Origin of the sequence: Enterobacter sp. HMSC16D10 (assembly GCF_001807145.1) — a bacterium.
GTDB lineage: Bacteria > Pseudomonadota > Gammaproteobacteria > Enterobacterales > Enterobacteriaceae > Enterobacter > Enterobacter roggenkampii.
On record NZ_KV787862.1, the window covers coordinates 1 to 56508 of the forward strand.

The window sequence follows — 56508 nt, forward strand, 5'->3', positions numbered from 1 at the left end:
TTGTAGGCCCGGTAAGGCGAAGCCGCCACCGGGCTTTTTTTTACGCCGGAATCTGATCGATCTTACAGCTGCGTGACCAGACGCGGTGCGCGGCGAGCAAATCAAACAGCTTCGTCATGAAGGCATCGTCAACGTTATCGCCCTCGACAATGCCGTCCTCACCCTGATCGGCCACCTTCAGCTGCGCTTTAAACTGTCGCGCATCGCCGGAGAGCGCGATCGGTTTCAGGTGCTTATAGGCTTCCAGCAGATAATAGACGGCGTCGCCGTTGGTCAGCAGACTGGCAAGATCTCCGCCCGGCACAATCACCGCATCGACGGTGAGCGATGGCGCACCGGCAAAGGTCGCCGCGACTGGCAGCACAGAACCATCGTCGGCCGTCACCTCACCCATGCGGGAATAGAGCAGTTTGGCATGCACGCCCTGGGTTTTTAGCGCCTGCATGATCCCCAGCACGTCGCTGGCGCGGGTTTTGTCGTTCAGCAGAATGGCAACCACGCGGCCTTTAATCGAGCCGCCCGGCACTGCATACAGGCTCAGCGACGGATCTTTCTTCACGCCGTTAACCTCTTTCGGCGGAGCGAGGTTACGCTGCTCGTCGGTCAGCGTAATGCCCAGGTTGTCCGCGACGCTCTGGGCAAGCTGAACATCAATATGCGCCAGCTGATCGACCACGCGCTCGCGGATGTAGGTGCGCACCACTTTACTCAGCTCAAAGCTGAAGCCGCCGATGATGTGCTGTTGCTCAATCGGCGTCTGGCTGTTCCAGAACAGGCGAGGGTGGGCGTAATACTCGCCGAACGAGGTGCTGCGCTCGCGAATTTTATTGCCATCGATACGCTCCTGATAGGATTCAAATCCACCGCGTTTCGGTCCAGGAGGCGTTTCACGCGGCCAGTTATCGTTGATGGAGTTCGGCTCATAGTTCGCCGGGTTGGTATCAATATCCTGACGGTGCATCCCGTCGCGCTGGAAGTTGTGGTACGGGCAGGTTGGGCGGTTAATCGGAATTTCGTGGAAGTTCGGCCCGCCAAGACGGCTGATCTGCGTATCGGTATAGGAGAACAGGCGTCCCTGCAGGAGCGGATCGTTGGTGAAGTCCAGCCCCGGCACGATATGCCCCGGGTGGAACGCGGCCTGCTCGTTTTCGGAAAAGAAGTTATCCGGGTTGCGGTTGAGCACCATTTTACCCACCAGCTGCACCGGTACCAGCTCTTCCGGGATCAGCTTCGTCGGGTCCAGAAGGTCGAAATCGAACTTAAATTCGTCCTCTTCCGGGATGAGCTGCAGGCCCAGCTCGTATTCCGGAAAGTCGCCCGCTTCAATGGATTCCCAGAGCTCGCGGCGATGGAAGTCCGGATCGCGCCCGGTCAGCTTCTGCGCCTCGTCCCACACCAGCGAGGCTTTACCCGCCACCGGCTTCCAGTGGAAACGGACAAACGTGGCTTTCCCCTCGGCGTTGATCATCCGGAAGGTATGGATGCCAAACCCCTCCATGGTGCGGTAGCTGCGGGGGATCCCGCGGTCTGACATCGCCCACATCACGTTGTGTAAGGTTTCAGGCTGCAGGGAGACATAGTCCCAGAAGGTGTCGTGCGCACTTTGTCCCTGCGGTATGGCCCAGTGGGGCTCCGGTTTTACCGCATGGACAAAGTCAGGAAATTTATGCGCGTCCTGAATGAAAAACACCGGCGTGTTATTGCCGACCAGATCGAAAATGCCTTCTTCGGTATAAAACTTGGTGGCAAAGCCGCGGATATCCCGGACGGTGTCTGCCGAACCTGCGCCGCCCTGCACGGTGGAGAAACGCACAAATACCGGGGTAATTTTATCCGGGTCGGAGAGGAAGTCCGCTTTGGTGATCGCCTTCAGGCTCTTGTAGGGCTGAAAATAGCCGTGCGCAGCGGAACCGCGTGCGTGGACGATGCGTTCCGGTATCCGCTCGTGGTCAAAATGGGTGATTTTTTCCCGCAGAATGAAGTCTTCCAGCAGGGTTGGCCCGCGCGAGCCTGCGCGAAGTGAGTTCTGATCGTCAGAAATGCGCACGCCCTGATTGGTGGTGAGCGCAAAACCTTCGCCGCCTTTACGGTGTGGCTCAAGCGATTTCAGCTTCTCGTTTCCCGTATCCGGGGATTTCATGCTTCCCGGTGCGGTAGGCTGTTCGCCCGGTGCGGAAGGGCCCGGGGAGGGGCGGTGAGAGCCGTCAGAAGGGGCGAGAGAGTCCATGCCCGGTTGAGATTCTTCAGTGCCATGAATCGGTGATTGATGTGTTTTATCTTTGTTCGACATTGCACGCTTCTCCTTTATCCATTGCTAAAAACCCTATTAAGGATAGAACAATGTCGTGAGATGGCTCGCGAACTAAGAGTTTTCACATGCCATCATTAACGAAAGGAGCCATCTCACCCACTCGGAGCGCGACGGAAGGCAGCAGGATCGGCTATGATAGAATTTTCCTGCTTCAAGAATTTGCTTTAGTGAATCCGTCGCTTATGAAACCTCTTCGTCAACAAAACCGCCAGGTTATTAGCTATGTGCCCCGCGTTGAGCCCGCGCCGCCAGACCATGCCCTGAAAGTGGAGGGTTTTCGCGATGTGTGGCAGTTACGGGGGAAATACGTGGCCTTTGTGCTGATCGGCGAACATTTCCGTCGCTCTCCCACCTTTACGGTGCCGGAGTCCGCGCAACGGTGGGCGATGCAGATCCGCCAGGATGAAGAGGTTGAAGAATAACAGCCATAAAAAAACCGCCTGTTGGCGGTTTTTTTATTTCTACAGCGATTAACGATGCGCCAGTTCGGCGTCGTCTTCACTTTCCAGAATCGCTTTGTCGGTCTGCTTCAGCCACTGGCTGGTCAGCGTACCGGCGGTCATGGAGCCGCTGACGTTCAGCGCGGTACGGCCCATGTCGATCAGCGGCTCAACGGAGATCAGCAGCGCGACAAGCGTCACAGGCAGGCCCAGCGCAGGCAGCACAATCAGCGCGGCGAAGGTTGCACCGCCGCCAACGCCCGCAACGCCTGCGGAGCTTACGGTAACAATCCCGACCAGCGTGGCGATCCAGACCGGATCCAGCGGGTTGATGCCGACTGTAGGAGCAACCATTACCGCCAGCATCGCCGGGTACAGACCCGCACAGCCGTTCTGACCAATGGTGGCACCAAAGGAGGCAGAGAAGCTGGCGATGGATTCAGGCACGCCCAGACGACGAGTCTGTGCTTCAACGTTCAGCGGAATAGACGCGGCGCTGGAACGGCTGGTGAAGGCAAAGGTCAGTACCGGCCAGACCTTACGGAAGTATTTCAGCGGGCTGACGCCGTTCACGCCCAGCAGGATGCCGTGCACCACGAACATAATGCCAAGGCCCAGGTAAGAGGCGACAACGAAGCTGCCCAGCTTAATGATGTCCTGCAGGTTAGAGCCGGCAACCACTTTGGTCATCAGCGCCAGCACGCCGTAAGGGGTGAGCTGCATAACCAGACGAACCAGCTTCATCACCCAGCTTTGCAGGGTATCAATCGCGGTCAGCACGCGTTCGCCTTTTGGCGCATCGTCTTTCAGCAGCTTCAGCGCCGCCACGCCCAGGAACGCGGCGAAAATAACCACGCTGATGATGGAGGTTGGGCTCGCACCGGTCAGGTCAGCAAACGGGTTCTTCGGAATGAAGGAGAGCACCATCTGCGGCACGGTCAGGTCAGCCACTTTACCGACGTAGTTGGTCTGAATTGCGGTCAGACGCGCCGTTTCAGCGGTACCCTGAACCAGACCTTCTGCGGTGAGGCCAAACAGGTTAGTGACCAGCACACCCACCAGCGCGGCAATCAGCGTGGTGAACAGTAGCGTACCAATGGTCAGGAAACTGATTTTTCCCAACTGGGTCGCGTTATGCAGGCGGGCAACGGCGCTCAGAATAGAGGCGAATACCAGCGGCATAACGATCATCTGCAGCAGCTGAACATAGCCGTTACCGACAATGTTGAACCACTGAATGGAATCTTTCAGTACTGGATTATCGGAGCCATAAATAGCCTGTAATGTCAGACCAAATACGACACCCATGGCCAGACCAACCAGCACCTTTTTCGCCAGGCTCCACTGTTTATGGCGCGCCTGCGCGAGAAGCAATAGCAATACAACGAACACAACGACGTTCGCGATGAGTGGAAAATTCATCCCCGTTCTCCTGATTTATTATCGGGTCGGTTTTTACCGATCCTGTTGGCGGAAGGTTAGCAGAAGTGTGATGTCGCGCTTATATCCAAATGGAATGGGTTATGACAAATGGGATAGTTTTGTTGGTTTACTGTTCAATCTGGTGATGAATAAAGCGATTGAACTGAAATTGTAGCGAATTAATCATCTGGGAAGACCAGCGGACTGCACTGTTTTCGGGCAACGTTTGCGGCATCCAGACGGCGTAAGCAAACAGCGCCATGCACAAGACGCGCTCCAGTTGGTTCCCTTTCTGCGGTGCGAGGATGGGAAAACGGAAGCGCCAGCGGCAGGGCCACAGCAGCGGTACGCCCGCGGGCGTCAGCATATCGGCCAGAATATGGCTCAGATAGCCCAGCACCATCCCCTGGATGGCATCACCGGGGACGATCCAGCTTTCGGGCACTTTTAAATAGAAAAGCGTCAGCAGGCCAAACACGGCCAGCAGGCTGTGCGTAAACCCCCGGTGGCCGAACGCGCGGGCGATGGGTTTTGACACCCACTTCAGGCGCTGACCGAGGAAGGACTTGGGATGGTCAATATCGGGCAGCAGACAGGTCAAAACGGCGGAAGGGACGATATGCCACCAGTCCCCCTGTGCCAGCACGGGGGTGAGTTCAGCGTTTTTGGCAAATACTGCGCACGCGATAGAAAAAAGCAGGTGGCCTTCCGCCGTCATGATAAAACCCATAAAACTGTCAATTCATACAGTATAGGGTTTTTATACAGTAGGCGGAAGAGGTGACGGTGTAACTGTTTGTCACAAACTGCAGTAGGGTCTTAACCGCCCCGCAGGTGATGCGCCGTGAGTTCTGCCAGTGAAATCAGCTTCACATCGGCAAGGGCAAACCGGGGATCGTGGCGGCCTTCTTCCGCAGGCACCACAATGGAGCGCATCCGCGCGGCTTTAGACGCTATCATGCCGTTAACGGAATCTTCCAGCGCAACGCAGTTGAGGGGATCCACGCCGAGCTTAGCGGCACAGTCGAGATAGACCTGCGGGTGCGGCTTGCTGTAAGGCAATTTCTCAGCGGACGCCAGCGCGTCGAAACTGTCGCGCAGTTCAAACATGATGAGCACTTTTTCCAGCATATGCAGCGGTGACGCCGAGGCCAGGCCGACCTTGAGCCCCTGGGCTTTACACAGCGCGACGGCCTCACGTACGCCGGGCAGCAGCGGCTTGCTCTCTTCTACCAGCGAAATGGCGCGGCTGATAATGCGCGCGGTCACTTCATCACGACCCGGTCCAGCCCACGGCTGTTGGGCAAACCACAGGTCAACCACCATATCGATGCGCAGGCCCAGCGTATCGGGAAGTTCATTACGGCGGCTGATGTCCACGCCCAGGCTGGCCATGACCTCCAGTTCGGCGCGATCCCACAACGGTTCGGAATCGATCAGTAATCCATCCATGTCAAAAATTGCGGCAAGAATTTGGCGCGGTGTCGACATCACAACGTCTCCTTATCCAGGGTGTTCGACAGACGATAAGTGCTAAGCACACTCTGCAATTTAGCATATTGCTTTTAAAGAGCGGGCGAAATTGATGACCAGCAGGTAGACTTAGGCACAAATAACGCGTCTTTATGAAGAGGAACTGATGACGTATCAACAAGCTGGACGCATTGCGGTCTTAAAACGTATTGCTGGCTGGGTGATTTTTATTCCTGCCGTCATTTCTACGCTGATTTCTGTACTCAAATTTATGTACGATCACAGCGAAAAACAGCCGGGTATCAATGCGGTTATGCTTGATTTTGCGCATGTGATGATTGAGATGATGCGTTTTAATACGCCATTCTTGAATGTCTTCTGGTTTAACTCACCGACCCCGGATTTTCAGCATCAGCTGAATATCGGCTTTTGGGTGATCTACGCCCTGATCTTTGTTGCGCTGGCGCTGCAGGCCTCTGGCGCGCGAATGAGTCGTCAGACGCGCTTCTTACGCGAGGGCGTCGAGGACCAGCTCATTCTGGAGCAGGCCAAAGGCCCGGAAGGCATGAGCCGGGAGCAGATTGAATCCCGCATTGTTGTGCCGCGCCACACCATTTTCCTGCAAATTTTCCCGCTCTATATCCTTCCCGTGATTATCATTGTGGCAGGATACTTCTTCTTCTCACTGCTCGGTTTTCTGTAACCGATACGGGTGGCGGCAAAGCCACCCGTTCGCGTCTCAGGCGGCAAGCATGCGCTCAAGCGCCCGCTGGGCGTTAACCAGGTGTTCCCCACCAAAAAGTATGGCGCGGTTCATCAGCGTATAAAGCTGATACACCGGTTGACGATCGAGGAAGCCGGGCGGCAGGGGCGAAACCGACTGATACCCGTCGTATATCTGCGGCGGTTGTTCTGGGTGCAGCGGCAGCATGGCAAGGTCGCACTCTCGGTCACCCCAGTAGCAGGCCGGGTCGAAGATATAGGGGCCGTTGGGCCCCAGCGCGCAGTTATCGGACCACAAATCACCGTGGAGCAGAGACGCCTGAGGCTGGTGGGAGGCCAGGCGCTGCTGTACGTGCTCGACGATGGCGTCTATATTGCCAAACTCCAGCCCTTTTTCGGCGGCAAGCTCTAGCTGCCAGCCAATGCGCTGCTCGGCAAAAAACGTCGACCAGCGACGCTGCCAGGCATTGGGCTGCGGCGTGGTGGAAAGATCGTTGTCAAAATCAAGGCCAAACTGCGGCTGGTCGCTCCACTGATGGAGGCGCGCTAGCTGCTGGCCAAGAATGAAAGCGTTATGGGCATCCAGCGGACGGGCGGGGAGATATTCCATGACCAGAAAACTGTAATCGCGGTCGCTACCGACGGCCAGAACCTGCGGGACCGTCACCGTTTTACTGCGCGACAACAGCTCCAGCTGATCGGCTTCGGCGGTAAATATCGGAAGCAGTTCGCGTTCATCGCATTTTACGAAGAGATCGCGCCCTGCGTAGCGTAAATGCCACGCGGCGTGGATCTCTCCGCCTGGCAGTTCGTTACGCAGTTCAATTTCACCTTCACCCAGCTGCTCACTTAAAAGATGACTGATAGCCTGCCACATGTTGACTCTCCCATGTTGTCTGCCAGATCATAAAGTTAGCGCATTATTGCGGTAAAAAAATACGAACTAACGCACACCTGAGCGGTTTAATTTCATACAGGGCACTTATTGTTCTTTTTTCTGCCAGCTTTCCCAGGTGTCGACGTCAATTTCGGCTGGCTTGTCGGTCACACTTTCCACCAGGCTGGCGGCCAGCGCATGGACCTCTTCTTTATTAAGCGCGCCGATCAGGCCAAATGTCAGAGTGCCTAAATCATGAATATTGCCTTCGTCATCCGTCAGGGTGAGGAGAAAATTAGCCCGGGTGAAGGCATTGTTGAGCTCATTTAGCTCGGTAAGCGATGCTTCATGAAGGTTGACGGTTACGACATAACGAGTGATGTCACCACTGCTCATAATTCACCTCATTGTTATCATGGAAGTTTTCTTAGCATAGTCGATAGTTTGCGTTTGGCGACTCGGGGATGACGTTCCCCTCCATGCAGATGAAGGGGAACAGACGTTAATTTCGGGACAGGTAATCGACGATTTTTTGCGTATCGGCCAGCGAACAGAGGCGCGTGCCCTGGTTGATGGTGGCGGCGCTACCCGCCGCCACGCCGTAGCGCGTCATCTCGAGCAGTGACGCGCCCTGCGCAAGCTTAAGCGTCATCGCGCCCACCATGCTGTCACCCGCGCCAACCGTGCTCTGACTCTTCATCGGCGGTGGAACAACCTGAACGGACGACGTTTCATCGACGGCCAGCGCCCCCTGCGGACCGAGGGAAACCACCACGCGTCGCGCTTTGCCGCTGCGTACCAGCTCCTGCGCGGCGGTGCGCACATCGTCAGGCTGCGTCAGTTCGCGGTTGACCAGCGCGCTTAGCTCTTTCTGGTTGGGTTTGACCAGCTCAAGATTGCCCGGCACTAAGGCCGCCTGCAGAGCCTCGCCGCTGCTGTCAACGATGCATTGGATACCGCGTTGCTGCGCCGCCTGAATCAGCGCGGTTAATTTTTCCGTGCTGACGCCGGGCGGCAGGCTGCCGCTGACCACCAGCAGCGCGCCGCTTTCTATCGTCAGCACTTTCTCTTCAAGCTGACGAAACTCGTCATCGGTGAGTTTCGCGCCCGGCATGACAAACCGGTACTGCTCGCCGCTGGATTCCACGTGAACATGCAGGTTTTGCCGCGTCCAGTCTTTCGCCTCGACGGTCTCTACGGCCACCTGTTCATCTGCCAGCAGGGAGACCAGGTGTTCACCGGTAGCACCGCCTGCGGGGAAAATGGCCGTGGCTTTGCCGCCGAGGTGGGTAATGGCGCGCGCCACGTTGATACCGCCACCGCCGGGCTCAAAGACCGGGGCGCTACAGCGCAATTTACCTTCCGGATAAATCTGCGGCGTCAGGGTGGCGGAATCAAGGGAAGGGGAGAGCGTCAGGGTGTAGATAGGAACCATCATTACCTCCTTTTAGCATGGGTTCCTTTTAGTCTGGCACCATTTGTCAGGAAGGCAATGTAAATAACAGTATGATTTTAAATATGAATAGTGAATAAAAGTGAGGCCGGAGACATATAAAATAAAACGCTTTTTGGGATCGTTCTTATTCAAAAAATGAAATAAGAAAACATTGCTATGTTATTTGCGGCTTTTTATAATTTGTTACCTTTCTCTGGACGCCTTGTCATTGATCCTCAAGAAAGATTCCGGGACCGTGTGGTCTCTTTTTTTGTTGTACGGACTCCTTAATAAAATGAAGCTTTTAAAGACAGTGCCCGCTGCACTGATGCTGGCGGGTGGCGTGTTTGCGGCTATGAACGCGACCGCCGATGATTCCGTTTTTACTGTCATGGACGATCCCTCCACCGCGAAAAAACCGTTTGAAGGTAACCTGAACGCGGGGTACCTGGCACAATCCGGTAACACCAAAAGCTCTTCTCTGACGGCGGACAGTACGCTCACCTGGTACGGTAATACCACCGCCTGGTCTCTGTGGGGTAATGCCAGCAATACGTCCGCTAATGACGAACGCTCTTCCGAGAAATATGCGGTAGGCGGACGTAGCCGTTACAACATGACCGACTATGACTACCTGTTTGGTCAGGCAAGCTGGTTAACCGACCGTTACAACGGTTATCGCCAGCGTGACGTGTTCACGGCGGGTTATGGTCGTCAGTTCCTGAACGGTCCGGTACACAGCCTCCGTTTTGAATTCGGTCCCGGTGTGCGTTATGACGAGTACACCAATGGCGATACCAAAACTCAACCGCTCGGTTACGCTTCTGGTACCTATGCCTGGCAGATGACTGATAACACCAAATTTACACAGGGTGTTTCTGTATTTGGTGCCGACGACACGACGCTGAACTCTGAGACGGCGCTCAACGTGGCCATCAACGAACACTTTGGTCTGAAAGTCGCCTACAACGTGACCTGGAACTCTTCACCACCAGAGTCTGCACCGGATCATACCGACCGCAGAACCACGGTTTCACTGGGTTATAGAATGTAATAAAGACGGGCCGATAATCATGTCGGCCCGTTTATTCTCTCTGATCTTGTGACGTCCCTTCTGATGAGCTCTACTCGCCCCTAACCCCAAATCATCGCCGCCCAACGGAGTAACAGCATTGCGCCGCAGATGGCAATCAGCACCAGCACCATTTTCCAGTGTTTTACGGCAAATCGTTTTGTTGGCATAACCTAATCCTTGTTCGTTGATATCCACAGTCTACCAAACAGGGCCTGAATATGCCCCTTCGCAGGAACGATTGGGTTATGCCAGCGTAGGGGGCGGTTCAGAACCAGTGGAATCGTTCGGCGAGAATCAACAATAAACCTGTGGCGGAAAGGATGTTCAATATCACAACCGTTCTACTGGATACGTTCATGGTATGCACCTTTGGGTTTAAAGACCTGTTCAAGAGTAGCCCTGCATTTCTAAATTGCGAGCGCCGGGAATATGCAACCTGCAAATTCATGCGAAAGTGCCAGCACATCAATCTGCCAGCAGAGGGTGCAATCTCCCTTTTGTTAGTGTTAACATTGCAAGGCTTGCCGTATATCCGGCGTTGTCTGATTTTCCGGCAGGTGAATGATGACGAACCAATTTGACGATTGTTGGTCAGATGGTGTCGTAATCTATTGTCAAATCACGATTATTTTCTTTGTATATGCTCTTATGTGTGGGGCATCACTGCAAATAAGGATATAAAATGCCTGTAATTACTCTTCCTGATGGCAGCCAACGCCATTTCGACCGCGCTGTTAGCCCAATGGATGTTGCCCTGGACATCGGTCCTGGTCTCGCGAAAGCGACCATCGCCGGCCGTGTCAACGGTGAGCTGGTGGATGCCTCCGATCTGATCGAAAACGATGCGACGCTGGCCATCATCACCGCAAAAGATGAAGAAGGTCTGGAGATCATTCGTCACTCCTGCGCGCACCTGTTGGGCCATGCCATCAAACAGCTGTGGCCAAACACCAAAATGGCGATCGGTCCGGTTATCGATAATGGTTTCTACTACGACGTTGACCTTGACCATACCCTGACTCAGGAAGATATCGACGCGCTCGAAAAACGTATGCACGAGCTCGCCGAAACGAACTATGACGTCATCAAGAAGAAAGTCAGCTGGCACGAAGCGCGTGAAACCTTCGTGAAGCGCGGCGAGAGCTATAAAGTCTCGATTCTTGACGAAAACATTTCGCATGATGACAAGCCTGGCTTGTACCATCACGAAGAATACGTCGACATGTGCCGTGGACCGCACGTGCCGAACATGCGCTTCTGTCATCACTTTAAGCTGATGAAGATCGCAGGCGCCTACTGGCGCGGCGACAGCAACAACAAGATGTTGCAGCGTATCTATGGTACCGCATGGGCCGATAAAAAAGCCCTGAACGCGTACCTGCTGCGCCTGGAAGAGGCGGCGAAGCGTGACCACCGTAAAATCGGCAAGCAGCTTGACCTGTACCACATGCAGGAAGAAGCGCCGGGTATGGTGTTCTGGCATAACGACGGCTGGACCATCTTCCGTGAACTGGAAACCTTCGTACGCTCCAAGCTGAAAGAGTACCAGTATCAGGAAGTGAAAGGCCCGTTCATGATGGACCGTGTGCTGTGGGAAAAAACCGGCCACTGGGACAACTACAAGGATGCGATGTTCACCACCTCGTCTGAGAACCGTGAATACTGCATCAAGCCAATGAACTGCCCGGGCCACGTTCAGATCTTCAATCAGGGTCTGAAATCCTACCGCGACCTGCCGCTGCGTATGGCGGAGTTCGGTAGCTGCCACCGTAACGAGCCATCAGGTGCGCTGCACGGTCTGATGCGCGTGCGTGGCTTTACGCAGGATGATGCGCATATCTTCTGTACCGAAGATCAGGTCCGTGACGAAGTTAACGCCTGTATTCGTATGGTCTACGATATGTACAGCACTTTTGGCTTCGAGAAGATCGTGGTCAAACTCTCAACGCGTCCGGAAAAACGTATCGGTAGCGATGAGACCTGGGATCGCGCAGAAGCGGATCTCGCCGTGGCGCTGGAAGAGAACGGCATTCCGTTCGAATACCAGCTGGGCGAGGGCGCATTCTACGGTCCGAAAATTGAATTTACCCTGTATGACTGCCTCGATCGCGCATGGCAGTGCGGTACTGTACAGCTGGACTTCTCCCTGCCGCAGCGTTTAAGCGCCTCTTATGTTGGCGAAGACAACGAGCGTCAGGTGCCGGTAATGATTCACCGCGCAATTCTCGGTTCTCTGGAGCGCTTCATCGGCATCCTGACCGAAGAGTTCGCCGGCTTCTTCCCAACCTGGCTTGCGCCGGTGCAGGTGGTGGTGATGAACATTACCGATTCTCAGGCAGATTACGTTAAAGAATTGACGCAGAAACTACAAAATGCGGGCATTCGCGTAAAAGCAGACTTGAGAAATGAGAAGATTGGCTTTAAAATCCGCGAGCACACTTTACGTCGTGTCCCGTATATGTTGGTCTGTGGTGATAAAGAGGTGGAAGCAGGCAAAGTTGCCGTTCGCACCCGCCGTGGTAAAGACCTGGGCAGCCTGGACGTAAGTGAAGTGATTGAGAAGCTGCAACAAGAGATTCGCAGCCGCAGTCTTCAACAACTGGAGGAATAAGGTATTAAAGGCGGAAAACGAGTTCAAACGGCACGTCCGAATCGTATCAATGGCGAGATTCGCGCCCAGGAAGTTCGCTTAACAGGTCTGGAAGGCGAGCAGCTGGGGATTGTGAGTCTGAGAGAAGCAATCGAAAAGGCTGAAGAAGCTGGAGTAGATTTAGTTGAAATCAGCCCTAACGCCGAACCGCCAGTTTGTCGTATCATGGACTACGGCAAGTTCCTTTATGAAAAGAGTAAGTCTTCTAAGGAACAGAAGAAGAAGCAAAAAGTTATCCAGGTTAAGGAAATCAAATTCCGTCCTGGTACCGACGATGGCGATTATCAGGTAAAACTCCGCAGCCTGATTCGCTTTCTGGAAGATGGCGATAAGGCCAAGATCACACTGCGTTTCCGCGGTCGTGAGATGGCCCACCAACAGATTGGTATGGAAGTGCTTAACCGCGTCCGTGACGATCTGAGTGAACTGGCAGTAGTCGAATCCTTCCCTACGAAGATCGAAGGCCGCCAGATGATCATGGTGCTCGCTCCTAAGAAGAAACAGTAAGGCCTTCAAGCAGCAAAATCTGTGGAGCCTTCGGGTTTCATAGGTTTTGTTCGCCTATGTTTCGTTTATTTAACAATGCGAAGTGGAAGTTATTAAAATGCCAAAAATTAAGACCGTACGCGGTGCTGCTAAGCGCTTCAAAAAAACCGGTAAAGGTGGTTTTAAGCACAAGCACGCTAACCTGCGTCACATTCTGACTAAGAAAGCTACCAAGCGTAAACGTCACCTGCGTCCAAAAGCCATGGTTTCTAAAGGCGATCTGGGCCTGGTCATCGCGTGCCTGCCGTACGCATAAGTCGTTTCGTTTAACTTTTTTAACTTAGAATAGATACAGGAGAGCACACATGGCTCGCGTAAAACGTGGTGTAATTGCACGTGCACGTCACAAGAAAATTTTGAAACAAGCTAAAGGCTACTACGGTGCGCGTTCACGCGTATACCGCGTTGCCTTCCAGGCTGTTATCAAAGCAGGTCAGTACGCTTACCGTGACCGTCGTCAGCGTAAGCGTCAGTTCCGTCAACTGTGGATTGCGCGTATCAACGCAGCAGCACGTCAGAACGGTATTTCTTACAGCAAATTCATCAACGGCCTGAAAAAAGCCTCTGTTGAAATCGACCGTAAGATCCTGGCTGACATCGCAGTATTCGACAAAGTAGCGTTCACCGCTCTGGTCGAAAAAGCGAAAGCAGCACTGGCATAAGCCAGTTGAGAGAGGGGGCCTGGCTCCCTCTTTTCATATAACCCTGTAAGAAGATTGACATTTACCCGTGCAGGCTTTTCAATAAGGTCTCAACGGTTTTTACCCAACAAGGTAACGCAAGCATGAATGCTGCTATTTTCCGCTTCTTCTTTTACTTTAGCACCTGACTTCAGGAGGCTAGCGCGTGAAAGATGAAACGAAAAACAGCGCCAGATAAGCCTCCCGATGGAGGCTTTTTTTGTGCCTGAATTTGAGAGAATAACTCCACCAAATCGGTGTCTGCACCGACATAATGAGGAAAATCATGTCACATCTCGCAGAGCTGGTTGCCAGTGCAACAGCCGCCATTAATCAGGCCTCAGATGTTGCCGCGTTAGACAATGTCCGCGTCGAATATCTTGGGAAGAAAGGGCACCTGACCCTTCAAATGACAACCCTGCGTGAGCTGCCGCCAGAAGAGCGCCCGGCAGCGGGGGCGGTGATTAACGAAGCCAAAGAGCAGGTACAGCAGGCGCTGAACGCACGCAAAGCCGAGCTGGAAAGCGCGGTGCTGAATGCGCGTCTGGCCGCAGAGACGATTGACGTTTCTCTGCCGGGTCGCCGCATCGAGAACGGCGGTCTGCACCCGGTTACCCGCACCATCGATCGCATTGAAAGTTTCTTCGGTGAGCTCGGCTTTACCGTGGCGACTGGCCCGGAAATCGAAGATGATTACCACAACTTCGATGCTCTGAACATTCCTGGCCATCATCCGGCACGCGCTGACCACGACACTTTCTGGTTCGACGCGACGCGTCTGCTGCGTACCCAGACCTCCGGCGTTCAGATCCGTACCATGAAGGATCAGGCGCCGCCAATCCGTATTATCGCGCCGGGCCGCGTTTATCGTAACGACTACGATCAGACCCACACCCCAATGTTCCACCAGATGGAAGGTCTGATTGTTGATAAAAACATCAGCTTCACCAACCTGAAAGGCACGCTGCACGATTTCCTGAACAACTTCTTTGAGGAAGATCTGCAGGTTCGTTTCCGTCCGTCCTACTTCCCGTTCACCGAACCGTCTGCGGAAGTTGACGTGATGGGCAAAAACGGCAAATGGCTGGAAGTGCTGGGCTGCGGCATGGTGCATCCAAACGTCCTGCGCAACGTGGGTATCGATCCGGAAGTTTACTCCGGCTTCGCCTTCGGTATGGGCATGGAGCGTCTGACCATGCTGCGCTATGGCGTCACCGACTTACGTGCATTCTTCGAAAACGATCTGCGTTTCCTCAAACAGTTTAAATAAGGGCAGGACAGAACAATGAAATTCAGTGAACTGTGGTTACGCGAGTGGGTGAACACCACGCTGGACAGCGACGCGCTTTCTAACCAGATTACCATGGCGGGTCTGGAAGTGGACGGCGTTGAGCCGGTTTCAGGGGCATTCAACGGCGTGGTCGTCGGCGAAGTGGTAGAGTGCGGCCAGCACCCTAACGCGGACAAACTGCGCGTAACAAAAGTAAACGTAGGCGGCGACCGTCTGCTGGATATCGTCTGCGGTGCGCCAAACTGCCGCCAGGGGCTGAAAGTGGCCGTGGCGACCGTCGGTGCGGTACTGCCGGGCGATTTCAAAATCAAAGCGGCTAAGCTGCGCGGCGAGCCGTCTGAAGGCATGCTGTGTTCCTTCTCCGAGCTGGGTATTTCCGACGATCACAACGGCATCATTGAGCTGCCGCTGGATGCGCCAATCGGCACCGACATCCGCGAATACCTGAAGCTTGATGACAACACCATCGAAATCAGCGTCACGCCAAACCGTGCTGACTGCTTAGGGATCATCGGCGTGGCGCGCGACGTTGCCGTGCTGAACCAGACCGCGCTGAACGCGCCGGAGATCGTCCCGGTTGAAGCGACCATCAATGACGTGCTGCCTATCCAGGTTGACGCTGCGGATGCCTGCCCGCGCTATCTCGGTCGCGTGGTGAAAGGCATCAACGTGAAAGCGCCAACCCCGCTGTGGATGAAAGAGAAGCTGCGCCGCTGCGGTATCCGCTCTATCGACGCCGTGGTTGACGTGACTAACTACGTTCTGCTGGAACTGGGCCAGCCAATGCACGCCTTCGATAAAGATCGTATTGAAGGCGGTATTGTGGTGCGCATGGCGAAAGAGGGCGAAACCCTGGTTCTGCTGGACGGCACCGAAGCGAAACTGAACGCCGACACCCTGGTGATTGCTGACCACAGCAAAGCGCTGGCAATGGGCGGTATCTTCGGAGGCGAGCATTCAGGCGTCAACGACGAAACGCAAAACGTCCTGCTGGAGTGCGCGTTCTTCAGCCCGCTTTCCATCACTGGTCGCGCACGCCGTCACGGCCTGCACACCGATGCGTCCCACCGCTACGAGCGCGGCGTGGATCCTGCGCTGCAATACAAAGCGATGGAGCGTGCGACTCGCCTGCTGATCGACATCTGCGGCGGCGAAGCGGGCCCGGTTATCGACGTCACCAACGAAGCCACGCTGCCGAAGCGTGCGACCATCACCCTGCGTCGCAGTAAGCTGGATCGCCTGATTGGGCACCACGTTGCCGACGCGCAGGTGACCGATATTCTGAAGCGTCTGGGTTGCGACGTAACCGAAGGCCAGGACGAGTGGAAAGCCGTTGCGCCGTCATGGCGTTTCGACATGGAAATTGAAGAAGATCTGGTGGAAGAAGTGGCCCGTGTTTATGGCTACAACAACATCCCTGACGAGCCGGTACAGGCAGGTCTGGTGATGGGCACCCACCGTGAAGCCGACCTGTCCCTGAAGCGTGTGAAAACCATGCTGAACGACAAAGGCTATCAGGAAGTGATCACCTACAGCTTTGTTGATCCAAAGCTGCAGCAGCTGATCCACCCGGGTCAGGAAGCGCTGATCCTGCCAAGCCCAATTTCCAGCGAAATGTCCGCGATGCGTCTGTCCCTGTGGACGGGCCTGCTGGGCACTATCGTTTATAACCAGAATCGCCAGCAAAACCGCGTGCGAATTTTCGAAAGCGGTTTGCGCTTTGTACCGGATAATCAGGCAAATTTAGGCATCCGTCAGGATCTCATGCTGGCTGGCGCCATCAGCGGTAACCGTTATGAAGAGCACTGGGACCTGGCAAAAGGCACGGTTGATTTCTACGATATGAAGGGCGATCTGGAAGCGATTCTGGATCTGACCGGTAAATTATCTGAAATTGAATTCCGCGCAGAAGCCATCCCGGCCCTGCATCCAGGCCAGAGCGCTGCCCTCTATTTAGACGGCAAACGCATTGGTTTTATTGGGGTTGTTCACCCTGAGCTGGAGCGTAAACTGGACCTGAATGGCCGTACCATCGTGTTTGAGCTGGAATGGAACCTGGTGGCAGACCGCGTGATTCCTCAGGCTCAGGACGTCTCCCGCTTCCCGGCAAACCGCCGTGATATCGCGGTTGTGGTCGCGGAAAATGTGCCCGCAGCAGATATTTTGGCCGAATGTAAGAAAGTTGGCGTAAATCAGGTAGTTGGCGTAAACTTATTTGACGTGTACCGCGGCAAGGGCGTAGCAGAGGGCTTTAAGAGCCTGGCTATCAGCCTGATCCTTCAGGATACCAGCCGTACACTCGAAGAAGAGGAGATTGCCGCTACCGTCGCCAAATGTGTAGAGGCATTAAAAGAGCGATTCCAGGCATCATTGAGGGATTGAACCTATGGCGCTTACAAAAGCTGAAATGTCAGAATATCTGTTTGATAAGCTTGGGCTTAGCAAACGGGATGCCAAAGAGCTGGTAGAGCTGTTTTTCGAAGAGATCCGTCGTGCTCTGGAAAATGGTGAGCAGGTAAAACTCTCCGGCTTTGGCAATTTTGATTTGCGAGATAAAAACCAACGTCCGGGCCGCAACCCGAAGACGGGGGAAGATATTCCCATTACAGCCCGCCGCGTGGTGACCTTCAGACCCGGCCAGAAGTTAAAAAGCCGTGTCGAAAACGCAACGCCCAAAGCAGAGTAATATGAACTAACTAAAAAGGCCGCCCACGCGGCCTTTTTTCTTTGCGCTCTCAGGCAAACCCGCCGTAAAATCAATTACATCTCTCGCTACGAAAACCGTAAACATGCTTGATTATGTCCATCTCCAGCACCGTTCCGATCGGCGTCACCTGCTTATTCTGGTGCTGCTGCTCATTGTCGCCGCAGGCGTTAGCCTCTGCGCCGGTGACCGGTGGATAGGGCCCGAAAGCTGGTGGGGACCTGACGGACAGCTCTTCGTCTGGCAAATTCGTCTGCCGCGTACCGTCGCGGTGATGCTGGTGGGGGCCGCGCTGGCGCTGTGCGGCACCATTATGCAGGCGTTGTTTGAGAATCCTCTGGCGGAGCCCGGGCTGCTCGGCGTGTCTAACGGTGCGGGCGTGGGGCTGATTGCAGCGGTGATGCTGGGCGGAGGAGAACTCTCCGGCTGGAGCATTAGCCTGAGCGCGATCCTCGGCGCATTACTGATAACGCTCATCCTTCTTCGTTTTGCCAGACGGCACTTATCGACCAGCCGTCTGCTGCTTGCCGGCGTGGCGCTGGGGATCATCTGTAGCGCGCTGATGACCTGGGCGGTCTACTTCTCGACCTCTTTTGACCTTCGGCAGCTCATGTACTGGATGATGGGCGGCTTTGGCGGCGTCGACTGGCAGCAGGGCTGGCTGATGGCGCTGCTGGTGCCGGTCATCGTGTGGGCTGCCCTGCAGGCGCAGCCGTTGAATATGCTCGCGCTGGGTGAAACCTCAGCCCGCCAGCTGGGCATGCCGATTGGGTTCTGGCGTAATGTGCTGGTCATCGCCATTGGCTGGCTGGTCGGCGTCAGCGTGGCTCTGGCGGGCGCGATTGGCTTTATCGGTCTGGTGATTCCGCATATGCTCCGACTGTGCGGAATCACGGACCATCGAACCTTGCTTCCGGCCTCGGCGGTTGCCGGGACCGTCACGCTGCTGGTGGCCGACATCATCGCCAGGCTTGCCCTGACGGCCGCAGAGCTGCCCATTGGCGTGGTGACCGCCACGCTGGGCGCGCCGGTCTTTATCTGGCTACTATTAAAAGCTGGACGTTAAATCGACAACCTGAGGAAATGCTATGCAGTCAGATATCCTGAATACTGAAGTGACCACCATTGATGGCGATAAAACCACGCTGGAAAGCTACAAAGGCAATGTGTTGCTGATCGTCAACGTGGCATCCAAATGCGGCCTGACGCCGCAGTACGAGCAGCTGGAAAACATTCAGAAGGCCTGGGAGAAAGACGGTTTTACCGTGCTGGGCTTCCCCTGCAACCAGTTCCTGGGGCAGGAGCCGGGCAGCGAAGAGGAGATTAAAACCTTCTGCAGCACTACCTACGGCGTAACGTTCCCGCTGTTCAGCAAAATCGATGTCAACGGTGAAGACCGCCATCCGCTGTATGCGAAGCTGATCGCTGCCGCACCGAAAGCCGTCGCGCCGGAAGGCAGCGGTTTTTATGAACGCATGGCCAGCAAAGGCCGCGCGCCGCTTTATCCGGACGATATTCTGTGGAACTTTGAAAAATTCCTGATAGGTCGCGACGGCCAGGTCGTACAGCGTTTTTCACCGGATATGACCCCTGAAGATCCGATCGTCATGGAATCGATCAAGCTGGCGCTGGCGAAATAATGTCGCTGCTGATGCAGCTCACGGACGTTGCCGAGAAGGGACGTCTGGAGCCGATAACCGGCGCCGTCAATGCGGGAGAAATCCTGCATCTTGTCGGGCCAAACGGCGCAGGAAAGAGCACGCTGCTGGCACGGATGGCAGGCATGACTGCCGGAGAAGGGCAGATAATGTTGCTGGAGCATACGCTGGCCGAGTGGTCGCCGGTCTCGCTGGCGCATCGGCGCAGCTATCTCGTGCAGCAGCAGGTACCCCCCTTTGCGATGCCGGTCTGGCACTATCTGATGCTGCATTTGCACGACAAACATTCTACGGCACTGCTGACGGACGTGGCCGCGGCGCTGGGGCTGGAGGATAAACTCTCCCGGCATGTCAGCCAGCTATCCGGCGGCGAATGGCAGCGGGTGCGTCTGGCGGCTGTCATTGTTCAGATCCACCCGGCCGGTAATCCTCATGGGCGGATGCTGCTTCTCGATGAACCGATGAGCGGTCTGGATGTGGCGCAGCAGGCGGCCCTGGATACCCTGCTAAGTGCGCTCAGCCGAAAAGGCATCGCCGTGGTGATGAGCAGTCATGACCTCAACCACACCTTGCGTCATGCCCACCGGGTGTGGCTGCTGTCGCAGGGGAAGATGATCGCCAGCGGTACGCGGGATCAGGTTCTTACGCCGCCCAATCTTGCCCGCGCGTACAACATGTCGTTCCGCAGGCTGGATATTGAGGGCCATAAGATGCTGATTTCGACCGGGCAGGAGTAAGCGTTTCTTGCCTGTGAGCACAATTGCACGCTAAATTACGAAAAGAACAAAAAATGCAGAGGATTCGTCTGAAAATGCGATTCTGGTTTCTCCTGATGGCCGCACTTTTTCTTGCGGGATGCAGTAGCCATCGTGCACCGCCGCCTAACCCACGGCTTTCAGATTCGATCACCGTCATTGCCAGCCTCAACGATCAGCTGAGCAACTGGCGCGGCACGCCTTATCGCTACGGCGGCATGAGCCGTGGCGGTGTAGATTGCTCCGGCTTCGTTCTGATGACGTTTCGCGACAAGTTTGATTTACAGCTGCCGCGTGAAACGCGTAAACAGGCAGAAATCGGCACGGAAATTGATAAAGACGACCTCCTGCCCGGGGACCTGGTTTTCTTCAAAACCGGATCGGGGGAAAGCGGACTTCATGTGGGCATTTATGATACTGACAACCAGTTCATTCACGCCTCGACGAGCCGCGGCGTGATGCGCTCTTCTCTTGATAATGTTTACTGGCGTAAAAATTTCTGGCAGGCACGACGTATATAATCTTCGTCGTATACCTCTCTTATGACGGCATGGTAGCGAATAACATGCCGTTTTTTCTCAAATAAGATGATTAAAGTTAAATTTACCTAAAATTAGCGAATCCCTCATGTATCTGTTTTATCTAAAACTGGCTATTATTTTGCAACCAGGATAAGATTATTTTAGATTCAGGGAAAAATCTGAAAATTAATACGGAACTAATGAAATTAATCTTATTAAAATCAAGACAGTGGAATTGTGTCGGCAATTGCTCCAGGATGTCCTCTCTCATCTTTAATGCGGGGCGAGTGCAATGATAATTACGCTAGATAATGCTTACCAGTCTGAACTGCTGCTTTTGCCTGCCCGTAATAGCGCAGGGGAGCTTAAAGGTTTAGAAATTCTGGTTAACTTTACTGGCGTCGACAGCGATGTGCGGATCCCCACTGAGCTTGTTATCCCACGACTTTCAGCGGCTGAAGAGTTAGCGCTGTTTAACGAAAAACTGCAATTGCTTGATACCTGCAAACTGTTTTTTATTCAGCATCAGTTAATTGCATGGATCAATATTACACCTGCAATAGTTGAATTTTTATTAAGTAATGGAAACGCTGTTTCAATTCTTGAGCGTTATCCGTTTCTTGAGTTTACTGTTAATGAGAATTATCCAGGTTTAAATAACGGAAAGGACGATCTTCAGCTGGCGAGAATGGCAATCCATTTCCCATTGGTGCTGGCAAACTTTGGTGCAGGCGCTGCATCGCTCAAGGCGGTCTACGATGGATTATTTAAACGGGTTATTCTCGATAAAGGCTTCATTCAGCAGCGTGCTTCAGAGCTCTCTTTTGAGCCATTTATGCGCGCCATCCTCTGGCAAATCACGCCGCACTGCCAGTCTGTGATTGTCTCGGGCATTGACGACCACGGTCTGTTGCAGCGCGTGTTGTCCTTTAATTTTGGCGCCATGCAGGGAACACTCTGGCCTGCCGTCTCGGCGGAACACGTCACTACGCTGGTTCAGCAGCGATAACCCTTGCTTTCGCCCGTGTTTAAGTCCGGGTAAACCCTCTACACTAAAAGCAGGAGGACTTATGACCCTGTCTTTTACTGCTCACTGGCATGACGAGCTGCCGGGATTTTATACTGCACTCAAACCCACACCGTTACAAAATTCACGCCTTATCTGGCATAACGATCGGCTGGCAGAAGAGCTGGCCATTCCGCCTGAGCTGTTTCAGCGTTCAGGGAGCGCTGGCGTCTGGGGAGGCGAAACGCTGCTCGCCGGTATGCAACCCCTTGCTCAGGTCTATAGCGGGCATCAGTTTGGCGTCTGGGCTGGGCAACTGGGCGACGGCAGGGGGATCCTGCTCGGTGAACAACAGCTTCCCAACGGGGAGACGGTTGACTGGCACCTGAAAGGTGCGGGCCTGACGCCCTATTCGCGGATGGGCGACGGGCGTGCGGTTCTGCGTTCAACGATTCGCGAATGCCTGGGCTCCGAAGCGATGCATGCCCTGGGTATCCCCACCACCCGTGCGCTGTCGATCGTGACCAGCGACACGCCGGTTGCGCGCGAAACCGTGGAAAAGGGCGCAATGCTGATGCGCATTGCGCAAAGCCATCTGCGCTTCGGTCATTTTGAGCACTTTTACTATCGCCGCGAGCCGGACAAGGTGCGCCAGCTGGCTGACTTTGCCATTCGTCACCACTGGGCGCATTTGCAGGACGACGCGGATAAATACGTTCTCTGGTTCAGGGACGTGGTGGCCCGTACCGCAGCCCTGATTGCCCGCTGGCAAACGGTAGGTTTTGCCCATGGCGTCATGAATACGGACAACATGTCGCTTCTCGGGTTGACCTTTGACTACGGCCCGTTTGGTTTCCTGGATGATTATCAGCCAGGGTACATCTGTAACCACTCCGACTATCAGGGGCGCTACAGTTTTGACAATCAGCCCGCGGTGGGCCTGTGGAACCTGCAGCGACTTGCGCAAACCCTGTCGCCGTTCATCGACGTTGATGCCCTCAATGATGCGCTCGACAGCTATCAGGCGATCTTACTGCGAGAGTATGGCTCGCTGATGCGCAACAAGCTGGGGCTAGTCACGCAGGAGAAGGGCGATAACGACATCCTCAATGGCCTGTTTGCCCTGATGGCGCGCGAGGGCAGCGATTACACGCGCACCTTCCGGATGCTGGGCCAGACGGAGCAGCACAGTGCCGCCTCGCCGCTGCGCGATGAGTTTATTGACAGACAGGCGTTTGACGACTGGTTTGCATCGTACCGCGCGCGGCTGCAGCAGGAGCAGGTGGATGATGCGACCCGCCAGGCGCAGATGAACGCTACGAACCCGGCGATGGTGTTGCGCAACTGGCTGGCGCAGCGGGCGATTGAGCAGGCCGAGCAGGGCGAGTACGACGAGTTACACCGTCTGCACGTGGCGTTGCGCACGCCGTTTGCCGACCGGGATGATGATTACGTCAGCCGCCCGCCTGAGTGGGGCAAGCGGCTGGAGGTCAGTTGCTCAAGCTAGTGTCTGGCCGGAGTCGGCGTCGTCAGAATCCGGACCGGTCAGGGGGCGAGAAACACCTGCGGCACGGCGTGAGCGGGATGCCTGCCGACGTGAACCTGTGCGCCGTACCAGCGCGCCAGCGCATCGGCCTGCAAAACGGTTTCCGGTTCTCCCCGGGACACGATCCTGCCGCTATGCAGGAGCAGGATGCGATCCGCCCACAGCGCTGCCAGGTTGAGGTCGTGCAGCACCGCGCACACGTGCAGATGTCCCCGGCTGGTCAGGGATTTCAGCAGGCGCAGCAGATGCTGCTGGTGATAGAGATCCAGCGCGGACGTCGGTTCATCAAGAAACAGCCAGCCGCGCGGCGCACCGTCGCACCAGAGCTGAGCCAGCGCGCGGGCGAGCTGAACGCGCTGCTGCTCGCCGCCGGAGAGCGCGGCCAACTGCCTGCCCGCCAGCGGTAAACAGCCGGTGATGGCCATCACCTCCTCGATCACCGACGCTTCTGGCGTGCGGGTCCAGGGCGCACGCCCCATACCGACCACCGCCTCAACCGGCCAGTCAAATCCGAGCTGCGTGCTCTGGCGCATCACCGCCCGGTAGCGGGAGAGCCTTTCCGGCTGCCAGGCCGCAAGCGGTGTGCCCGCCAGGCTGCACCGTCCCCCAGCAGGTTTAAGATAGCCGGTAAGCAGTCGCAACAGCGTCGATTTCCCGGCGCCGTTGGGGCCAATCAACGCCACCAGCTCGCCCTGAGATAAGGTCAGCGACACGTCGTTAATCAGCGTGCGTTGCCCGGCGCGAAAAACAAGGTTTTCTGCACAATAGCGTTCAGCCATGCGCACCTCCACGACGAAAGATCAGCCACAGGAACCACGGCGCGCCGAGAAGGCTGGTCAATAAGCCAACCGGCATTTCCGCCGGAGCGACCACGCTGCGCGCCAGCGTGTCGGCCACCAGCAGGAGCAGCGCACCGGCCAGCACCGAGCCGGGGAGCGTGGCCCGGTGGTCGGCTCCCAGCCACATGCGCACCAGGTGCGGCACCACCAGGCCAACAAAACCGATCACGCCGCTGATCGCAACGGCGGCAGCCACCAGCAGGGCGCTGCACAGCAGCAGGATCCGCTGCACGGCGGCCACCTCCACGCCGAGATAGTGCGCCTCTTCGTCGCCCAGCTGCAGCAGGTTGAGGGGCCCTGCCAGACGCCAGATAACCAGCACGGTGGGGATCATCAGCGACGCGACGGCCAGCAGCGTCGACCACTGCGCCTGGCCGAGGCTGCCCATTCCCCAGAGCGAAAGCTGGCGAAGCTGGGCATCATTGCTGAGCCATGACAGCACGCCGACGGCCGCACCGCACAGGGCGTTGATGGCTATGCCCACCAGCAGCAGGCGCGACAGGGAAGCGTCACGCTGACGGCTGAGCAGGAAAATCACGACGGTGGCGGCCAGCGCGCCGAGAAACGCCGCCATCATCGGGGCATACAGCATCACCAGTGCAGGCAGCGAGAGCGGAAGCACCACCCACAGCGCGACGGCAAGTGCCGCGCCGCTGCTGATGCCGAGCAGGCCCGGGTCCGCCAGCGGGTTGCGGAACAGCCCCTGCATCACGCAGCCCGCGAGCGCCAGCGAACCGCCGATCGCCAGCGCCAGCAGCACGCGTGGCAGGCGGATCGTCAGCCAGATCTGACGCAGGGCCTCGTCGGTGCCGTTCCACAGCAGGTTGATCGGCAGGCGCAGCGCGCCAATACCGCTGGCCGTCAGCGTCGTGACGACCAGCAGCGCGGCCAGCATCCACAATGACAGGGCGACTCGCCGGGACATCAGGGCAGTTGCTCCGCTTTGGTACGCAGCTGCCGGATGGCTTCCGGCGTTCGCACGCTAAAGCCCAGCAGCGCCATATCATCAATCGCCAGCACCTGCTTATTACGTCCTGCCGGGGTTTGCGCCAGCCCGGGCAGCGTCCACAGATTCGCTTCCCCACCCAGGGCGTTGATGCCGTCCTGCGAAATCACCACCAGATCGGGCCGGCTGGCAATCACCCCTTCCTGAGACAGCGGCTGATAGCGGGTGAACCCCTGCATCGCATTCTGCAGCCCTGCCGCGCGAATGGCCGCGTCCGCGCCGGTCTGTTGTCCGGCAGCCATCGCGGTCATCCCGCCGTGGTTGAGAATAAACAGCACCCGTTTGTTGAGCGGCGATGTGGGCAGGGTTGACAGCGCCTGACGCAGCTTGCCGCGCAGGGCTTCCCCCTCGGCCTCGCGATGCGTCGCTTCCGCCACGATCCGCACTTTTTCGTCGATGACGCTCAAATCGTTAGCGGCTGGAACCGCGATAACCCGGACGTGGCTTTGCTCAACCTGCTTTAGCGCCAGGGAGGGCTGCGCCTGGGCGCTGGCCAGCACCAGCGTGGGGCGCATGGACAAGATCCCTTCCGCGTTGAGCTGGCGCAGATAGCCCACGTCCGGCAGCACGTTCGCCGGTTGCGGCCACTGGCTGGTGCTGTCGCGGGCCACCAGGGAAGACGACGCGCCGAGTGCGTAGACAATCTCGGTGACGTCGCCGCCGAGCGTGACGATTTTCTCCTGCGGCGCAGCAAACGCCAGCAGGGGCAGGGCGCTGAACAGGACAAGCCACCGTTTCATGCGGCCAGCCCTTTCGCCGTCAGGGCGTCTATCTGGCTGCGCCACTGGCTTTGCTCCGGCTCGCCTTCGGTGCGCTGGCCGTACAGCTGGGCGATTTGCGTCCCGTCGGCGGCAAACAGCTCCAGGCTGGTGACGTGCCCGTCAGCGGTTGGTTTGCGCGTGACCCACGTCTCCGCAATGGCGTCTTCAAGCAGGTGCAGGGTAAAGGTTGAGTTGAAGATGTTCAGCCAGCCTTTCATCGGCGCCAGCTTTTCCACCACGCCGGTGAAAATCTGTACGCAGCCGCGGTTGCCGACGAAGACCATGATTTCATTGCCGTCCCGGCGCGCCGTCTCCAGCAGTTGCGCCAGCGCGCTGTTCTCTACCCGACAGGCCAGATCGTCCCCCACCAGGCGAAACGCCTGCTGGCGGCTGAGGTTATGGCGTTTGAGGAGACCGTAGAACTGGTGCACGTCGGTCATGGCGCGCCACTCTTTGTCCACGAGGTCGGCTTGCGCATTTTCCGCGTGAGCAGGCGCGTCGGGCGCCTTCAACGCCAGCGGTGGATTATCGGCAAAGATAAAACGGGTCAGCACGTCGCCCCAGGCGGAAAGGTCGGTGTCGTCCGTGGCGTAGACCTTCAGCAGGGCATCGCCCTGGTGGTCGAAGAACTGAATGCTCTGCCGCTCGCCGCGGGCGGTGGCTTCACTGATGTGAAACGCGCTTGCCCACTGGTTGAGGAACAGGCGCAGATCCAGCGCGCGCGGGTTCAGCACCAGCCCGGCATGGCCGTTCAGGTGCTGGTTGGTGAAGCTTCCGACCTGCTCGTGAACGGCGTAGTTGTTGCGGCAGATGCATTTGGTTTCGCCCACCGCCTCCAGCGCGCCCAGGATCTCGCGGATCTCACCGCGCAGTCGCCAGGCGTCGTGACCCACGCGGGCAAAGGTCAACTCTGCTTCGCTGATGTTCATTAACCCTGCGATGTCGCGCGCGTACTTACCCGGATTGTCTTCTTTCAGCTCAAGCCAGCGCGTGTAGTGATTCATTTTCTTATCCTTCTGAAGAGTTGCCCCGACGGGAATTACCACTGATAGCTTACGAAAATCTTGCCGTTACGGCCGTCCTGCGGAATGCCCTGAGGTGACCAGTATTCTTTGTCAAAGGCGTTGCCGAGCACCAGCGTCGTGGTCACGCCTTTGAGCTGCTCCTGACCCTTATAGCTGACGTAGAAGTCATTGACCGCGTAGCCCGGCTGCTTGCTGTAGCTGCTGCTGATATGCGTTGAGCGATCGACAAAGGTGCCAATCCAGCCGACGGAAAAACCGCTCTGCGCCACCGGAATGTCCAGCTTGCTGGTGACGGTATCCGGGTTGATGCTGGAGATGTACTCGCCCGTATCGGTGTCTTTCCCGCGCGTGCGGTTATAGGCCAGGTCAAGGTTGAAGAGGTCGGCAGAGTATTTTGCCATCATGTCCCAGCCCCAGATTTTGGCGTTCGGAACGTTATAAGACATGGTGGTCGCGGCGGCAAAATTGACGGTGGTGGAGATATAGTCTTTAGCTTTGGTATCGAAATAGCTGGCTTTAAACTCCAGCGCATCGTTAGCAAGCAGCAGATCGTCAAAGCGCAGACCGAACCCAAACTCCTGCGTTTCGTTGGTTTCCGGGCGCAGGTTCGGGTTTGGCACCCAGTAGTTGGTATAGAAGCGGCCAATAGAGAAGTGTTTGGCGTCGTTGTACATCTCGCCCATGGTGGGCGCGCGGAACGCCTGCGCGTATGAGCCAAACAGCATCAGCCAGTCGGTCGGGCTGACGGTCAACCCGGCGCGGGAGGACCATTTATCGGCATCCACGTCGTCGTAGCCATTGCTGCTGCCGCGGTAGTTGTCATAGCGCGTACCGCCCAGCAGGGTGACCGGCAGATCGCGCAGGGTGATCTCATCCTGCAGCCAGCCGGAGCTGAAGTCGATTTTCGCCTCCGGGAAGCCGGTGGTCGCGCCGCCCGGATGCTGCTCCTGACGGTAGTATTCCCCACCGTAGGTCAGCAGATGTGCTGCTAAAGTGTCGCTGAACAGGCGGGTGCGGTTTTCCACCTTGCCGCCTTTGGTGGTCTGTTTGCGGAACTCACCGCTGTTGTCGATATTCTGGGCATTAATGCGCGCTTCGGACCAGTAGACCTTCGCGTCGGCGTTCAGCCAGTCGTTACCTTCCGGGGCGATGCGGTAGCCCACCTGCGCGTCACGCTGGATGGTGGAGCGATCGGTCATCGGGTTACTGCTGTCCGTCCCCGTGGTTTGCGGGTTTTTTGGTTCCTGCGCATCGTTGTTGTAGTAGCGCAGGGCGCCGCTGAGGGTCTGGGCCGGGTCGATTTTCCAGCTGCCTTTCGCCAGCATGTTATTGATGGATTCGTCGTTAGGGGCGGTTGCTCCGTCGCTCTGGCGAATATCACCGCGATCCCGGCTGGACCAGGCCACCAGACCGTCCAGGGTGTCGGTGCGGCCGTAGGCGCTGGCCCCCATGCCGAGACTGTGATCGCCCGTCGCGCCCGTCCCAAACACGCGGTAGCCGCTGTTTTTACCCGTTTCCAGCAGGTCTTTTGCATCGACGGTGTCATAGGAAATCACGCCGCCCAGCGCGCCGCTGCCGTACAGCAGGGCCGACGGGCCGCGAACCACTTCGATACGTTTAATCAGCGCCGGATCGAGGAACGTGCTGTTCAGGTGGCCGGTGTCGGTGCCCTGACGCACGCCGTCAACCAGCACCAGCACGCCGCGACGATCGTAGCCGCGCAGGTTCACGTCCTGCCCGTTGGTGCGCCCGGTGCCGTCCAGCATCAGGCCGGGAACGTTACGCAGCAGATCGGCCGCCGAGCTGGCGGTTTGTTTCTCCGGGGCGGTGGCATCAATCACGCTCACCATCATGGGGGCTTCAAAGGCGCTGCGGGCGTTGCCCGTGGCGGTGACGGTCATTTCATCTGCGGCAGCAAACGCGACGCCCGGCAGGGTGCTGACAATCGCCAGCGCCAGAAGTGACGGGCGTAAAGACGCGGAAGGCAGGTGTGGCATAGCAACTCTCCATAAAGAATCGAAAGCGCTGGCTGCCTGGGGATCACCTGGGTGGCTGGCGAAGTTTTTGGTTTATTTTGTGAGGATCAGTTTTCCGGCATGGGTCTGGCGCAGCAGATAGCGCTGGCCGTCATGCTCGATAATGACCCGCCCCGCATCGCCGAGCAGGGTTTTGCTGTCAATCCGACGCTCGGTAGGGGCTGGTGCTGTGTCTGTTTTTGCTGGCGTTGCCGCGCTGTTATCCGTACGTGACATAATGTTTATAAATAACAATCAATGTAACAATGATAATCATTATCAATAAACTGCAAATTTACGGCAAGCGTTTTTGTGAAAAAAGGGTGAGAGGATCAATATTGTGCAATCAAAAGCCCGGTGGCGGCTTCGCCTTACCGGGCCTACAACGGCACGAATCGTAGGCCGGGTAAGGCGAAGCCCCCCCCGGCAGGATGTTAAAAGCGCGTGTCCACGGCTGCAGCCAGCTTCTCCAGCAGCAGCTCGCTGTCTTCCCAGCTCAGGCACGGGTCGGTGATCGACTGGCCGTACACCATCTGCTGGCCAGCAACGATTTTCTGCGTGCCTTCTTTGATAAAGCTCTCCGCCATAATCCCTGCAACGGCGGTTGAACCGCTGCGGATCTGCTGGCAGATCTCATCGCAGACGTCCAGCTGGCGGCGATGCTGCTTCTGGCAGTTGCCGTGGCTGAAGTCCACCACCAGATGTTCCGGCAGGTCGAATTCCGCCAGCGTTTCACAGGCCGCAGCAATATCTTGTGCATGATAATTGGGCTTCTTCCCGCCGCGCATAATGATATGCCCGTACGGGTTACCGCTGGTCTGGTAGATGGTCATGTGACCGCTCTTGTCCGGCGACAGGAACATGTGGCTGGCACGGGCCGCGCGGATGGCATCAACCGCAATACGCGTATTGCCATCGGTCCCGTTTTTAAAGCCGACCGGACAGGAGAGGGCGGAGGCCATCTCGCGGTGGATTTGGCTCTCGGTGGTGCGTGCGCCAATCGCGCCCCAGCTGATCAGATCGGCGATAAACTGCCCGGTCACCATATCAAGGAACTCGGTGGCGGTCGGCACGCCCAGCTCGTTGACCTGCAAAAGCAGCTTCCGTGCCAGCTCGATGCCGTGGTTCACGCGATAGCTGCCGTTGAGGTCAGGGTCGGAAATCAGTCCTTTCCAGCCCACCACGGTCCGCGGTTTTTCAAAGTAGGTTCGCATCACAATCTCAAGGCGGTGCTGATACTTATCCCGCAGGCCCTGAAGCCGTTTTGCATAATCCATCGCGGCATCCAGATCGTGGATGGAGCAGGGACCAATCACTACCAGAAGACGCTTGTCTTCACCATTGAGGATTTTTTCAATGCGGCGGCGGGAGGCCGTCACGTGTTCCGCAACGGCCGCGGAAACAGGATGCCGCTGGGCCAGTTCAGCCGGCGTGACCAGGCTGTCAATGCGCGCAGTGCGGAGTTCATCGGTTTTATTCATGGAATGTCTCAGAAAATTTTTGCTTCATCGGCAGACTACCGGGAAGTGATGGGCATCACCTTAAACCAATCCCTGCTGATTTCAAGTTCGGGGCGACATAGCCCCGTGGTTGCCGATGATGATACCTGATTCTGAGCTAATGTACTAGCGTATTAGTACATGCGGCGATTAAGCCCCATGATGTAGAGAATTTTGGTGGCAATTTCTTCCACAGAGTAGTTGGTGCTGTTCAGCCACGGGATCTGATTTTTGCGGTACAGGGCTTCCACTTCGGAGACCTCCATCCGGCACTGGCGCATGGAGGCGTAGCGGCTGTTCTCGCGGCGCTCTTCGCGGATGGCGGCAAGGCGCTCCGGATTAATGGTCAGCCCGAACAGCTTGTGCTGCAGTGGCTTCAGGGCGGCGGGCAGCACCAGGTTATCCATATCGTCAGCAATGAACGGGTAGTTGGCGGCGCGAATGCCGAACTGCATCGCCAGGTAGAGGCTGGTCGGCGTTTTGCCGCAGCGCGACACGCCAAGCAGGATCACCTGCGCCTGGTCGAGATTACGCAGCGAGATGCCGTCGTCGTGCGCGAGGGTATAGTCAATGGCGGCGATACGGGCATCGTACTTGGTCAGGTTGCCGGGGTTCAGCCCGTGGGTACGGTGGGCGATAGGCGTTGGGTCGAGCTTCAGCTCGCTTTGCAGCGGAGCCACCAGCGCCTGCACGATATCCTGGCAGAAGCCTTCACTCTGCAGAATGATGGCGCGGATCTCGGGGATCACAATGGAGTAGAACACCAGCGGGCGGACGCCGGTCTGCTGGTAAATGGCGTCGATCTGGTCCTTCACCGCTTTGGCGCGGCTCTCATTTTCCACAAACGGCAGCGTGATGCTGTTGATCGATACGGGAAACTGCGACATCACCGCGTGGCCCAGCACCTCGGCGGTGATCGCCGTACCATCAGAAATATAAAAAACGTGACGATCGACAGCACTATCCATTTTATCCACCCTGAATATCAGACGTAATTGTCTGAAAGCATAAATTAAAAAAGTAATTTACACAGCAAAGAACTTATCCTAATTATGAATGAAACGCTGTTTTTGATTTTCCTGAAAAGTGGATTTCATTTTTCAAATAGCGACTTTATTTTTGGGGTTTCTGGCTGAATATAGAGGAATCATCGGGTTAATCGTTGATGGGAAAGTATCCGAAAAGTTGAAAATTTAAATTGCTTACACGATTCACCGTTTTTTTAGCGGAAATAATTATGCCAGTATAAATACGTAGTCAGGTGTTTCTTACTCCGATCAAATATCACAAAAGGATTGTTTCGATGTCCAACAATGGCTCGTCACCGCTGGTGCTTTGGTATAACCAACTCGGCATGAATGATGTAGACAGAGTTGGGGGCAAAAATGCCTCCCTGGGTGAAATGATTACAAACCTGTCGGGTATGGGTGTCTCCGTACCGAACGGGTTTGCCACCACCGCCGATGCCTTTAACCTGTTTTTAGACCAGAGCGGTGTTAACCAGCGCATTTACGACCTGCTGGATAAAACGGATATTGATGACGTGACCGAGCTTGCCAAAGCCGGGGCGCAGATCCGCCAGTGGATCATCGACACACCTTTCCAGCCGGAACTGGAAAAAGCCATTCACGACGCGTACAACCAGCTCTCCGCTGACGACGCGCAGGCCTCCTTTGCCGTGCGCTCCTCTGCCACCGCAGAAGACATGCCGGATGCCTCGTTTGCCGGGCAGCAGGAAACCTTCCTGAACGTCCAGGGATACGATGCGGTGCTGGTGGCGGTGAAGCACGTGTTTGCTTCCCTGTTCAACGACCGCGCCATCTCCTATCGCGTGCACCAGGGCTACGACCATCGCGGCGTGGCGCTCTCTGCTGGCGTGCAGCGCATGGTGCGCTCGGACGTGGGCTCATCCGGCGTGATGTTCTCCATTGATACCGAATCCGGCTTCGACCAGGTGGTGTTCATCACCTCCGCGTGGGGGCTGGGTGAGATGGTCGTGCAGGGTGCAGTAAACCCTGACGAATTCTACGTCCACAAGCCTACGCTGGCCGCTGGCCGTCCGGCGGTGGTGCGCCGCACCATGGGCTCGAAAAAAATCCGCATGATCTATGCCCCGACCCAGGAGCATGGCAAGCAGGTCAAAATTGAAGATGTACCGCAGGAGCTGCGCGACCGCTTCTCCCTGACCGACGCCGAAGTGCAGGAGCTGGCGAAGCAGGCGGTGCAGATTGAAAAACACTACGGCCGTCCGATGGATATCGAATGGGCGAAAGACGGGAACACCGGCAAGCTGTTTATCGTGCAGGCGCGTCCGGAAACCGTTCGCTCACGCGGTCAGGTGATGGAGCGTTACACGCTGCACGCCCAGGGCAAAATCGTGGCGGAAGGCCGTGCTATCGGTCACCGCATCGGTGCCGGTCCGGTGAAGGTGATCCACGACATCAGCGAGATGAACCGCATTGAGCCAGGCGACGTGCTGGTGACCGACATGACCGACCCGGACTGGGAACCGATCATGAAGAAAGCGGCGGCTATCGTTACCAACCGCGGCGGTCGTACCTGTCACGCGGCGATCATCGCCCGCGAGCTGGGGATTCCTGCGGTCGTCGGCTGCGGTGACGCCACCGAACGCATGAAGGACGGACAGAACGTGACCGTCTCCTGTGCCGAAGGCGATACCGGCTACGTGTATGCCGATATCCTCGACTTCAGCGTGAAGAGCTCCAGCGTGGATACCATGCCGGACCTGCCGCTGAAGATCATGATGAACGTCGGCAACCCGGACCGCGCGTTCGACTTCGCCTGCCTGCCGAACGAAGGCGTAGGCCTGGCGCGTCTGGAATTTATCATCAACCGTATGATCGGCGTTCACCCGCGCGCGCTGCTGGAGTTTGACGACCAGGAGCCGAAGCTGCAGAACGAAATCCGCGAGATGATGAAAGGCTACGACTCGCCGAAAGAGTTCTACGTCGGCCGTCTGACCGAAGGGATCGCCACGCTGGGTGCCGCCTTCTATCCGAAACGCGTGATTGTGCGCCTGTCTGACTTTAAGTCTAACGAATACGCCAACCTGGTCGGCGGCGAGCGCTACGAGCCGGAAGAAGAGAACCCGATGCTGGGCTTCCGCGGGGCCGGACGCTACGTGTCCGACAGCTTCCGCGACTGCTTCGCGCTGGAGTGTGAGGCGGTGAAGCGCGTGCGCAACGACATGGGGCTGACCAACGTCGAAATCATGATCCCGTTCGTGCGTACCGTCGATCAGGCGAAAGCCGTGGTGGACGAACTGGCGCGTCAGGGTCTGAAGCGCGGCGAGAACGGGCTGAAGATCATCATGATGTGCGAAATCCCGTCCAACGCCCTGCTGGCCGAGCAGTTCCTGGAGCACTTCGACGGCTTCTCTATCGGCTCGAATGACATGACGCAGCTGACGCTGGGTCTGGACCGCGACTCCGGCGTGGTCTCCGAGCTGTTCGACGAGCGCAACGAGGCGGTCAAAGCATTGCTCTCCCTGTCCATCCGCGCGGCGAAGAAGCAGGGCAAATACGTCGGGATTTGTGGTCAGGGGCCATCCGACCATGAAGACTTTGCCGCCTGGCTCATGGAGGAGGGGATCGATAGCCTGTCCCTGAACCCGGACACCGTGGTGCAAACCTGGCTGAGCCTGGCGGAACTGAACAAGTAACGCCACGCTGACCCGAAAAGGCGAGGATATTATTCCTCGCCTTTTTTATTTCCGCCCGAATATGCTCCCCATCACAAATAAAGTAAAAAACTAAATATCATAATTTGCCTGTCAATTTAGACAATTGTTAGCGCGCAAACCGTTGCTAATACTTGAGCCTTACATGCGCATTTCCCTTCAGATGATGCGCAACTGGTTGAAATACGTTTTAACCTGATAAAAAGGCAAATAACAATGACACTCTCCTCTGTATTGCGTACCAAAGATAAAATAGGTTATGGCTTAGGTGATATGGCCAGCGCGCTGGTCTGGCAAACGGCAACGTTATTTCTCGCCTATTTCTATACGGACGTTTTTGGGCTGCCCGCCGCAATCATGGGCACCATGTTTTTAGTGGTGCGCGTGGTCGATGCGTTTGTCGACCCGTGCATTGGCGCGCTGGTGGATCGCACTCAAACGCGCCACGGCCGTTTCCGTCCCTGGCTGCTGTGGTTCGCCATTCCGTTTGGCGTAAGCTGCCTCATCACCTTCTATGTACCGGACGTGGGGCCGACGGCGAAAATCGTTTATGCCTGCCTGACCTACGCGATCTTAAGCCTGATTTACTCCGCGATTAACGTGCCTTACTGCGCTATGCCCGGTGCGCTGACGCTGGATCCCCGCGAGCGTCACTCCCTGCAGTCGTGGCGCTTTGGCCTGTCGTTTATCGGCGGATTGATTGTGACGGTGATTGCCCTGCCGCTGGTCTCATTGTTAGGACAGGGCAACGTGCAGAAAGGCTATTTCTATGCCATGAGCCTGATGGGGCTGCTGGGCATTGTGCTGTTTTTCTGCTGCTTCCTGATGACCCGCGAGCGTTATTCTCCGCGCAGTGATACTTCCGGCTCGATGCTCACCGATTTAAAACTGCTGGCCGGAAACAGCCAGTGGCGCATTGTGTTCCTGTTTAATATTTTGCTGTTAACGGCGGTGGTAACGCGCGGTTCCGCCACGATGTATTACGTGAACTACGTGCTGTTGCGCCCGGAACTGGTTTTTGCCTTTATTGTTTCCGGAATGGTCGCCTCCTTAAGCGGCGCACTATTATCTGAACGGCTGCTGGGGAAATTTGACCGCGTGCGCGCCTACCAGTGGACCATTATTTCCTTCGTCATTTTCGGGGCGCTGATTTTCTTCCTGCCGCCTTCGCAGGTGTGGCTGATTTTTGGTCTCAACATTGTCTTTAGCTTTGTGCAAAACCTCACCACGCCGCTGCAGTGGACCATGTTCTCCGATGTGGTCGACTACGAAGAGCATCGCAGCGGCCGCCGCCTGGACGGGCTGGTTTTCTCTACCGCGCTGTTTGCCATCAAATTTGGGCTGGCGCTGGGTGGGGCGGTCGTCGGCTGGGTGCTTGGCATGGTGGATTACGCCCCGGGACAGGCAGCCCAGGCGCCGCACGTGCTCTCTACGATCAACGCCCTGTTCACCCTTATCCCTTGCGCGCTGTTCCTCTGCATGGTCGCGCTGCTTTCAATCTACAAGCTTAACAGCCGGCTGGTGGATTCCATCGCCCGGGAGCTGGCCAGCAAGCGTGAGGTGAGACCCGAAGCAGGGCCGCTCAGCCCGGCAACCCCTTCCGCACTACAGGAGTAAAACATGACAGCTATCTATAAGGACGCGGGACGTCCCGTGCACGAGCGCGTCGCCGATTTACTGGCGCGTATGACCCCGGAAGAGAAGTTCGCCCAGATGCATGCGTACTGGCTGATCCTCGATGAAAACGGCAACCACCGCGAGCGCAGCGATCTGAGCGACGAATTCGCTGGCGTGAGCGAGCAGGCTGCACTGAGCGAACGGCTGAAGCTGGGCGTCGGGCAGATCACCCGTCCGCTGGGTACCCATATCGTTGACGCGAAAACCGGCGTGCGCGCCGCTAACCGCCTGCAGCGCTTGATGATGGAGGAGACGCGACTCGGCATTCCGGCCCTGTTCCATGAAGAGTGCCTGGTGGGGCTGCTGTGCAAAGACGCCACGCTGTTCCCGTCGTCGCTGAACTACGGTTCGACCTGGGACCCTGAACTGGTACAGCGCGCGGCAGAGCAGATCGGTAAAGAGGCTCGATCCGTCGGCTGCCAGCAGGGGCTGGCGCCGGTGCTGGACGTTTCCCGCGACGTGCGCTGGGGGCGAACCGAAGAGACCTTCGGGGAAGATCCGTGGCTGGTGGGGGTGATGGCGACCGCCTACGTGAAAGGCTTACAGGGCGATAAGCGCGACCTGCTGGCGACGCTCAAGCACTACGTGGGCCACTCGTTCAGCGAAGGGGCGCGCAACCATGCGCCGGTACATCTGGGCTTTAGCGAACTGAATGACACCTTCCTGCTGCCGTTTGAAATGGCGGTGAAGCTGGCAAACGCCGGTTCGGTCATGCCCGCCTACCACGATATCGATAACCAGCCGGGGCACAGCGACAGCTTCCTGCTGACCACCGTCCTGCGCGAACAGTGGGGCTTCGACGGCATTATTGTGGCGGACTACGGCGGCGTCAGCCTGCTGCACCAGCATCACGGCATTTCCCACGATGCGGCCGAATCCGCCGCGCTGGCCTTCAACGCCGGGCTGGACGTTGAGCTGCCGAAAGATGACTGCGCACGCCATCTGACGGACGCCGTTGAGCGCGGGCTGATCTCTATGGCGAAAGTGGATGAGATTGTGGGCCGTGTGCTGACCGAAAAATTCCGTCTCGGCCTGTTTGAGAACCCGTATGCCGATGAAAACGGCATCGATCTGCAAAATGAGATGACCCGCCAGGTGGCGCGGGAGGTGGCGACCAAATCGGTCACGCTGCTGGAAAACAACGGCATTCTGCCGCTGAATGGTAAACCCCGCGTGGCGCTTGTGGGACCGACGGCAGACGATCCGCTGGCTTTGCTCAGCGGCTACAGCTTTCCGGTGCATCTGATCATCAGCGATATGGTGGAGGAAACCTCGCAGGTGACGACCCCGCGCGCGGCGCTGGAGCAGTACCTGGGTGCATCGAACGTGCGCTACGCGAAAGGGTGTCACATCATCGAGAAACGGATGGCGGGTGCGCCGGTCTTCCCGGGCGACAGCGGCGGTAAGCCGATGCAGCAGTCTCCCGTGTCGCAAAGCACCGCGCTGATCCCCGAGGCGGTCAACGCCGCGCAGGAGAGTGACGTGGTGGTGGCCTGCGTGGGCGATCTCGCCGGGCTGTTCCAGAGCGGTACCGTGGGGGAAGGTTCCGACACCGACTCCCTGAATCTGCCGGGCGTGCAGCAGCAGCTGCTGGAGGCGCTGGTGGCGACGGGCAAACCGGTGATTGTCGTGATGACCGGCGGGCGTCCTTACACTCTTCAGGGCCTGGAGGACAAGGTAGCCGCGCTGATCGTGGCGTGGGCACCGGGGCAGGAAGGGGGCTGGGCGATTGCGGACGTGTTAACGGGACGGGCAGAGCCGCAGGGCCGTCTGGTGGTGAGCGTGCCGAAAAGCGCCGGGGCCATGCCGTATTACTACAATCACAAGCTCAAAAGCGGGGGCACGCCGTTTGCGTTCCACTTCGGTTCACGTTATCCGTTTGGCTTCGGCCTCGGCTGGACGACGTTTCGCTGGAATGCTGCCCGCGTCGCTGCAAGCAGCGTGCCGGTCGACGGCGAGGTGACGCTGAGCGTGGATATCACCAATACCGGGGAACGCAGCGGCAGCGAGGTGGTGCAGGTTTACGTCAGGGATAAGGTCGCCACCCAGGTTCGGCCGCTCCAGGAGCTGAAGGCCTTCCAGCGCGTCACGCTCTCGCCGGGCGAAACCGCCACGCTCAGCTTTACGCTGCCGGTGGAGATGTTCAACTTCACCCGTCGCGACGGGAAACGCATCGTTGAGCCGGGCGAGTTTGAACTGCAGGTTGGCGCATCGTCGGCGGATATCCGCCAGGTGGTGACGGTCAATGTGACCGGGGAAACGCGGGTGCTGCCTGCCGAGTGGCGGATGCTCAGTACCTGTGAGGTTACGCGCGCGTAGTCAGGATAAAAAAAAGCCCATCGTGGGAGATGGGCAAAGACTACACACAGCAATTCGTTGTTTCACTCAGGGGATTTCCATGCTTATAAATCAAGGTGTTGATTTATAACCGTGTGCTAATAGTAGGCATGTCCGCTTTTAGCGTCGATCGGATTCGTCTCAATAGTTAAAGAGATATAAAGATTTCTTGAGGTTATGAGCAGATTGAGTGCAGAAACTGCGGGTCTGACCAGTGTGCAACGAATAAATACTTTAGCAGCGTTAAAGTATTGGGTGGGGGAATGTAGGCCGGGTAAGCGTTAGCGCCACCCGGCAAAAACTTAATGCGTGTTCTTCTCTTCCAGCTCTTCCAGCTCGCTCAAAATCACGTCCGGATCCGTTCCCGGCGGCGGAATTTCATGCACCCAGGCGGAGAACAGGCGCCAGGTAACGGCGAGCAGCACCGGGCCGATAAACAGGCCAATCATGCCGAAGGCAATCAAGCCGCCAATCACCCCGGAGAGGATCAGGATCAGCGGCAGGTCGGCGCCCATGCGGATGAGAATCGGGCGAATGACGTTATCCATGGTACCGACCACGCAGCTCCAGACCAGCAGCACCGTTCCCCACGTGGTATCTCCCGTCCAGTAGAGCCAGATAATGCAGGGCACCAGCACCAGCAGCGGCCCCAGTTGTGCAAGACAGGTCATCAGCATGACAACGGTGAATATCGTGGCATACGGTACGCCGGAAATCGCCAGACCGATACCGCCCAGCACCGCCTGCACCAGCGCGGTGACCACCACGCCCAGCGCTACCGCGCGTACGGCCTGCGCCGCCAGCAGTACCGCCGCGTCACCGCGTTTGCCCGCCAGGCGGGTGGCAAAGTGACGAACGCCCAAAGCCACCTGCTCACCGCGCCAGTAAAGCAGGGCGCTGAAGAGCAGCATCAGGGTACAGTGCATCATAAAGCGGCCAATATGCGCCGCCTGACCCACAAACCAGGTGGTGGTGGTGCCAATATACGGGCGCACTTTTGCCATCAGCGCGCTGCCGCCCATCTCCAGCAGGCTGTGCCAGCCGCTGTAGAGCTTGGCGCCCACGACCGGAATGCTGTTCAGCCAGGCGAGATCCGGCAGCGTGAGATCGCCGCTGGTCACGGCGCGAATCACCGGGCCGCTGGAGTCGACGAGACTGTTGACCAGCAGCGCAATGGGAATAATAAACAGCAGGAACAGCAGCAGCGTCATGACCAGCACCGCTAACCCGCGGCGGCCGAACAGCAGCTTCTGCAAGCGCAGCAGCAGAGGCCACGTGGCAACGACAACGGTCGCGGCCCAGGCGAAGCCAAGAATAAAGGGTTGAACAATCCACAGACACGCAATGATCATGAGGGCCAGGAACAGCACCGACAGCAAAATTTGCGCAACATCCCTGGGCTGGCGAAGATTGACCATAAATGAAACTTTCCTTAAAAGAACGCCAGCGCGGCTGGCGGGAACGGAAAACCGCATCTCTTTAATCATTAATGATCTCAGCGGTTTTTGACAGGCGGATTTTGCCCGTAATTCTACGAAGCACATAAGAAAAAAATGTGATAAAACTTTCCGGACACAACGCAAACGATTTCACATTACTCTAATTAGGGTCGACAGTCATGATCCCACAGATTTCTCAGGCACCCGGCGTCGTTCAGCTGGTGCTTAATTTTTTGCAGGCACTGGAGCAACAGGGTTTTACAGGTGATACCGCCACGAACTATGCCGACAGGCTGACGATGGCAACCGATAACAGTATTTACCAGCTTCTTCCCGATGCCGTCGTTTTCCCTCGTTCTACGGCCGACGTGGCGCTGATTGCCCGACTCGCCACGCAGGAGCGCTTTGCCTCGCTGGTCTTTACGCCGCGCGGCGGCGGCACCGGGACCAACGGTCAGGCGCTGAACCAGGGCATCATTGTTGATATGTCGCGCTATATGAACCGCATCATTGAGATCAACCCGGAAGAGGGGTGGGTGCGGGTCGAAGCGGGCGTTATCAAAGATCAGCTTAACCAGTACCTCAAGCCTTACGGCTACTTTTTTGCCCCGGAACTTTCCACCAGTAACCGCGCGACCCTCGGCGGGATGATCAACACGGATGCCTCCGGTCAGGGCTCGCTGGTCTACGGCAAAACCTCCGATCACGTGCTGGGCGTGCGTGCGGTTCTGCTGGGCGGCGATATTCTCGATACGCAGCCGATGCCGGTCGAACTGGCGGAAACGCTGGGGAAAGATAACACCGCCAGCGGACGCATCTACCGTACCGTGCTGGAGCGCTGCCGCGACAACCGCCAGCTTATTCTCGACAAATTCCCCAAACTGAACCGCTTCTTAACGGGCTACGACCTGCGCCACGTCTTTAACGACGACCTGACCCAGTTCGATTTAACCCGCGTGCTCACCGGTTCCGAAGGGACGCTGGCGTTTATCACCGAGGCGCGGCTGGATATCACCCGCTTGCCGAAGGTGCGTCGTCTGGTGAACGTCAAATATGACTCTTTCGACTCCGCGCTGCGCAATGCGCCGTTTATGGTGGAGGCGAAAGCGCTGTCCGTTGAGACGGTCGACTCCAAAGTGCTCAACCTGGCCCGGGAAGATATTGTCTGGCACTCCGTCAGCGATCTCATTACCGACGTGCCGGACAAAGAGATGCTCGGTCTTAACATCGTGGAATTTGCTGGCGACGACGCGGAGCTGATTGAGAGCCAGGTCACCACGCTCTGCCAGCGGCTGGATGAGCTGATTTCGCAGGGCGAAGGCGGCGTGATCGGCTGGCAACTCTGTAACGATCTGGCCGGGATTGAGCGTATCTATGCGATGCGTAAAAAAGCCGTGGGTCTGCTCGGCAATGCAAAAGGGGCCGCGAAGCCCATTCCTTTTGCCGAAGATACCTGCGTGCCGCCTGAGCATCTGGCGGATTATATCGTCGAGTTTCGCGCCCTGCTGGACAGCCACGGCCTGAGCTACGGCATGTTTGGCCACGTCGATGCCGGGGTGCTGCACGTGCGTCCGGCGCTGGATATGTGCGACCCGCAGCAGGAGATCCTGATGAAGCAGATCTCCGACGACGTGGTGGCCTTAACCGCTAAATACGGCGGTCTGCTTTGGGGCGAGCACGGGAAAGGGTTCCGCGCAGAATACAGCCCGGCGTTCTTCGGCGAACAGCTCTATGCGGAGCTGCGCAAGGTGAAAGCCGCTTTCGACCCGCATAACCGCCTCAACCCGGGTAAAATCTGCCCGCCAGAAGGCGTGGACGCCCCCATGCTGCAGGTGGATGCCGTCAAGCGCGGCACCTACGACAGACAGATCCCGATTGCGGTGCGCTCCTCCTGGCGCGGCGCGATGGAGTGCAACGGCAACGGCCTGTGCTTTAACTTTGACGTGAAAAGCCCGATGTGCCCGTCGATGAAAATCACCAGCAACCGTATTCATTCGCCGAAAGGGAGGGCGACGCTGGTGCGCGAGTGGCTGCGTCTGCTGGCGGACCGTGGCGTCGATCCTCTCAGGCTTGAGCAGGAGCTGCCGGAAAAACGGGCCAGCCTGCGCTCGCTGATTGAGCGCACCCGCAACAGCTGGCATGCCAGCAAGGGCGAGTATGATTTCTCCCATGAGGTGAAAGAGGCGATGTCCGGCTGTCTGGCCTGTAAAGCCTGCTCTACCCAGTGCCCGATTAAAATCGACGTCCCGGAATTCCGCTCGCGCTTCCTGCAGCTTTACCACACGCGCTATCTGCGTCCGGTGCGCGACCATCTGGTGGCGACGGTAGAGAGCTATGCGCCGCTGATGGCGCGCGCGCCGAAGACCTTCAACTTCTTTATCAACCAGCCGCTGGTGCGCAAGCTTTCCGAAAAGCATATCGGCATGGTCGATCTGCCGCTGCTGTCGGTGCCGTCTCTGCAGCGCCAGCTCGTCGGGCATCGTTCGGCGAACATGACCCTGGAGCAGCTGGAGGCGCTCACGCCCGAGCAAAAAGCGAAGGTGGTGCTGGTGGTGCAGGATCCGTTTACCAGCTACTACGATGCCCAGGTGGTTGCGGACTTTATCCGCCTGTCGGAAAAGCTGGGCTATCAGCCGGTTGTGCTGCCGTTCTCGCCCAACGGCAAGGCGCAGCACATTAAAGGCTTCCTGACGCGCTTTGCGAAGACCGCGCAGAAAACATCTGACTTCTTAAACCGCGTGGCGCAACTCGGGATACCGATGGTCGGCGTCGACCCGGCGCTGGTGCTGTGCTACCGCGATGAATACAGGCAGACGCTGGGCGATAAGCGCGGTGATTTCCACGTCATGCTGGTGCACGAGTGGCTGCCGACGGCCCTGGAAGACAAAGCGGTTCAGGACGTCAGCGGTGAGCCGTGGTATCTGTTCGGACACTGCACGGAAGTCACCGCGCTGCCTGGCGCCCCCGCGCAGTGGGCGTCCGTCTTTGCCCGCTTCGGCGCGAAGCTGGAGAGCGTTAGCGTGGGCTGCTGCGGTATGGCCGGCACGTACGGACACGAAGTGAAAAACCACGCCAACTCGCTCGGCATTTATGAGCTGTCCTGGCATCAGGCGATGCAGCGCTTGCCGCGAAACCGCTGTCTGGCGACGGGATACTCCTGCCGCAGCCAGGTGAAACGGGTAGAGGGTAACGGCGTACGCCACCCATTGCAGGCTTTACTGGAGATAATTGGATGATCTGGAAACGTGCCGTGACGCTGCAGGCGCTAAACGCCATGGGCGAGGGGAATATGGTGGGGCTGCTGGATATCCAGTTCACCCGCATTGGCGACGATGACATTGAGGCCACCATGCCTGTCGATCATCGCACCCACCAGCCGTTTGGTTTATTGCACGGCGGGGCGTCCGTCGTGCTGGCCGAAACCCTGGGCTCGGTGGCGGGGTATCTCTGTACCGAAGGGGAGCAGAAGGTGGTCGGACTCGAGGTGAATGCTAATCATATCCGCTCGGTACGCAGCGGGCGCGTGCGCGGCGTGTGCCGCGCGCTGCACGCCGGTAGTCGCCACCAGGTGTGGCAGATTGACATTCTCGACGAGCAGGATCGCCTGTGCTGCTCTTCAAGGTTGACGACAGCGGTCGTGTAAAGTTTTCGGATGTTTTGCCTTTGGTCAAAAACTAGCCAGCGGGTTGTGATATACTGGTCAGGTTTTGTACATAAGCGAGGACATCATGGATACTGAAATAACCCCAACACAGCTGGCAATTGAATATTTACGTCGCGATAAGAGCAATCTGTCCCCGGCGCAGTACCTGAAAAAGCTGAAACAGCTTGAGCTGGAATTTACAGATTTGCTGGCGCTCTCTTCGAATGAGCTGAAAGAAGAGATCTACTTTGCCTGGCGGTTGGGCGTTCACGTCCATTGAGAGAGTAATGTTGAAAAGGCCGCAACTGCGGCCTTTTTTGTGCCTGAGATTCAGTATTTAGCGGGGAGCTTGTTGATTTTGATAAGCCTGCCTTCTTCCATTTCGATAAATCCGCCGGTTTTCAAATCCGCCAGAATGCGCATCACGCCGCTGCGGGAGAGGTGGGTTTTCTCCCTGATATACTTTTCCGCCGTCACGCTGAGCCGATAACCCTCCTCTTCCTCCGTCAGCTTCATTAACTGCTGGCGAATCATCTCATACGCCGTCGGCGCGCCCTGCGGCATCACGTTGTTATAGAGACGGCTATACACATACATGAGCTGTTGAGAGAGCAGTCCCCAAAGCGCCTTCTCTTTAATAATGGCATTCACCCTTTCTGTGGTGATCGTCCCGATCAGGCACGGGCTGACGGTCTTAAGATAATCACTAAAATAGATATCAGTGAGGTTAGCGAGGCCGAAAACAGCAGGGCTACGGGCCGTAGACAGCATCATGTTATCGCTTCTTCTGTAGACGGCGATGGTTCCTTCAAGAATTAAATAGCACATGCCCTGACCATTGACCTGCAGGTCCAGCCGCTCGCCGCGGGCGGTATGTCGCGTTGTGCAATCAGGTAACAGGTGTGAAATAAGCGCTTGCGCGTGGGGAGAACCCCGCTGAGACTTTTCTGGAAGGGACATGGTTGCCGACAGCCTTAAAAAAAACCTGGCTAATTATAGCGCTTCTCTTTGGGACGGGTAAGCGAGTTGCTTGTTATTGCATGATACCGTACGCGATTGCCGGGTGGCGGTTACGGCACCCGGCATTTTCCTCAGACGTTCGCCGCACTTATCAGCCGCGACTTCATGGACTGATACGCCGACGCGGCATAGTCCTCCGCCCAGCGCTGGTCCTCAATCGCCTCCAGTTGCACCGCGCAGTACTTCGTTTCCGGGGTTTTGGAGATGGGATCGAGGTTGTCCTGGGTCAGCTCGTTGCAGGCGCCAATCCACCACTGAAAGGTCATATAGACGGCCCCGGCGTTGATACGCTCGCTGATGCTGGCGCGGGAAATTACTTTCCCCCGGCGGGAGCGCACCCAGACCAGCTGTCCGTCGGCAATGCCCAGCTTGTCCGCATCGGCAGGGTTCATTTGCACCCGACCCGGCTCGTCTGCCAGACTTTGCAGCGCGGCGCAGTTCCCGGTCATGGAGCGGCAGGAGTAGTGGCCCACCTCGCGGACCGTACAGAGCACCAGCGGGAAATCCGCATCCGGAGTTTCCGCCGGCGCGCGCCACGGTGCGGCAAAGAGCTGCCCTTTACCGGTTGGGGTATCGAACTGATTATCTTTGTACAGGTACGGCGTACCGGGATGATCCAGCGTCGGGCACGGCCATTGAACGTGGCCCATCTCGCCCATTTTTTCATACGTCACGCCGTCGAAGAGCGGGCACAGGTCGCGCATCTCGTCCCAGATCTGCTGGTTGGAGTCATAATGCATCGGGTAGCCCATCTCGGTGGCGAGCAGGCTGATGATCTCCCAGTCGCGCTTCACGTTGCCGCTGGCTTCAATGGCTTTGCCAAAACGCTGGAAGCCGCGATCGGCACAGGTAAAGACGCCGCCGTGTTCACCCCATGAGGTAGCCGGAAGCAGAACGTCCGCCACCTCTGCCGTTTTGGTCATAAAGATGTCCTGAACCACGACAAAATCGAGCGCTTCAAAACCGCTGCGCACCAGGCCGAGATCGGCTTCCGTCTGGAGCGGATCTTCTCCCATGATGTAATAGGCTTTGACCTTGCCTTCCAGCGCAAGATGCGGCACTTCGGTAATGCGCGTCCCGACGCGATCGTCCATTTTATTGACATCAATACCCCAGGCATCAGCGAACTTCTGCCGGACCGCCGGGTCGGTCACATCCTGATAGCCGGGGAACATATTCGGCAGTACGCCCATATCGCAGGCACCCTGGACGTTGTTCTGACCGCGCACCGGTCCGACGCCGACGGCGGGGCGACCGAGATTCCCGGTCAGCAGCGCCAGGCTGGACAGCCCTTTGACCACATCAACGGCCTGACCAAACTGGGTCACGCCCATTCCCCACATCACGGTAGCAGAAGGAGCCGCCGCGAACGTGCGCATCGCCTGGCGGACATCACGGGCGGGGATGCCGGTAAGATGTTCGACCTTCTCAGGCGCATAGTCTTTTACCGTTTGCCGGTAGGCCTCAAGCCCTTCCGTAAAGCGCGCCACGTAGCTTTTGTCGTACAGCTCCTCTTCCAGCAGCACATAGCCAAAGGCGTTCACCAGCGCCATGTTGCTGCCATTTTTCAGCTGCAGATGTTGATCGGCAATACGCGCCGTTTCAATACGCCGCGGATCGCAGACGATAATTTTTGCGCCGTTTTCACGCGCTTTCAGCACGCGGCGGGCAACGATAGGGTGGGAGTCCGCGCAGTTATAGCCAAACACCAGCAGGCATTTTGAGTTTTCAATATCGTTAATGGAGTTGCTCATCGCGCCGTTGCCGAGCGTTTCCTGTAAACCCGCCACGGACGGGCCATGACAGACGCGCGCGCAGCAGTCCACGTTGTTGGTGTTCAGCACCGCGCGGGCAAACTTTTGCATTACGTAGTTGGTTTCATTGCCGGTGCCGCGAGAGGAGCCGGTGGTCATGATCGACCGCGGCCCGTGCTGCGCTTTAATGCTGCTGAGCCTGTGGGCGGTGTAGCGGATCGCCTCTTTCCAGGTAACGGGGGTGAAGGCTTCGCCTTTGCGGTAGCGGATCATGGGCTGGGTAAGGCGGGGGGTGAGAAGACGGGTGTCGTTGAGGAAGTCCCAGCCGTAAAACCCTTTCAGACATAAGGTGCCCTGGTTTGTGACCCCCTCTGCCGCTTCGGCACGGATGATACGGTTATTTTCAACGACAAGGTTCAATTTACAGCCTGCACCGCAGTACGGGCAGACGCTGGTGATCTTTTTCATCAATAACAGACCTGTTAAGAAATGAAGCAAAGTTGACTGGAAAACCAGTCCCGTATGCGGAGATAAGCAGGAAGCGTGCCAGGTTGGCTTTGCGTGTATTACAGGGTGTTATGGGGGAGGGCGCGTGTCATCGTCAGGCCGATCGTCAGTTTTGACGATGACACGTTAGGGGGCGCGGCCAGCAGGAACTCAGAGATCGTCCATGGTGTAACCCACCACGATTTCCAGCGTCTTACGAATCACATCCGCCTGAACCACGTCGTTGGTGGATTCCAGCGTCTGAATGAGCCAGAGGATGATCGCTTTATTGGAAAGATGGCCTTCAGAGGCCAGAACACAGCGTACTGCAGTAGAAAAAATAGCGGACTCTTCAGCAAAACGATCGCCTGCATGGCGGAAATACTCCGCCAGCGCACTGTCTAAAAAAGCAGAGTGATATTCGGGTTGAAGCTGAATATTTTGTCTCATTTGTTCTCACCGTAGCTGTTAAATTGCAGTCAATGTATTTTTTTGGGATCGGACGGTTTTCCACTTCCAAATAACGGCACTACATTGTCTCGGTTATCGTTGAGAGATCCCTCTCTTTTTGTTCGTCCTTGCGCGGTTCTGCGACGTGTAAAGGCGATGCTGTTTGAGCCGATCTCGGCAATCACCACCGCAAGTGTCTCCCGCCGCTGGGGATCCTTTTCATGTTCTTTCATGACCCGCAGACGCTGTAGCAAGCCTTCCGTTGTCACCGGCCCCCGCTCTTTCAGAAGAGAGAGAACGGCTTCACCGATAAGCTGGTCTATCAGTCGGTCTGCGTTACTGCGATTCATATCCTTACCGTTCGAAGAGCAGACCAAGCAGCATGTGGTAATGCTCTTCCTCTTCCGGCCCATCGGCCTTTTCGAGGCGGCTGAGCAATTTTGTACAAAGCGATTTGCGATTAAGGTTTCGCCCGTCGCTGAGAATTTCAACAACCACCTGCCCCAGCGTTTCCTGTTGGGTCGGAAGCGCGGCTTTTTCTAAGTACTGTGCGATTGCTGCTGCGGAATCTGCGACGTAACCTTTCTGCTGCATGTTTCGCTCCTGTAAAATTTTGTAATCAGTAACGTTACATTTAAGGTATACACAATTTCCAAATCTGTACATCTAAAATGTACAGATTTTTAGATTTTTTTCGATATATCTTATAAATCATTTATTTTTCATTGCGTTGGGTTGGCGTTGTGATGGGGGTAGAGTGCAGGATATATTGTACAAAAAGCGCATGTGCTGGTAAGTTGTACAGCCGAGTCAAACGGTCTCATTAACTGCCGTAAATGGTTGAGATGTAAATTATTTGTCAGGCAATTAATGTGCTATAAATAAACATTCCCCACGTCTTTTGTGGCCAAAACCCTAACCCCCCAGGAATAGCATGCTCACAACCATCATTTACCGCAGTCATATCTGCGAGGACGTTCCAGTGAAAGCGCTGGAAGCAATGGTCGCTGCTGCAAATCGTAAAAATCGGCAATCCAATGTCACGGGGATCTTGCTGTTTAACGGCACACATTTTTTTCAACTGCTGGAAGGGCCGGTTGAGCACGTTTCGGCTATCTATGAGCAGATCTGCAACGACCCGCGCCACCATAACGTGGTCGAGTTAATGCGCGATCACGGGCCTGTCCGGCGTTTTGGCAACGTGGGTATGGAGCTTTTTGATTTGCGCCACTTCGACAGGGACGAGGTACTGCAGCAGGTGCTCAATAAGGGGACGACACGCTACCAGCTGACGTATAACGACCGCCCTCTGCAGTTTTTCCGCACCTTTGTCGAGGCCACGGAAAAAGCGAACTATTTTGAACTGCCGCCTGCGGACTCATGGGAATTCGTTCGCGAAGAAACGCGCTTGTCCGCGCAACCTGAGGTGGTCGCGAAGGGGGCGGATTGCAGCTTCGCGTTCCAGCCGATAGTCGATCCATTTATGCAGCAGGTTGTCTCCTGGGAGGCGCTTCTCCGCACCCCGTCCGGCGACTCGCCGGGGGCTTATTTCGCCAGCCTTCCGCATGAGGAAGTGTACGCGTCTGATTTGCAAAGCAAGCAGGTGGCGCTCTCCATGGCCAGCGCGCTGGGGTTACAGGACCAGACGTTATCCCTTAACCTGCTTCCTATGACGCTGGTTAACATTCCCAACGCCGTGGATTTTCTGCTCACCGCGATTGAAGCAAACGGTTTTGTACCTGAGCAAATCGTGGTGGAGTTCACCGAGAGCGAAGCCATTTCCCGTTTTGATGAATTCACGGATTCGGTCAGGCAGTTAAAAAGCGCGGGTATCAGCGTGACGATCGATCACTTTGGTGCCGGTTTTGCCGGGCTGCAGCTGCTGGCCCACTTCCAGCCTGACAGAATTAAGATTAATCGCGATCTGGTCGCGAACGTGCATAAAAGTGGCCCCCGACAGGCCATCATTCAGGCGATCATCAAATGCTGTTCCTCGCTTGAAATCCAGTTCTGCGCGGTGGGGGTAGAGAAGGCAGAAGAGTGGATGTGGCTGGAATCTGCGGGAATTTCCCAGTTCCAGGGGCATCTTTTTGCCAGCCCCCGGCACGGCGGGATTCCAGCCATTGCCTGGCCGGAGAAAAAGTTCGAATTGTGATAAAGCTGTACACAATCTGGCAGACGTTACTGTACGAACGGTAAATTTTATACAACAATGTATTAACAGGTGGATGGGGTGGTAAGCCATTCACCCGTTCAAAATGCGGTCTTAGTTATACAAATGGTTTGTACAATCTGATAAGGTTGGTGCAGTTAGGTATGGAAGTTCTGAGCGTGAGGGAGTTAATGGCCTATTACAGTATCGGCGAAGTGGCCGAACGATGCGGTATCAACCCCGTTACGCTGCGTGCCTGGCAGCGCCGTTATGGATTGTTGAAGCCGCAGCGCAGCGAAGGGGGCCATCGTCAGTTTGACGATGAAGATATCCTGCGTATAGAAGAGATCAAACGCCTGATGAAGAGCGGCGTTTCGGTCGGGAAAGTAAAAGCCTTGCTGGAAAACAAGGAAGTGTTGACTCAGGGCAACTGGGTCTCGTTCCAGGAAGAGATGATGACCGTTCTGCGCTACGCCAGCCCGGCAAAGCTGCGCGCCAAAATTGGCGAGTTCCGCCGCGATCACCCGATAGATTCCCTGATTGACAATATCATTTCTCCCGTCCGTCAGCGGATGAACCAGGACCAAAATACCGTGCGTCACATGGCGAGCCTGTTAGACGGAGTCCTGATTGAATTCGCGATTGCAAGCCTGGCGGAGTCCCGTAAGAAAGCCGGTAAAGACGCTCTCCTGATCGGCTGGGAGTGCGATGACCGCACCCATCTGTGGCTCGAAGCCGCGCGCTTAGCGCAGAAGGGCTGGCACATCGACGTCCTGGCAGAACCGATTGATTCGCCGCGTCCTGAACTGTTCCCGGGGCAAAAAATCTTCGTCTGGACGGGGAAATCGCCAACGCCTCGACAGCAGGAACAGCTCGACCACTGGCGTGAACAGGGGTTTGCTGTCTCATTTCATCATTAAGTGTAAGAGGCCTTGAGGGCCTTTTTTTATTTTTGTCACTTTCCATGCAAAAGCTATCTCAAAAATAGGCATTTCCAATGCATATTTTACGTTTCTCCTCTCCTGCCCGAATGCCACAACGAAATGCATTATTAATCAATGCATTGAACAATTAAATCCATCCTGCCTGCATCCTGCCACAGGGTCTATGCTTAATAAAAGTAGGCAAAAAGGGCGGTTTAGCCGAATGCCCCTGCTGACAGAGGGTTGAAGTGATAATCGTTATCACTAACATGGTGTTATGCCCTGATGGCTTATCAGATGAGGTGGACCTATGGAACTGCATTCAGAAACCTTTAATCCTGCCGATTTTGCCTGGCGCGGGTTAACGCTCACGCCAGCGGCGGCGGCACATATTCACGAGCTGGTGGCGAAAAAGCCCGAGATCCTCGGCGTGCGTTTAGGTGTCAAACAGACCGGCTGCGCAGGTTTCGGTTACGTGCTTGATACCGTCACCGAACCCGAGAAAGATGACCTGGTGTTTGAGACCGACGGCGCAAAACTGTACGTCGCGCTGCAGGCCATGCCCTTTATCGACGGCACCGAAGTGGACTACGTCCGCGAAGGCTTAAACCAGTTATTCAAATTTCATAACACGAAAGCCCAGAACGAATGCGGCTGCGGCGAAAGCTTTGGGGTATAGGCGGAACTATGTCTCGTAATACTGAAGCAACGAGTGAAGTAAATACCTGGAGCGGCGGGCACCTCAACTATAAAGAGGGGTTCTTCACCCAGCTGCAGACCGATGAGCTGGCAAAAGGCATCAATGAAGATGTCGTGCGGGCGATCTCGGCGAAACGTAACGAGCCCGAGTGGATGCTGGAGTTTCGCCTGAGCGCCTACCGCGCCTGGCTGGAGATGGAAGAGCCGCACTGGCTGAAAGCCCACTACGATAAGCTTAATTATCAGGATTACAGCTACTACTCCGCGCCCTCCTGCGGCAGCTGCGATGACACCTGCGCCTCGCAGCCCGGCGCGGTGCAGCAAACCGGCGCGGAGAACAGTTTCCTCAGCAAAGAGGTAGAAGAAGCCTTCAACCAGCTGGGCGTACCGGTGCGCGAAGGGAAAGAGGTGGCGGTGGACGCTATCTTTGACTCGGTCTCGGTGGCCACCACCTACCGCGAGAAGCTGGCAGAGCAGGGGATCATTTTCTGCTCCTTCGGCGAAGCGATTCACGATCATCCTGAACTGGTGAAAAAGTACATCGGAACCGTGGTGCCCTCTAACGACAACTTCTTTGCGGCGCTTAACGCGGCGGTGGCCTCGGACGGCACCTTTATTTACGTGCCGAAAGGCGTGCGCTGTCCGATGGAGCTTTCCACCTATTTCCGCATTAATGCCGAAAAAACCGGCCAGTTCGAACGTACCATTCTGGTCGCGGATGAAGGCAGCTACGTCAGCTACATCGAAGGGTGTTCCGCACCTGTGCGCGACAGCTATCAGCTGCACGCGGCGGTGGTGGAGGTCATCATCCATAAAGACGCCGAGGTGAAATACTCGACGGTGCAAAACTGGTTCCCGGGCGACGGCAATACCGGCGGCATCCTGAACTTCGTGACCAAGCGTGCGCTGTGCGAAGGCGAAAACAGCAAGATGTCGTGGACCCAGTCCGAAACCGGCTCGGCCATCACCTGGAAATACCCGAGCTGCATCCTGCGCGGGGATAACTCCATCGGCGAGTTCTACTCGGTGGCGCTCACCAGCGGCCATCAGCAGGCCGATACCGGCACCAAGATGATCCACATCGGTAAAAACACCAGATCGACCATCATCTCGAAAGGGATTTCCGCCGGACACAGTCAGAACAGCTATCGCGGGCTGGTGAAAATCATGCCGACGGCGACCAATGCGCGAAACTTCACCCAGTGTGACTCGATGCTGATTGGCGCTGACTGCGGGGCGCATACCTTCCCATACGTCGAATGCCGTAATAACACGGCCCAGCTGGAGCACGAGGCGACCACGTCACGGATTGGGGAAGATCATCTCTTCTACTGCCTGCAGCGCGGGATCAGCGAAGAGGATGCCATCTCGATGATCGTAAACGGCTTCTGTAAGGACGTGTTCTCTGAACTGCCGCTGGAATTTGCCGTTGAAGCCCAGAAACTCCTCGCCATCAGTCTTGAACACAGCGTCGGTTAAGGAAAGCACATGTTAAGCATTAAAGATTTACAGGTCAGCGTAGAAGATAAAGCCATCCTGCGTGGCCTCAATTTTGACGTCAAGCCGGGCGAAGTCCACGCCATCATGGGGCCGAACGGTTCCGGGAAAAGTACGCTTTCTGCGACGCTGGCGGGACGCGAAGATTATGAGGTGACCCACGGCTCGGTCGAATTTAACGGCAAAGATCTGCTGGAGATGTCGCCGGAAGACCGCGCGGGCGAGGGCATCTTTATGGCCTTCCAGTATCCGGTAGAAATCCCCGGCGTCAGCAACCAGTTCTTCCTGCAAACCGCGCTCAACGCGGTGCGGAAATACCGGGGGCTGGAGGCGCTCGACCGCTTCGACTTCCAGGATTTAATGGAAGAGAAAATCAAGCTGCTGAAAATGCCGGAAGATTTGCTCACCCGCTCGGTGAACGTCGGTTTTTCCGGCGGCGAGAAAAAGCGTAACGACATTTTGCAGATGGCGGTGCTGGAGCCCGAGCTGTGCATTCTGGATGAGACCGACTCTGGTCTGGATATCGACGCCCTGAAGATTGTCGCCGACGGGGTGAACGCCCTGCGCGACGGCAAGCGCTCGTTTATTATCGTCACCCACTACCAGCGCATTCTGGACTACATCAAGCCGGATTACGTCCACGTGCTTTACCAGGGGCGCATTGTGAAATCCGGTGATTTCACGCTGGTTAAACAACTGGAGGAGCAGGGTTATGGCTGGCTTACCGAACAGCAGTAATGCGCTCCAGCAGTGGCACCGGCTGTTTGAGGCCCAGGGCGGCACGCGCTCCGAGCAGGCGCAGCAGCATCTGCAGCAGATGCTGCGTCTTGGCCTGCCGACGCGTAAGCATGAGAACTGGAAGTACACCCCGCTTGATGGCTTGCTGAACGCCGAGTTTGTGGCCCGTCTGGCGGATCTCACTTCGGCGCAGCGCGACGCACTGGCGTTGCGTGTCGATGCCGTGCGCCTGGTGTTTGTCGACGGTCAGTTCCGCCCTGAGCTGAGCGACACGCTCCAGGAGAGCGGCTTTGAGATTGAGATAAACGACGATCGCCAGCGCCTGAACGCCCCGGTTCAGCCTGAGGTCTTTCTGCACCTGACCGAAAGCCTGGCCCGCAGCGTGACGCATATCGGCGTGAAGCGTAACCAGCGTCCGGCCAAACCGCTGCTGCTGATGCACATCACTCAGGGTCTGGACGGCGCCGAAATCAATACCGCGCACTATCGCCACCATCTTGAGCTGGCGGAGGGGGCGGAGGCCACGGTCATCGAACACTACGTCAGCCTCAATGAGACACGTCACTTTACCGGGTCGCGACTGACGATGAACGTGGCGGCGAATGCCCAGCTACACCACATCAAGCTGGCGTTTGAGAATGCGCAGAGCCACCACTTTGCCCATAACGACATTGTCCTGGGACAGGATGCCGCCGCGTACAGCCACAGCTTCCTGCTCGGCGGGGCGGTGCTGCGCCACAACACCAGCACGCAGCTTAACGGTGAAAACACCACGCTGCGCATCAACAGCCTGGCGATGCCGGTTAAATCAGAAGTGTGTGACACGCGCACCTGGCTGGAGCACAACAAAGGCTACTGCAACAGCCGCCAGCTGCATAAAACCATCGTGAGTGATAAAGGGCGTGCGGTGTTTAACGGCCTGATTAACGTGGCGCAGCACGCCATTAAAACCGACGGGCAGATGACCAACAACAATCTGCTGTTAGGTCGCCTGGCAGAGGTGGACACCAAGCCGCAGCTGGAGATCTACGCCGACGACGTGAAGTGCAGCCACGGTGCGACGGTCGGGCGAATCGACGACGAGCAGATGTTCTACCTGCGCTCTCGCGGCATCGACCAGCAGGCGGCGCAGAAAATGATTATCTACGCGTTTGCCGCCGAACTGACGGAAGCGCTGCACGATGGTCAGTTAAAACTGCAGGTGCTGGATCGGATCGGTCAGCGCCTGCCTGGAGGCGAAGCATGAGTTTTCCCGTCGAAAAAGTACGGGCAGATTTCCCGGTTCTGACCCGTGAAGTAAACGGTCTGCCGCTGGCCTATCTGGACAGCGCGGCCAGCGCGCAGAAGCCGAATCAGGTGGTGGATGCCGAAGCCGAGTTCTATCGCCACGGCTATGCCGCCGTGCATCGCGGTATCCATACCCTGAGCGCAGAGGCGACCCAGCGGATGGAAAACGTGCGCACGCAGCTTGCCGCTTTTCTTAACGCCCGCTCGCCGGAAGAACTGGTCTTTGTTCGCGGGACCACCGAAGGGATCAACCTTGTCGCTAACAGCTGGGGCAACGCGCAGGTCCACGCGGGGGATAACATCATCATCACCCAGATGGAGCACCACGCCAATATCGTGCCGTGGCAGATGCTCTGCGAGCGCGTGGGCGCCCAGCTGCGGGTGATCCCGCTAAACGCTGACGGGACGCTTCAGCTTGAGCAGCTTGACCTCTTGCTGGATGACCGCACGCGGCTGGTGGCGGTTACCCAGGTCTCCAACGTGCTGGGGACCGAAAACCCGGTGGCAGAGATCGTCGAGAAGGCCCATCAGGCGGGCGCAAAGGTCCTGATTGACGGCGCGCAGGCGGTGATGCACCACGCGGTTGACGTCCAGGCGCTGGACTGTGATTTCTACGTCTTTTCAGGCCACAAGCTCTACGGGCCGACCGGGATTGGCGTGCTGTATGTGAAAGAAGAGATCCTGCAGGCGATGCCGCCGTGGGAAGGGGGCGGGTCAATGATCGCCACCGTCAGCCTGACGGAAGGCACGACCTACGCGCGCGCCCCGTGGCGTTTTGAGGCGGGCACGCCCAACACCGGGGGCATTATCGGGCTGGGGGCGGCGGTCTCTTACGTCTCTGCCATCGGTCTTGATGCCATTCAGGAGTATGAACAGCTGCTGATGCACTACGCGCTTGCAGAGCTTGCCAGCGTGCCGGATTTAACCCTCTACGGGCCTGCCGATCGGCAAGGGGTAATCGCGTTTAATCTTGGGAAACACCACGCCTATGACGTGGGCAGTTTCCTCGATAACTACGGCGTGGCGGTCCGCACCGGGCACCACTGCGCCATGCCGCTGATGGCGTTTTACCAGGTACCGGCAATGTGCCGCGCATCGCTGGTGATGTACAACACGACGGAAGAGGTCGACAGGCTGGTGGCGGGGCTGAAGCGCATTCATCAGCTGCTGGGCTAACGGAGAGGCGAAAGATGGCAGAGCTGCCGGACAAAGATAAATTACTGCGCAACTTCTCGCGTTGCGCAAACTGGGAAGAGAAGTATCTCTATATCATCGAGCTGGGACAGCGTTTGCCGCCGCTCGGTGAAGAGGCGCACAGCCCGCAGAACAGTATTCAGGGCTGCCAGAGCCAGGTGTGGATTGTGATGGCGCAGGCGGATGACGGCACGATCGAATTGCGCGGCGACAGCGATGCCGCCATTGTAAAAGGGCTTATTGCGGTCGTCTTTAGCCTTTACCAGCAGATGTCTGCGCAGGATATCGTCGCGTTCGATGTTCGTCCGTGGTTTGAAAAAATGGCCTTAACCCAACACCTCACCCCGTCCCGCTCTCAGGGACTGGAAGCGATGATTCGCGCCATCCGCGCCAAAGCTGCAATCCTTAGCTAGACTTACAGAACAGCATTCATTCTGTTTCGCGAGGTGGTTCCCGCCTCGCTGGTTTTTCAGCTTTCTGGCGTTCTGTCAGTGGATAAGGAATCTCAGCATGAAGCGCGCGTCTCTCATTACTCTATTACTCCTCAGTTCGCTCGGCGCCCTTCAATCGGCCCGCGCGATGGACTATCCGTTGCCGCCCGCAGGCAGTCGTCTGATTGGGCAAAATCAAACCTACACGATACAGGAAGGGGATAATAAGCTGCAGACCATCGCCCGCCGGTTTAATACGGCGGCGCAGGTGCTCCTGGAAACCAACAATACCATTGCGCCGGTAAACCCTGCGCCGGGCACCGTGATAACCATTCCGTCGCAAATGCTGCTGCCGGATACGCCCCGTGAGGGGATTGTGGTGAATCTTGCTGAGCTTCGGCTCTACTACTTCCCGCCGGGGCAAAATATTGTTCAGGTTTATCCTCTGGGTATTGGGCAACTGGGGCTGGAAACGCCGGTGACGACCACGCGGGTGAGCCAGAAGATCCCGAATCCCACCTGGACACCCACGCCGGGCATACGAGCACGTTCTCTGGAGCAGGGCATTAAACTGCCTCCGGTGGTCCCTGCCGGGCCAAATAACCCGCTAGGACGCTTCGCGCTGCGTTTAGGCGTGGGGAATGGGGAATATCTCATTCATGGCACCAGCGCGCCGGACAGCGTTGGCCTGCGTGTCAGCTCTGGCTGTATGCGGATGAACGCCCCGGACATTAAGGCGCTGTTCGAACAGGTGCGGGTGGGCACGCGGGTGCAGATTATTAATGAACCCGTGAAGTTTTCCGTGGAGCCGGATGGTAAACGC

General features: G+C 56.9%; 55 protein-coding genes, 1 other RNA gene and 1 other annotated feature (1 of these 57 only partly in view). Of the genes, 32 read left to right on the forward strand and 24 right to left on the reverse strand.

What is annotated here, in order from left to right:
* Window positions 1–40: 40 nt before the first annotated feature.
* Window positions 41–2290 (reverse strand): catalase HPII, encoded by a 2250-nt coding sequence (gene katE, locus HMPREF3143_RS07975; protein WP_070532534.1) that lies wholly within the window; start codon window positions 2288–2290, stop codon window positions 41–43.
* Window positions 2291–2457: 167 nt separating this feature from the next.
* Here katE and cedA point away from each other — a divergent pair, with 167 nt between their 5' ends.
* Window positions 2458–2733 (forward strand): cell division activator CedA, encoded by a 276-nt coding sequence (cedA, locus tag HMPREF3143_RS07980; protein WP_191091794.1) that lies wholly within the window; start codon window positions 2458–2460, stop codon window positions 2731–2733.
* 48 nt (window positions 2734–2781) lie between these two features.
* Here the strand turns inward: cedA and HMPREF3143_RS07985 are convergent, their stop codons facing one another.
* The 3 genes from HMPREF3143_RS07985 to hxpB form a co-directional block, all read right to left on the reverse strand.
* The gene (locus HMPREF3143_RS07985) at window positions 2782–4173 is read right to left on the reverse strand and encodes an L-cystine transporter (protein ID WP_070532538.1); all 1392 of its coding nucleotides are present in this window, start codon (window positions 4171–4173) and stop codon (window positions 2782–2784) included.
* 127 nt (window positions 4174–4300) lie between these two features.
* Window positions 4301–4891, reverse strand: a complete 591-nt coding sequence (locus HMPREF3143_RS07990; protein WP_032644865.1) for a metal-dependent hydrolase — start codon at window positions 4889–4891, stop codon at window positions 4301–4303.
* Window positions 4892–4992: 101 nt separating this feature from the next.
* A complete protein-coding gene (gene hxpB, locus HMPREF3143_RS07995; RefSeq protein WP_021241077.1) occupies window positions 4993–5664 on the reverse strand; it encodes a hexitol phosphatase HxpB in 672 nt (223 codons plus the stop codon).
* Window positions 5665–5812: 148 nt separating this feature from the next.
* On the opposite strand from hxpB, the gene HMPREF3143_RS08000 reads away from it, so the two are divergent.
* Window positions 5813–6349 (forward strand): YniB family protein, encoded by a 537-nt coding sequence (locus HMPREF3143_RS08000; RefSeq protein WP_008500663.1) that lies wholly within the window; start codon window positions 5813–5815, stop codon window positions 6347–6349.
* Between the two features lie 36 nt (window positions 6350–6385).
* On the opposite strand, the gene HMPREF3143_RS08005 is transcribed toward HMPREF3143_RS08000, so the two are convergent.
* The 3 genes from HMPREF3143_RS08005 to pfkB form a co-directional block, all read right to left on the reverse strand.
* A complete protein-coding gene (locus tag HMPREF3143_RS08005; RefSeq protein WP_008500662.1) occupies window positions 6386–7246 on the reverse strand; it encodes a fructosamine kinase family protein in 861 nt (286 codons plus the stop codon).
* Window positions 7247–7351: 105 nt separating this feature from the next.
* On the reverse strand, window positions 7352–7642 hold the full coding sequence (ghoS, locus tag HMPREF3143_RS08010) for a type V toxin-antitoxin system endoribonuclease antitoxin GhoS (protein ID WP_021241079.1): 291 nt from the start codon (window positions 7640–7642) through the stop codon (window positions 7352–7354).
* A 106-nt stretch (window positions 7643–7748) separates the two neighbouring features.
* Complete coding sequence (gene pfkB / locus HMPREF3143_RS08015; protein WP_070532541.1) at window positions 7749–8681, reverse strand: 6-phosphofructokinase II; 933 nt, start codon at window positions 8679–8681, stop codon at window positions 7749–7751.
* 295 nt (window positions 8682–8976) lie between these two features.
* Here pfkB and HMPREF3143_RS08020 point away from each other — a divergent pair, with 295 nt between their 5' ends.
* Window positions 8977–9735, forward strand: a complete 759-nt coding sequence (locus HMPREF3143_RS08020; RefSeq protein ID WP_021241081.1) for a DUF481 domain-containing protein — start codon at window positions 8977–8979, stop codon at window positions 9733–9735.
* Between the two features lie 80 nt (window positions 9736–9815).
* On the opposite strand, the gene yniD is transcribed toward HMPREF3143_RS08020, so the two are convergent.
* Window positions 9816–9923: a small membrane protein YniD gene (yniD, locus tag HMPREF3143_RS25555; protein WP_008500658.1), complete on the reverse strand. Its 108-nt coding sequence runs from the start codon at window positions 9921–9923 to the stop codon at window positions 9816–9818.
* A 98-nt stretch (window positions 9924–10021) separates the two neighbouring features.
* On the reverse strand, window positions 10022–10222 hold the full coding sequence (gene yncL / locus HMPREF3143_RS26455) for a stress response membrane protein YncL (RefSeq protein ID WP_084635613.1): 201 nt from the start codon (window positions 10220–10222) through the stop codon (window positions 10022–10024).
* Between the two features lie 216 nt (window positions 10223–10438).
* Here yncL and thrS point away from each other — a divergent pair, with 216 nt between their 5' ends.
* From thrS to selO, 14 genes are all read left to right on the forward strand, one after another.
* Window positions 10439–12367, forward strand: a complete 1929-nt coding sequence (gene thrS / locus HMPREF3143_RS08030; protein ID WP_008500657.1) for a threonine--tRNA ligase — start codon at window positions 10439–10441, stop codon at window positions 12365–12367.
* Between the two features lie 3 nt (window positions 12368–12370).
* On the forward strand, window positions 12371–12913 hold the full coding sequence (gene infC, locus HMPREF3143_RS08035; protein ID WP_023616141.1) for a translation initiation factor IF-3: 543 nt from the start codon (window positions 12371–12373) through the stop codon (window positions 12911–12913).
* 97 nt (window positions 12914–13010) lie between these two features.
* On the forward strand, window positions 13011–13208 hold the full coding sequence (gene rpmI, locus HMPREF3143_RS08040; protein ID WP_001124225.1) for a 50S ribosomal protein L35: 198 nt from the start codon (window positions 13011–13013) through the stop codon (window positions 13206–13208).
* A gap of 49 nt (window positions 13209–13257) precedes the next feature.
* Window positions 13258–13614 carry a 50S ribosomal protein L20 gene (gene rplT / locus HMPREF3143_RS08045; protein ID WP_000124850.1) on the forward strand — a complete coding sequence of 119 codons (357 nt, stop codon included), beginning with the start codon at window positions 13258–13260 and terminating at the stop codon, window positions 13612–13614.
* 117 nt (window positions 13615–13731) lie between these two features.
* Window positions 13732–13856 (forward strand) — a sequence feature (Phe leader region).
* Window positions 13737–13781: a pheST operon leader peptide PheM gene (gene pheM, locus HMPREF3143_RS25915; RefSeq protein ID WP_001386830.1), complete on the forward strand. Its 45-nt coding sequence runs from the start codon at window positions 13737–13739 to the stop codon at window positions 13779–13781. (Overlaps the previous feature by 45 nt.)
* Before the next feature lie 62 nt (window positions 13857–13918).
* Complete coding sequence (gene pheS / locus HMPREF3143_RS08050) at window positions 13919–14902, forward strand: phenylalanine--tRNA ligase subunit alpha (protein WP_021241084.1); 984 nt, start codon at window positions 13919–13921, stop codon at window positions 14900–14902.
* A gap of 15 nt (window positions 14903–14917) precedes the next feature.
* Window positions 14918–17305: a phenylalanine--tRNA ligase subunit beta gene (pheT, locus tag HMPREF3143_RS08055; protein ID WP_070532544.1), complete on the forward strand. Its 2388-nt coding sequence runs from the start codon at window positions 14918–14920 to the stop codon at window positions 17303–17305.
* Window positions 17306–17309: 4 nt separating this feature from the next.
* On the forward strand, window positions 17310–17609 hold the full coding sequence (ihfA, locus tag HMPREF3143_RS08060; protein WP_003857805.1) for an integration host factor subunit alpha: 300 nt from the start codon (window positions 17310–17312) through the stop codon (window positions 17607–17609).
* A gap of 103 nt (window positions 17610–17712) precedes the next feature.
* Window positions 17713–18693 (forward strand): vitamin B12 ABC transporter permease BtuC, encoded by a 981-nt coding sequence (gene btuC / locus HMPREF3143_RS08065; RefSeq protein ID WP_070532548.1) that lies wholly within the window; start codon window positions 17713–17715, stop codon window positions 18691–18693.
* Window positions 18694–18715: 22 nt separating this feature from the next.
* The gene (locus HMPREF3143_RS08070) at window positions 18716–19267 is read left to right on the forward strand and encodes a glutathione peroxidase (RefSeq protein WP_070532550.1); all 552 of its coding nucleotides are present in this window, start codon (window positions 18716–18718) and stop codon (window positions 19265–19267) included.
* Window positions 19267–20022 (forward strand): vitamin B12 ABC transporter ATP-binding protein BtuD, encoded by a 756-nt coding sequence (gene btuD, locus HMPREF3143_RS08075; RefSeq protein WP_008500651.1) that lies wholly within the window; start codon window positions 19267–19269, stop codon window positions 20020–20022. The genes HMPREF3143_RS08070 and btuD overlap by 1 nt, the downstream gene beginning before the upstream one ends.
* Window positions 20023–20096: 74 nt before the next feature.
* On the forward strand, window positions 20097–20561 hold the full coding sequence (locus HMPREF3143_RS08080) for an NlpC/P60 family protein (RefSeq protein WP_008500650.1): 465 nt from the start codon (window positions 20097–20099) through the stop codon (window positions 20559–20561).
* A 292-nt stretch (window positions 20562–20853) separates the two neighbouring features.
* Window positions 20854–21570: an EAL domain-containing protein gene (locus tag HMPREF3143_RS08085; protein WP_008500649.1), complete on the forward strand. Its 717-nt coding sequence runs from the start codon at window positions 20854–20856 to the stop codon at window positions 21568–21570.
* Between the two features lie 61 nt (window positions 21571–21631).
* A complete protein-coding gene (selO, locus tag HMPREF3143_RS08090) occupies window positions 21632–23074 on the forward strand; it encodes a protein adenylyltransferase SelO (RefSeq protein WP_070532553.1) in 1443 nt (480 codons plus the stop codon).
* Window positions 23075–23112: 38 nt separating this feature from the next.
* Here selO and HMPREF3143_RS08095 read toward each other — a convergent pair whose 3' ends face one another.
* The 8 genes from HMPREF3143_RS08095 to HMPREF3143_RS08130 form a co-directional block, all read right to left on the reverse strand.
* Window positions 23113–23892, reverse strand: a complete 780-nt coding sequence (locus HMPREF3143_RS08095; protein WP_070532555.1) for a heme ABC transporter ATP-binding protein — start codon at window positions 23890–23892, stop codon at window positions 23113–23115.
* Window positions 23885–24877 (reverse strand): FecCD family ABC transporter permease, encoded by a 993-nt coding sequence (locus HMPREF3143_RS08100; RefSeq protein ID WP_070532556.1) that lies wholly within the window; start codon window positions 24875–24877, stop codon window positions 23885–23887. Before HMPREF3143_RS08100 ends, HMPREF3143_RS08095 begins: the two co-directional genes overlap by 8 nt.
* Window positions 24877–25698 (reverse strand): heme/hemin ABC transporter substrate-binding protein, encoded by an 822-nt coding sequence (locus tag HMPREF3143_RS08105; RefSeq protein WP_070532559.1) that lies wholly within the window; start codon window positions 25696–25698, stop codon window positions 24877–24879. The genes HMPREF3143_RS08100 and HMPREF3143_RS08105 overlap by 1 nt, the downstream gene beginning before the upstream one ends.
* The gene (gene chuS, locus HMPREF3143_RS08110; RefSeq protein ID WP_070532562.1) at window positions 25695–26723 is read right to left on the reverse strand and encodes a hematinate-forming heme oxygenase ChuS; all 1029 of its coding nucleotides are present in this window, start codon (window positions 26721–26723) and stop codon (window positions 25695–25697) included. The genes HMPREF3143_RS08105 and chuS overlap by 4 nt, the downstream gene beginning before the upstream one ends.
* 35 nt (window positions 26724–26758) lie before the next feature.
* The gene (locus tag HMPREF3143_RS08115; protein ID WP_070532565.1) at window positions 26759–28741 is read right to left on the reverse strand and encodes a TonB-dependent hemoglobin/transferrin/lactoferrin family receptor; all 1983 of its coding nucleotides are present in this window, start codon (window positions 28739–28741) and stop codon (window positions 26759–26761) included.
* Window positions 28742–28813: 72 nt separating this feature from the next.
* Window positions 28814–28996 carry a hemin uptake protein HemP gene (gene hemP / locus HMPREF3143_RS08120; RefSeq protein WP_021241095.1) on the reverse strand — a complete coding sequence of 61 codons (183 nt, stop codon included), beginning with the start codon at window positions 28994–28996 and terminating at the stop codon, window positions 28814–28816.
* A 197-nt stretch (window positions 28997–29193) separates the two neighbouring features.
* The gene (gene aroH, locus HMPREF3143_RS08125) at window positions 29194–30240 is read right to left on the reverse strand and encodes a 3-deoxy-7-phosphoheptulonate synthase AroH (RefSeq protein ID WP_008500645.1); all 1047 of its coding nucleotides are present in this window, start codon (window positions 30238–30240) and stop codon (window positions 29194–29196) included.
* A 152-nt stretch (window positions 30241–30392) separates the two neighbouring features.
* Complete coding sequence (locus tag HMPREF3143_RS08130) at window positions 30393–31226, reverse strand: posphoenolpyruvate synthetase regulatory kinase/phosphorylase PpsR (RefSeq protein WP_070532569.1); 834 nt, start codon at window positions 31224–31226, stop codon at window positions 30393–30395.
* Window positions 31227–31561: 335 nt separating this feature from the next.
* Here HMPREF3143_RS08130 and ppsA point away from each other — a divergent pair, with 335 nt between their 5' ends.
* The 3 genes from ppsA to HMPREF3143_RS08145 all read left to right on the forward strand — a co-directional run bounded on the left by ppsA (window position 31562) and on the right by HMPREF3143_RS08145 (window position 37954).
* Window positions 31562–33940, forward strand: a complete 2379-nt coding sequence (ppsA, locus tag HMPREF3143_RS08135; RefSeq protein ID WP_021241097.1) for a phosphoenolpyruvate synthase — start codon at window positions 31562–31564, stop codon at window positions 33938–33940.
* Window positions 33941–34174: 234 nt separating this feature from the next.
* Window positions 34175–35575 carry an MFS transporter gene (locus HMPREF3143_RS08140; RefSeq protein WP_023292663.1) on the forward strand — a complete coding sequence of 467 codons (1401 nt, stop codon included), beginning with the start codon at window positions 34175–34177 and terminating at the stop codon, window positions 35573–35575.
* 3 nt (window positions 35576–35578) lie between these two features.
* Entirely contained in the window at window positions 35579–37954 is a 2376-nt protein-coding gene (locus HMPREF3143_RS08145; protein ID WP_070532571.1) for a glycoside hydrolase family 3 N-terminal domain-containing protein, read from the forward strand.
* Window positions 37955–37959: 5 nt separating this feature from the next.
* On the opposite strand, the gene rprA is transcribed toward HMPREF3143_RS08145, so the two are convergent.
* Both rprA and ydiK read right to left on the reverse strand, forming a co-directional pair.
* An RNA gene (rprA, locus tag HMPREF3143_RS08150) (antisense sRNA RprA) lies at window positions 37960–38067 on the reverse strand.
* A 207-nt stretch (window positions 38068–38274) separates the two neighbouring features.
* A complete protein-coding gene (gene ydiK, locus HMPREF3143_RS08155; protein WP_021241100.1) occupies window positions 38275–39390 on the reverse strand; it encodes an AI-2E family transporter YdiK in 1116 nt (371 codons plus the stop codon).
* A gap of 200 nt (window positions 39391–39590) precedes the next feature.
* On the opposite strand from ydiK, the gene HMPREF3143_RS08160 reads away from it, so the two are divergent.
* From HMPREF3143_RS08160 to HMPREF3143_RS08170, 3 genes are all read left to right on the forward strand, one after another.
* The gene (locus HMPREF3143_RS08160) at window positions 39591–42647 is read left to right on the forward strand and encodes a D-2-hydroxyglutarate dehydrogenase YdiJ (protein WP_070532572.1); all 3057 of its coding nucleotides are present in this window, start codon (window positions 39591–39593) and stop codon (window positions 42645–42647) included.
* Window positions 42644–43054: a 1,4-dihydroxy-2-naphthoyl-CoA hydrolase gene (gene menI / locus HMPREF3143_RS08165; protein WP_008500638.1), complete on the forward strand. Its 411-nt coding sequence runs from the start codon at window positions 42644–42646 to the stop codon at window positions 43052–43054. The genes HMPREF3143_RS08160 and menI overlap by 4 nt, the downstream gene beginning before the upstream one ends.
* Window positions 43055–43139: 85 nt before the next feature.
* Entirely contained in the window at window positions 43140–43334 is a 195-nt protein-coding gene (locus tag HMPREF3143_RS08170) for a YdiH family protein (protein ID WP_003857766.1), read from the forward strand.
* A 50-nt stretch (window positions 43335–43384) separates the two neighbouring features.
* Here the strand turns inward: HMPREF3143_RS08170 and HMPREF3143_RS08175 are convergent, their stop codons facing one another.
* The 5 genes from HMPREF3143_RS08175 to ycgZ all read right to left on the reverse strand — a co-directional run bounded on the left by HMPREF3143_RS08175 (window position 43385) and on the right by ycgZ (window position 47358).
* Entirely contained in the window at window positions 43385–44014 is a 630-nt protein-coding gene (locus HMPREF3143_RS08175; RefSeq protein WP_025911639.1) for a helix-turn-helix domain-containing protein, read from the reverse strand.
* A 131-nt stretch (window positions 44015–44145) separates the two neighbouring features.
* Window positions 44146–46296, reverse strand: coding sequence for a formate dehydrogenase subunit alpha (fdhF, locus tag HMPREF3143_RS08180; RefSeq protein WP_070532575.1), 2151 nt, complete (start codon window positions 46294–46296; stop codon window positions 44146–44148).
* A 189-nt stretch (window positions 46297–46485) separates the two neighbouring features.
* On the reverse strand, window positions 46486–46764 hold the full coding sequence (locus HMPREF3143_RS08185) for a biofilm/acid-resistance regulator YmgB/AriR (protein WP_008500635.1): 279 nt from the start codon (window positions 46762–46764) through the stop codon (window positions 46486–46488).
* Window positions 46765–46793: 29 nt separating this feature from the next.
* The gene (locus HMPREF3143_RS08190) at window positions 46794–47114 is read right to left on the reverse strand and encodes a hypothetical protein (protein WP_070532577.1); all 321 of its coding nucleotides are present in this window, start codon (window positions 47112–47114) and stop codon (window positions 46794–46796) included.
* Window positions 47115–47118: 4 nt separating this feature from the next.
* Window positions 47119–47358 (reverse strand): regulatory protein YcgZ, encoded by a 240-nt coding sequence (gene ycgZ, locus HMPREF3143_RS08195; RefSeq protein WP_070532580.1) that lies wholly within the window; start codon window positions 47356–47358, stop codon window positions 47119–47121.
* Between the two features lie 340 nt (window positions 47359–47698).
* Here ycgZ and HMPREF3143_RS08200 point away from each other — a divergent pair, with 340 nt between their 5' ends.
* The 9 genes from HMPREF3143_RS08200 to HMPREF3143_RS08240 all read left to right on the forward strand — a co-directional run.
* A complete protein-coding gene (locus HMPREF3143_RS08200; protein WP_045910304.1) occupies window positions 47699–48919 on the forward strand; it encodes a diguanylate phosphodiesterase in 1221 nt (406 codons plus the stop codon).
* Window positions 48920–49107: 188 nt separating this feature from the next.
* Window positions 49108–49836, forward strand: coding sequence for a MerR family transcriptional regulator (locus HMPREF3143_RS08205; protein ID WP_008500632.1), 729 nt, complete (start codon window positions 49108–49110; stop codon window positions 49834–49836).
* Between the two features lie 313 nt (window positions 49837–50149).
* Window positions 50150–50518 (forward strand): Fe-S cluster assembly scaffold SufA, encoded by a 369-nt coding sequence (gene sufA, locus HMPREF3143_RS08210; RefSeq protein WP_070532583.1) that lies wholly within the window; start codon window positions 50150–50152, stop codon window positions 50516–50518.
* A gap of 8 nt (window positions 50519–50526) precedes the next feature.
* Window positions 50527–52017 carry a Fe-S cluster assembly protein SufB gene (sufB, locus tag HMPREF3143_RS08215; RefSeq protein ID WP_070532588.1) on the forward strand — a complete coding sequence of 497 codons (1491 nt, stop codon included), beginning with the start codon at window positions 50527–50529 and terminating at the stop codon, window positions 52015–52017.
* 9 nt (window positions 52018–52026) lie between these two features.
* Window positions 52027–52773: a Fe-S cluster assembly ATPase SufC gene (sufC, locus tag HMPREF3143_RS08220; protein WP_008500629.1), complete on the forward strand. Its 747-nt coding sequence runs from the start codon at window positions 52027–52029 to the stop codon at window positions 52771–52773.
* Window positions 52748–54019: a Fe-S cluster assembly protein SufD gene (sufD, locus tag HMPREF3143_RS08225; protein ID WP_070532591.1), complete on the forward strand. Its 1272-nt coding sequence runs from the start codon at window positions 52748–52750 to the stop codon at window positions 54017–54019. The genes sufC and sufD overlap by 26 nt, the downstream gene beginning before the upstream one ends.
* Window positions 54016–55236 (forward strand): cysteine desulfurase SufS, encoded by a 1221-nt coding sequence (gene sufS / locus HMPREF3143_RS08230; RefSeq protein ID WP_023292649.1) that lies wholly within the window; start codon window positions 54016–54018, stop codon window positions 55234–55236. The genes sufD and sufS overlap by 4 nt, the downstream gene beginning before the upstream one ends.
* 14 nt (window positions 55237–55250) lie before the next feature.
* Entirely contained in the window at window positions 55251–55667 is a 417-nt protein-coding gene (gene sufE / locus HMPREF3143_RS08235; protein WP_070532593.1) for a cysteine desulfuration protein SufE, read from the forward strand.
* Window positions 55668–55764: 97 nt separating this feature from the next.
* A protein-coding gene (locus tag HMPREF3143_RS08240) for a L,D-transpeptidase LdtE (protein WP_070532595.1) crosses the window boundary here: on the forward strand, window positions 55765–56508 show its 5' portion. It continues 270 nt past the right edge of the window; only the first 744 of its 1014 coding nucleotides appear in the window; the start codon lies at window positions 55765–55767; its stop codon lies beyond the right edge, outside the window.

Coding starts and splice junctions, on each gene's coding strand:
- katE (WP_070532534.1), bottom strand. CDS start 2,290: ATGTCGAACAAAGATAAAACACATCAATCACCGATTCATGGCACTGAA.
- HMPREF3143_RS07985 (WP_070532538.1), bottom strand. CDS start 4,173: ATGAATTTTCCACTCATCGCGAACGTCGTTGTGTTCGTTGTATTGCTA.
- HMPREF3143_RS07990 (WP_032644865.1), bottom strand. CDS start 4,891: ATGACGGCGGAAGGCCACCTGCTTTTTTCTATCGCGTGCGCAGTATTT.
- hxpB (WP_021241077.1), bottom strand. CDS start 5,664: ATGTCGACACCGCGCCAAATTCTTGCCGCAATTTTTGACATGGATGGA.
- HMPREF3143_RS08000 (WP_008500663.1), top strand. CDS start 5,813: ATGACGTATCAACAAGCTGGACGCATTGCGGTCTTAAAACGTATTGCT.
- HMPREF3143_RS08005 (WP_008500662.1), bottom strand. CDS start 7,246: ATGTGGCAGGCTATCAGTCATCTTTTAAGTGAGCAGCTGGGTGAAGGT.
- ghoS (WP_021241079.1), bottom strand. CDS start 7,642: ATGAGCAGTGGTGACATCACTCGTTATGTCGTAACCGTCAACCTTCAT.
- pfkB (WP_070532541.1), bottom strand. CDS start 8,681: ATGGTTCCTATCTACACCCTGACGCTCTCCCCTTCCCTTGATTCCGCC.
- HMPREF3143_RS08020 (WP_021241081.1), top strand. CDS start 8,977: ATGAAGCTTTTAAAGACAGTGCCCGCTGCACTGATGCTGGCGGGTGGC.
- yniD (WP_008500658.1), bottom strand. CDS start 9,923: ATGCCAACAAAACGATTTGCCGTAAAACACTGGAAAATGGTGCTGGTG.
- yncL (WP_084635613.1), bottom strand. CDS start 10,222: ATGTGCTGGCACTTTCGCATGAATTTGCAGGTTGCATATTCCCGGCGC.
- thrS (WP_008500657.1), top strand. CDS start 10,439: ATGCCTGTAATTACTCTTCCTGATGGCAGCCAACGCCATTTCGACCGC.
- rpmI (WP_001124225.1), top strand. CDS start 13,011: ATGCCAAAAATTAAGACCGTACGCGGTGCTGCTAAGCGCTTCAAAAAA.
- rplT (WP_000124850.1), top strand. CDS start 13,258: ATGGCTCGCGTAAAACGTGGTGTAATTGCACGTGCACGTCACAAGAAA.
- pheS (WP_021241084.1), top strand. CDS start 13,919: ATGTCACATCTCGCAGAGCTGGTTGCCAGTGCAACAGCCGCCATTAAT.
- pheT (WP_070532544.1), top strand. CDS start 14,918: ATGAAATTCAGTGAACTGTGGTTACGCGAGTGGGTGAACACCACGCTG.
- ihfA (WP_003857805.1), top strand. CDS start 17,310: ATGGCGCTTACAAAAGCTGAAATGTCAGAATATCTGTTTGATAAGCTT.
- btuC (WP_070532548.1), top strand. CDS start 17,713: ATGCTTGATTATGTCCATCTCCAGCACCGTTCCGATCGGCGTCACCTG.
- HMPREF3143_RS08070 (WP_070532550.1), top strand. CDS start 18,716: ATGCAGTCAGATATCCTGAATACTGAAGTGACCACCATTGATGGCGAT.
- btuD (WP_008500651.1), top strand. CDS start 19,267: ATGTCGCTGCTGATGCAGCTCACGGACGTTGCCGAGAAGGGACGTCTG.
- HMPREF3143_RS08080 (WP_008500650.1), top strand. CDS start 20,097: ATGCGATTCTGGTTTCTCCTGATGGCCGCACTTTTTCTTGCGGGATGC.
- HMPREF3143_RS08085 (WP_008500649.1), top strand. CDS start 20,854: ATGATAATTACGCTAGATAATGCTTACCAGTCTGAACTGCTGCTTTTG.
- selO (WP_070532553.1), top strand. CDS start 21,632: ATGACCCTGTCTTTTACTGCTCACTGGCATGACGAGCTGCCGGGATTT.
- HMPREF3143_RS08095 (WP_070532555.1), bottom strand. CDS start 23,892: ATGGCTGAACGCTATTGTGCAGAAAACCTTGTTTTTCGCGCCGGGCAA.
- HMPREF3143_RS08100 (WP_070532556.1), bottom strand. CDS start 24,877: ATGTCCCGGCGAGTCGCCCTGTCATTGTGGATGCTGGCCGCGCTGCTG.
- HMPREF3143_RS08105 (WP_070532559.1), bottom strand. CDS start 25,698: ATGAAACGGTGGCTTGTCCTGTTCAGCGCCCTGCCCCTGCTGGCGTTT.
- chuS (WP_070532562.1), bottom strand. CDS start 26,723: ATGAATCACTACACGCGCTGGCTTGAGCTGAAAGAAGACAATCCGGGT.
- HMPREF3143_RS08115 (WP_070532565.1), bottom strand. CDS start 28,741: ATGCCACACCTGCCTTCCGCGTCTTTACGCCCGTCACTTCTGGCGCTG.
- hemP (WP_021241095.1), bottom strand. CDS start 28,996: ATGTCACGTACGGATAACAGCGCGGCAACGCCAGCAAAAACAGACACA.
- aroH (WP_008500645.1), bottom strand. CDS start 30,240: ATGAATAAAACCGATGAACTCCGCACTGCGCGCATTGACAGCCTGGTC.
- HMPREF3143_RS08130 (WP_070532569.1), bottom strand. CDS start 31,226: ATGGATAGTGCTGTCGATCGTCACGTTTTTTATATTTCTGATGGTACG.
- ppsA (WP_021241097.1), top strand. CDS start 31,562: ATGTCCAACAATGGCTCGTCACCGCTGGTGCTTTGGTATAACCAACTC.
- HMPREF3143_RS08140 (WP_023292663.1), top strand. CDS start 34,175: ATGACACTCTCCTCTGTATTGCGTACCAAAGATAAAATAGGTTATGGC.
- HMPREF3143_RS08145 (WP_070532571.1), top strand. CDS start 35,579: ATGACAGCTATCTATAAGGACGCGGGACGTCCCGTGCACGAGCGCGTC.
- ydiK (WP_021241100.1), bottom strand. CDS start 39,390: ATGGTCAATCTTCGCCAGCCCAGGGATGTTGCGCAAATTTTGCTGTCG.
- HMPREF3143_RS08160 (WP_070532572.1), top strand. CDS start 39,591: ATGATCCCACAGATTTCTCAGGCACCCGGCGTCGTTCAGCTGGTGCTT.
- menI (WP_008500638.1), top strand. CDS start 42,644: ATGATCTGGAAACGTGCCGTGACGCTGCAGGCGCTAAACGCCATGGGC.
- HMPREF3143_RS08170 (WP_003857766.1), top strand. CDS start 43,140: ATGGATACTGAAATAACCCCAACACAGCTGGCAATTGAATATTTACGT.
- HMPREF3143_RS08175 (WP_025911639.1), bottom strand. CDS start 44,014: ATGTCCCTTCCAGAAAAGTCTCAGCGGGGTTCTCCCCACGCGCAAGCG.
- fdhF (WP_070532575.1), bottom strand. CDS start 46,296: ATGAAAAAGATCACCAGCGTCTGCCCGTACTGCGGTGCAGGCTGTAAA.
- HMPREF3143_RS08185 (WP_008500635.1), bottom strand. CDS start 46,764: ATGAGACAAAATATTCAGCTTCAACCCGAATATCACTCTGCTTTTTTA.
- HMPREF3143_RS08190 (WP_070532577.1), bottom strand. CDS start 47,114: ATGAATCGCAGTAACGCAGACCGACTGATAGACCAGCTTATCGGTGAA.
- ycgZ (WP_070532580.1), bottom strand. CDS start 47,358: ATGCAGCAGAAAGGTTACGTCGCAGATTCCGCAGCAGCAATCGCACAG.
- HMPREF3143_RS08200 (WP_045910304.1), top strand. CDS start 47,699: ATGCTCACAACCATCATTTACCGCAGTCATATCTGCGAGGACGTTCCA.
- HMPREF3143_RS08205 (WP_008500632.1), top strand. CDS start 49,108: ATGGCCTATTACAGTATCGGCGAAGTGGCCGAACGATGCGGTATCAAC.
- sufA (WP_070532583.1), top strand. CDS start 50,150: ATGGAACTGCATTCAGAAACCTTTAATCCTGCCGATTTTGCCTGGCGC.
- sufB (WP_070532588.1), top strand. CDS start 50,527: ATGTCTCGTAATACTGAAGCAACGAGTGAAGTAAATACCTGGAGCGGC.
- sufC (WP_008500629.1), top strand. CDS start 52,027: ATGTTAAGCATTAAAGATTTACAGGTCAGCGTAGAAGATAAAGCCATC.
- sufD (WP_070532591.1), top strand. CDS start 52,748: ATGGCTGGCTTACCGAACAGCAGTAATGCGCTCCAGCAGTGGCACCGG.
- sufS (WP_023292649.1), top strand. CDS start 54,016: ATGAGTTTTCCCGTCGAAAAAGTACGGGCAGATTTCCCGGTTCTGACC.
- sufE (WP_070532593.1), top strand. CDS start 55,251: ATGGCAGAGCTGCCGGACAAAGATAAATTACTGCGCAACTTCTCGCGT.